This is a genomic window from Gardnerella sp. 2492 (genome assembly GCF_050320365.1).
GTDB lineage: Bacteria > Actinomycetota > Actinomycetes > Actinomycetales > Bifidobacteriaceae > Bifidobacterium.
This window is the reverse complement of sequence record NZ_CP186952.1, coordinates 1,384,115-1,441,565: the sequence shown is the minus strand read 5'-3', so window position 1 is coordinate 1,441,565 and position 57,451 is coordinate 1,384,115. Positions and strand designations below refer to the sequence as shown.

68 protein-coding genes and 3 pseudogenes (2 of these 71 cut by a window edge) are annotated in these 57,451 nt (G+C 39.1%); 13 read left to right on the top strand and 58 right to left on the bottom strand.

What is annotated here, in order from left to right:
* From tet(M) to ACPFYS_RS05730, 9 genes and pseudogenes are all read right to left on the bottom strand, one after another.
* A protein-coding gene (gene tet(M) / locus ACPFYS_RS05770; protein ID WP_000691736.1) for a tetracycline resistance ribosomal protection protein Tet(M) crosses the window boundary here: on the bottom strand, positions 1-1,605 show its 5' portion. Its footprint begins 315 nt before the window's first position; the window shows 1,605 of its 1,920 coding nt (coding positions 1-1,605); it begins with the start codon at positions 1,603-1,605; the stop codon falls past the left edge of the window.
* Between the two features lie 15 nt (positions 1,606-1,620).
* Positions 1,621-1,668, bottom strand: a pseudogene (locus ACPFYS_RS05765) (hypothetical protein); the annotation flags it as partial.
* Positions 1,669-1,981: 313 nt separating this feature from the next.
* The gene (locus ACPFYS_RS05760; protein WP_427896805.1) at positions 1,982-2,434 is read right to left on the bottom strand and encodes a conjugal transfer protein; all 453 of its coding nucleotides are present in this window, start codon (positions 2,432-2,434) and stop codon (positions 1,982-1,984) included.
* A 232-nt stretch (positions 2,435-2,666) separates the two neighbouring features.
* Positions 2,667-3,284 carry an SAP domain-containing protein gene (locus ACPFYS_RS05755; RefSeq protein WP_004574894.1) on the bottom strand — a complete coding sequence of 206 codons (618 nt, stop codon included), beginning with the start codon at positions 3,282-3,284 and terminating at the stop codon, positions 2,667-2,669.
* Positions 3,285-3,479: 195 nt separating this feature from the next.
* Positions 3,480-3,950: a GNAT family N-acetyltransferase gene (locus tag ACPFYS_RS05750; RefSeq protein ID WP_004111719.1), complete on the bottom strand. Its 471-nt coding sequence runs from the start codon at positions 3,948-3,950 to the stop codon at positions 3,480-3,482.
* Positions 3,951-4,512: 562 nt separating this feature from the next.
* Entirely contained in the window at positions 4,513-4,836 is a 324-nt protein-coding gene (locus ACPFYS_RS05745; RefSeq protein ID WP_004133090.1) for a type II toxin-antitoxin system RelE/ParE family toxin, read from the bottom strand.
* Positions 4,836-5,138, bottom strand: coding sequence for a type II toxin-antitoxin system RelB/DinJ family antitoxin (locus tag ACPFYS_RS05740; RefSeq protein ID WP_004133089.1), 303 nt, complete (start codon positions 5,136-5,138; stop codon positions 4,836-4,838). The genes ACPFYS_RS05745 and ACPFYS_RS05740 overlap by 1 nt, the downstream gene beginning before the upstream one ends.
* A 129-nt stretch (positions 5,139-5,267) precedes the next feature.
* Positions 5,268-5,702, bottom strand: coding sequence for a hypothetical protein (locus ACPFYS_RS05735; protein WP_427876562.1), 435 nt, complete (start codon positions 5,700-5,702; stop codon positions 5,268-5,270).
* Between the two features lie 381 nt (positions 5,703-6,083).
* Complete coding sequence (locus ACPFYS_RS05730) at positions 6,084-6,206, bottom strand: recombinase family protein (RefSeq protein ID WP_415692692.1); 123 nt, start codon at positions 6,204-6,206, stop codon at positions 6,084-6,086.
* Positions 6,207-6,483: 277 nt separating this feature from the next.
* Here ACPFYS_RS05730 and ACPFYS_RS05725 point away from each other — a divergent pair, with 277 nt between their 5' ends.
* Positions 6,484-6,684 carry a helix-turn-helix transcriptional regulator gene (locus ACPFYS_RS05725; RefSeq protein WP_101889313.1) on the top strand — a complete coding sequence of 67 codons (201 nt, stop codon included), beginning with the start codon at positions 6,484-6,486 and terminating at the stop codon, positions 6,682-6,684.
* Between the two features lies 1 nt (position 6,685).
* Positions 6,686-7,135: a hypothetical protein gene (locus ACPFYS_RS05720; RefSeq protein ID WP_174191324.1), complete on the top strand. Its 450-nt coding sequence runs from the start codon at positions 6,686-6,688 to the stop codon at positions 7,133-7,135.
* A gap of 284 nt (positions 7,136-7,419) precedes the next feature.
* Here the strand turns inward: ACPFYS_RS05720 and ACPFYS_RS05715 are convergent, their stop codons facing one another.
* The 42 genes from ACPFYS_RS05715 to ACPFYS_RS05510 form a co-directional block, all read right to left on the bottom strand.
* Positions 7,420-8,997, bottom strand: a complete 1,578-nt coding sequence (locus tag ACPFYS_RS05715) for a recombinase family protein (protein ID WP_427876559.1) — start codon at positions 8,995-8,997, stop codon at positions 7,420-7,422.
* Between the two features lies 1 nt (position 8,998).
* Positions 8,999-9,409, bottom strand: a complete 411-nt coding sequence (locus ACPFYS_RS05710; RefSeq protein ID WP_004111243.1) for a hypothetical protein — start codon at positions 9,407-9,409, stop codon at positions 8,999-9,001.
* Positions 9,379-10,974 (bottom strand): recombinase family protein, encoded by a 1,596-nt coding sequence (locus ACPFYS_RS05705; protein WP_427876557.1) that lies wholly within the window; start codon positions 10,972-10,974, stop codon positions 9,379-9,381. Before ACPFYS_RS05705 ends, ACPFYS_RS05710 begins: the two co-directional genes overlap by 31 nt.
* Positions 10,975-11,035: 61 nt before the next feature.
* Positions 11,036-11,248 (bottom strand): SHOCT domain-containing protein, encoded by a 213-nt coding sequence (locus tag ACPFYS_RS05700; protein ID WP_422119055.1) that lies wholly within the window; start codon positions 11,246-11,248, stop codon positions 11,036-11,038.
* On the bottom strand, positions 11,235-11,642 hold the full coding sequence (locus ACPFYS_RS05695) for an RNA polymerase subunit sigma-70 (RefSeq protein WP_427876554.1): 408 nt from the start codon (positions 11,640-11,642) through the stop codon (positions 11,235-11,237). Before ACPFYS_RS05695 ends, ACPFYS_RS05700 begins: the two co-directional genes overlap by 14 nt.
* A gap of 145 nt (positions 11,643-11,787) precedes the next feature.
* Positions 11,788-12,708, bottom strand: a complete 921-nt coding sequence (locus ACPFYS_RS05690; protein WP_427876552.1) for a GH25 family lysozyme — start codon at positions 12,706-12,708, stop codon at positions 11,788-11,790.
* Positions 12,701-13,120 (bottom strand): phage holin family protein, encoded by a 420-nt coding sequence (locus tag ACPFYS_RS05685; RefSeq protein ID WP_004118368.1) that lies wholly within the window; start codon positions 13,118-13,120, stop codon positions 12,701-12,703. Before ACPFYS_RS05685 ends, ACPFYS_RS05690 begins: the two co-directional genes overlap by 8 nt.
* A gap of 176 nt (positions 13,121-13,296) precedes the next feature.
* Positions 13,297-13,632, bottom strand: a complete 336-nt coding sequence (locus ACPFYS_RS05680; protein ID WP_427876549.1) for a toxin — start codon at positions 13,630-13,632, stop codon at positions 13,297-13,299.
* On the bottom strand, positions 13,613-13,795 hold the full coding sequence (locus ACPFYS_RS05675; protein ID WP_065189411.1) for a hypothetical protein: 183 nt from the start codon (positions 13,793-13,795) through the stop codon (positions 13,613-13,615). Before ACPFYS_RS05675 ends, ACPFYS_RS05680 begins: the two co-directional genes overlap by 20 nt.
* Positions 13,796-13,840: 45 nt before the next feature.
* A complete protein-coding gene (locus ACPFYS_RS05670; protein WP_427877679.1) occupies positions 13,841-16,648 on the bottom strand; it encodes a phage tail spike protein in 2,808 nt (935 codons plus the stop codon).
* Positions 16,649-16,660: 12 nt separating this feature from the next.
* A complete protein-coding gene (locus ACPFYS_RS05665) occupies positions 16,661-17,314 on the bottom strand; it encodes a hypothetical protein (RefSeq protein ID WP_427896803.1) in 654 nt (217 codons plus the stop codon).
* Positions 17,315-17,325: 11 nt separating this feature from the next.
* Positions 17,326-19,893 carry a hypothetical protein gene (locus ACPFYS_RS05660; protein ID WP_427877677.1) on the bottom strand — a complete coding sequence of 856 codons (2,568 nt, stop codon included), beginning with the start codon at positions 19,891-19,893 and terminating at the stop codon, positions 17,326-17,328.
* 250 nt (positions 19,894-20,143) lie between these two features.
* Entirely contained in the window at positions 20,144-20,509 is a 366-nt protein-coding gene (locus ACPFYS_RS05655; protein WP_014554474.1) for a hypothetical protein, read from the bottom strand.
* A gap of 17 nt (positions 20,510-20,526) precedes the next feature.
* Positions 20,527-21,099, bottom strand: a complete 573-nt coding sequence (locus tag ACPFYS_RS05650) for a major tail protein (RefSeq protein WP_016815974.1) — start codon at positions 21,097-21,099, stop codon at positions 20,527-20,529.
* Complete coding sequence (locus tag ACPFYS_RS05645) at positions 21,089-21,421, bottom strand: hypothetical protein (protein WP_427876546.1); 333 nt, start codon at positions 21,419-21,421, stop codon at positions 21,089-21,091. Before ACPFYS_RS05645 ends, ACPFYS_RS05650 begins: the two co-directional genes overlap by 11 nt.
* Positions 21,414-21,794 carry an HK97 gp10 family phage protein gene (locus tag ACPFYS_RS05640; protein ID WP_416431906.1) on the bottom strand — a complete coding sequence of 127 codons (381 nt, stop codon included), beginning with the start codon at positions 21,792-21,794 and terminating at the stop codon, positions 21,414-21,416. Before ACPFYS_RS05640 ends, ACPFYS_RS05645 begins: the two co-directional genes overlap by 8 nt.
* Entirely contained in the window at positions 21,791-22,123 is a 333-nt protein-coding gene (locus ACPFYS_RS05635; protein ID WP_427876544.1) for a phage head closure protein, read from the bottom strand. The genes ACPFYS_RS05640 and ACPFYS_RS05635 overlap by 4 nt, the downstream gene beginning before the upstream one ends.
* Positions 22,124-22,402: a head-tail connector protein gene (locus ACPFYS_RS05630; RefSeq protein ID WP_427876542.1), complete on the bottom strand. Its 279-nt coding sequence runs from the start codon at positions 22,400-22,402 to the stop codon at positions 22,124-22,126.
* Positions 22,403-22,432: 30 nt separating this feature from the next.
* On the bottom strand, positions 22,433-23,617 hold the full coding sequence (locus tag ACPFYS_RS05625) for a phage major capsid protein (protein ID WP_427876540.1): 1,185 nt from the start codon (positions 23,615-23,617) through the stop codon (positions 22,433-22,435).
* A gap of 2 nt (positions 23,618-23,619) precedes the next feature.
* Entirely contained in the window at positions 23,620-24,363 is a 744-nt protein-coding gene (locus ACPFYS_RS05620) for a head maturation protease, ClpP-related (protein WP_082266321.1), read from the bottom strand.
* Entirely contained in the window at positions 24,320-25,609 is a 1,290-nt protein-coding gene (locus ACPFYS_RS05615; protein ID WP_064340502.1) for a phage portal protein, read from the bottom strand. Before ACPFYS_RS05615 ends, ACPFYS_RS05620 begins: the two co-directional genes overlap by 44 nt.
* An 11-nt stretch (positions 25,610-25,620) precedes the next feature.
* A complete protein-coding gene (locus tag ACPFYS_RS05610; RefSeq protein ID WP_427876538.1) occupies positions 25,621-27,213 on the bottom strand; it encodes a terminase large subunit in 1,593 nt (530 codons plus the stop codon).
* A 124-nt stretch (positions 27,214-27,337) separates the two neighbouring features.
* The gene (locus ACPFYS_RS05605; protein WP_004117088.1) at positions 27,338-27,562 is read right to left on the bottom strand and encodes a DUF7678 domain-containing protein; all 225 of its coding nucleotides are present in this window, start codon (positions 27,560-27,562) and stop codon (positions 27,338-27,340) included.
* 149 nt (positions 27,563-27,711) lie between these two features.
* Positions 27,712-27,996 carry a transcriptional regulator gene (locus ACPFYS_RS05600; protein ID WP_192382078.1) on the bottom strand — a complete coding sequence of 95 codons (285 nt, stop codon included), beginning with the start codon at positions 27,994-27,996 and terminating at the stop codon, positions 27,712-27,714.
* 163 nt (positions 27,997-28,159) lie between these two features.
* Complete coding sequence (locus tag ACPFYS_RS05595) at positions 28,160-28,324, bottom strand: hypothetical protein (protein ID WP_427876535.1); 165 nt, start codon at positions 28,322-28,324, stop codon at positions 28,160-28,162.
* A complete protein-coding gene (locus ACPFYS_RS05590) occupies positions 28,308-28,958 on the bottom strand; it encodes a virulence protein (RefSeq protein WP_427876533.1) in 651 nt (216 codons plus the stop codon). Before ACPFYS_RS05590 ends, ACPFYS_RS05595 begins: the two co-directional genes overlap by 17 nt.
* A 98-nt stretch (positions 28,959-29,056) precedes the next feature.
* Positions 29,057-30,292 (bottom strand): site-specific DNA-methyltransferase, encoded by a 1,236-nt coding sequence (locus tag ACPFYS_RS05585; protein WP_427876531.1) that lies wholly within the window; start codon positions 30,290-30,292, stop codon positions 29,057-29,059.
* Positions 30,293-30,306: 14 nt separating this feature from the next.
* Positions 30,307-31,092, bottom strand: a complete 786-nt coding sequence (locus ACPFYS_RS05580) for an S-adenosylmethionine synthetase N-terminal domain-containing protein (protein WP_427876529.1) — start codon at positions 31,090-31,092, stop codon at positions 30,307-30,309.
* A gap of 11 nt (positions 31,093-31,103) precedes the next feature.
* Entirely contained in the window at positions 31,104-31,655 is a 552-nt protein-coding gene (locus ACPFYS_RS05575) for a P27 family phage terminase small subunit (protein ID WP_032842293.1), read from the bottom strand.
* 159 nt (positions 31,656-31,814) lie between these two features.
* Positions 31,815-32,174: an HNH endonuclease gene (locus ACPFYS_RS05570; RefSeq protein ID WP_285085396.1), complete on the bottom strand. Its 360-nt coding sequence runs from the start codon at positions 32,172-32,174 to the stop codon at positions 31,815-31,817.
* Positions 32,175-32,317: 143 nt separating this feature from the next.
* Positions 32,318-32,746 (bottom strand): sigma factor-like helix-turn-helix DNA-binding protein, encoded by a 429-nt coding sequence (locus tag ACPFYS_RS05565; RefSeq protein ID WP_004105016.1) that lies wholly within the window; start codon positions 32,744-32,746, stop codon positions 32,318-32,320.
* Positions 32,706-34,145 carry an SNF2-related protein gene (locus ACPFYS_RS05560; protein ID WP_427876526.1) on the bottom strand — a complete coding sequence of 480 codons (1,440 nt, stop codon included), beginning with the start codon at positions 34,143-34,145 and terminating at the stop codon, positions 32,706-32,708. The genes ACPFYS_RS05565 and ACPFYS_RS05560 overlap by 41 nt, the downstream gene beginning before the upstream one ends.
* Positions 34,126-34,416: a VRR-NUC domain-containing protein gene (locus ACPFYS_RS05555; RefSeq protein ID WP_427876524.1), complete on the bottom strand. Its 291-nt coding sequence runs from the start codon at positions 34,414-34,416 to the stop codon at positions 34,126-34,128. Before ACPFYS_RS05555 ends, ACPFYS_RS05560 begins: the two co-directional genes overlap by 20 nt.
* Complete coding sequence (locus ACPFYS_RS05550; protein WP_231108433.1) at positions 34,388-34,669, bottom strand: hypothetical protein; 282 nt, start codon at positions 34,667-34,669, stop codon at positions 34,388-34,390. Before ACPFYS_RS05550 ends, ACPFYS_RS05555 begins: the two co-directional genes overlap by 29 nt.
* Before the next feature lie 451 nt (positions 34,670-35,120).
* The gene (locus tag ACPFYS_RS05545; protein ID WP_427876522.1) at positions 35,121-37,334 is read right to left on the bottom strand and encodes a phage/plasmid primase, P4 family; all 2,214 of its coding nucleotides are present in this window, start codon (positions 37,332-37,334) and stop codon (positions 35,121-35,123) included.
* Entirely contained in the window at positions 37,334-37,702 is a 369-nt protein-coding gene (locus tag ACPFYS_RS05540) for a hypothetical protein (protein ID WP_427876520.1), read from the bottom strand. The genes ACPFYS_RS05545 and ACPFYS_RS05540 overlap by 1 nt, the downstream gene beginning before the upstream one ends.
* Positions 37,703-37,855: 153 nt before the next feature.
* Entirely contained in the window at positions 37,856-40,759 is a 2,904-nt protein-coding gene (locus ACPFYS_RS05535; RefSeq protein ID WP_427876518.1) for a DNA polymerase, read from the bottom strand.
* A 226-nt stretch (positions 40,760-40,985) separates the two neighbouring features.
* Positions 40,986-41,534 (bottom strand): DUF2815 family protein, encoded by a 549-nt coding sequence (locus ACPFYS_RS05530; protein WP_004117141.1) that lies wholly within the window; start codon positions 41,532-41,534, stop codon positions 40,986-40,988.
* A gap of 4 nt (positions 41,535-41,538) precedes the next feature.
* Positions 41,539-42,669: a DUF2800 domain-containing protein gene (locus ACPFYS_RS05525; RefSeq protein WP_427876515.1), complete on the bottom strand. Its 1,131-nt coding sequence runs from the start codon at positions 42,667-42,669 to the stop codon at positions 41,539-41,541.
* Complete coding sequence (locus ACPFYS_RS05520; RefSeq protein WP_427876513.1) at positions 42,662-42,970, bottom strand: hypothetical protein; 309 nt, start codon at positions 42,968-42,970, stop codon at positions 42,662-42,664. The genes ACPFYS_RS05525 and ACPFYS_RS05520 overlap by 8 nt, the downstream gene beginning before the upstream one ends.
* 11 nt (positions 42,971-42,981) lie before the next feature.
* The gene (locus tag ACPFYS_RS05515) at positions 42,982-43,161 is read right to left on the bottom strand and encodes a hypothetical protein (protein WP_004114712.1); all 180 of its coding nucleotides are present in this window, start codon (positions 43,159-43,161) and stop codon (positions 42,982-42,984) included.
* Between the two features lie 100 nt (positions 43,162-43,261).
* Positions 43,262-43,894, bottom strand: a complete 633-nt coding sequence (locus ACPFYS_RS05510; RefSeq protein ID WP_427876511.1) for an RNA polymerase sigma factor — start codon at positions 43,892-43,894, stop codon at positions 43,262-43,264.
* 596 nt (positions 43,895-44,490) lie between these two features.
* On the opposite strand from ACPFYS_RS05510, the gene ACPFYS_RS05505 reads away from it, so the two are divergent.
* The 8 genes from ACPFYS_RS05505 (at position 44,491) to ACPFYS_RS05470 (ending at position 51,372) form a co-directional block, all read left to right on the top strand.
* The gene (locus tag ACPFYS_RS05505) at positions 44,491-45,288 is read left to right on the top strand and encodes an IS3 family transposase (protein WP_427876509.1); all 798 of its coding nucleotides are present in this window, start codon (positions 44,491-44,493) and stop codon (positions 45,286-45,288) included.
* Positions 45,289-45,940: 652 nt separating this feature from the next.
* Positions 45,941-46,183, top strand: coding sequence for a helix-turn-helix transcriptional regulator (locus tag ACPFYS_RS05500; protein ID WP_427876507.1), 243 nt, complete (start codon positions 45,941-45,943; stop codon positions 46,181-46,183).
* A gap of 13 nt (positions 46,184-46,196) precedes the next feature.
* Positions 46,197-46,337 carry a hypothetical protein gene (locus tag ACPFYS_RS05495; protein WP_421793012.1) on the top strand — a complete coding sequence of 47 codons (141 nt, stop codon included), beginning with the start codon at positions 46,197-46,199 and terminating at the stop codon, positions 46,335-46,337.
* Between the two features lie 11 nt (positions 46,338-46,348).
* Positions 46,349-46,768 carry a hypothetical protein gene (locus tag ACPFYS_RS05490; RefSeq protein ID WP_427877676.1) on the top strand — a complete coding sequence of 140 codons (420 nt, stop codon included), beginning with the start codon at positions 46,349-46,351 and terminating at the stop codon, positions 46,766-46,768.
* Complete coding sequence (locus ACPFYS_RS05485; protein WP_421793014.1) at positions 46,768-46,905, top strand: class III lanthipeptide; 138 nt, start codon at positions 46,768-46,770, stop codon at positions 46,903-46,905. The genes ACPFYS_RS05490 and ACPFYS_RS05485 overlap by 1 nt, the downstream gene beginning before the upstream one ends.
* A gap of 23 nt (positions 46,906-46,928) precedes the next feature.
* Positions 46,929-49,538 (top strand): class III lanthionine synthetase LanKC, encoded by a 2,610-nt coding sequence (gene lanKC, locus ACPFYS_RS05480; protein WP_427877675.1) that lies wholly within the window; start codon positions 46,929-46,931, stop codon positions 49,536-49,538.
* Positions 49,535-49,657 carry a class III lanthipeptide gene (locus ACPFYS_RS05475; protein WP_421793015.1) on the top strand — a complete coding sequence of 41 codons (123 nt, stop codon included), beginning with the start codon at positions 49,535-49,537 and terminating at the stop codon, positions 49,655-49,657. The genes lanKC and ACPFYS_RS05475 overlap by 4 nt, the downstream gene beginning before the upstream one ends.
* A gap of 83 nt (positions 49,658-49,740) precedes the next feature.
* Positions 49,741-51,372, top strand: coding sequence for an ABC transporter ATP-binding protein (locus tag ACPFYS_RS05470; protein WP_427876504.1), 1,632 nt, complete (start codon positions 49,741-49,743; stop codon positions 51,370-51,372).
* Positions 51,373-51,952: 580 nt separating this feature from the next.
* On the opposite strand, the gene ACPFYS_RS05465 is transcribed toward ACPFYS_RS05470, so the two are convergent.
* From ACPFYS_RS05465 to ACPFYS_RS05455, 3 genes and pseudogenes are all read right to left on the bottom strand, one after another.
* Positions 51,953-52,198, bottom strand: a complete 246-nt coding sequence (locus tag ACPFYS_RS05465) for a hypothetical protein (protein ID WP_410313236.1) — start codon at positions 52,196-52,198, stop codon at positions 51,953-51,955.
* Between the two features lie 13 nt (positions 52,199-52,211).
* Complete coding sequence (locus tag ACPFYS_RS05460) at positions 52,212-52,775, bottom strand: hypothetical protein (RefSeq protein ID WP_427876502.1); 564 nt, start codon at positions 52,773-52,775, stop codon at positions 52,212-52,214.
* A 293-nt stretch (positions 52,776-53,068) separates the two neighbouring features.
* A pseudogene (locus ACPFYS_RS05455) lies at positions 53,069-53,215 on the bottom strand (MFS transporter); the annotation flags it as partial.
* A gap of 602 nt (positions 53,216-53,817) precedes the next feature.
* Here ACPFYS_RS05455 and ACPFYS_RS05450 point away from each other — a divergent pair.
* Positions 53,818-54,408, top strand: a complete 591-nt coding sequence (locus ACPFYS_RS05450) for a hypothetical protein (RefSeq protein ID WP_427876500.1) — start codon at positions 53,818-53,820, stop codon at positions 54,406-54,408.
* 136 nt (positions 54,409-54,544) lie between these two features.
* Here ACPFYS_RS05450 and ACPFYS_RS05445 read toward each other — a convergent pair whose 3' ends face one another.
* The 4 genes and pseudogenes from ACPFYS_RS05445 to ACPFYS_RS05430 form a co-directional block, all read right to left on the bottom strand.
* On the bottom strand, positions 54,545-55,195 hold the full coding sequence (locus tag ACPFYS_RS05445; RefSeq protein WP_004111540.1) for a hypothetical protein: 651 nt from the start codon (positions 55,193-55,195) through the stop codon (positions 54,545-54,547).
* A gap of 188 nt (positions 55,196-55,383) precedes the next feature.
* A complete protein-coding gene (locus ACPFYS_RS05440; RefSeq protein WP_004111538.1) occupies positions 55,384-55,551 on the bottom strand; it encodes a hypothetical protein in 168 nt (55 codons plus the stop codon).
* 88 nt (positions 55,552-55,639) lie between these two features.
* Positions 55,640-56,031 (bottom strand): annotated as a pseudogene (locus ACPFYS_RS05435) (SMODS domain-containing nucleotidyltransferase).
* Positions 56,032-56,110: 79 nt separating this feature from the next.
* The gene (locus tag ACPFYS_RS05430) at positions 56,111-56,377 is read right to left on the bottom strand and encodes a hypothetical protein (RefSeq protein WP_427876498.1); all 267 of its coding nucleotides are present in this window, start codon (positions 56,375-56,377) and stop codon (positions 56,111-56,113) included.
* A 757-nt stretch (positions 56,378-57,134) separates the two neighbouring features.
* Here ACPFYS_RS05430 and ACPFYS_RS05425 point away from each other — a divergent pair.
* Together ACPFYS_RS05425 and ACPFYS_RS05420 are read left to right on the top strand one after the other, a co-directional pair.
* Positions 57,135-57,290, top strand: coding sequence for a hypothetical protein (locus ACPFYS_RS05425; RefSeq protein WP_427876496.1), 156 nt, complete (start codon positions 57,135-57,137; stop codon positions 57,288-57,290).
* 123 nt (positions 57,291-57,413) lie between these two features.
* Positions 57,414-57,451: the 5' portion of a hypothetical protein gene (locus tag ACPFYS_RS05420; protein ID WP_157754341.1), read on the top strand. The gene runs 133 nt beyond the window's last position; 38 of the gene's 171 nt are visible here — the first part of the coding sequence; the start codon lies at positions 57,414-57,416; its stop codon lies off the right edge, out of view.

The following is a 57,451-nucleotide window of genomic DNA, read 5'->3' as shown; positions in this document are numbered from 1 at the left end:
CAATTCTGTTCCAGCTTTTTTTAAGACTTGTTCCAATACAATAGGAGCAAGCATCCGAAAATCTGCTGGGGTACTAACAGGGCTATAGTATAAGCCATACTTAAAACAGATTTTACAGTCCGTCACATTCCAACCATATAATCCTTGTTCGCAACCATAGCGTATCCCTTCCATAACTGCATTTTGAAATGATTGATTTAAGTATCCAAGAGAAACCGAGCTCTCATACTGCATTCCACTTCCCAACGGAAGCGGTGATACAGATAAACCAATGGAAGCCCAGAAAGGATTTGGCGGCACTTCGATGTGAATGGTATATTCTGCATTTTTTAACGGTCTCTCCATATAAATGACTGTAGGCTCTTTTAGTTCTATCTCCACATGATACTTTTCTTGCAACAGTGCACTAATCACTTCCATTTGTACTTTCCCTAAGAAAGAAAGTATAATTTCATGTGTCGTAGAATCCACGTAATATCGTAGAAGCGGATCACTATCTGAGATTTCCAAAAGGGCATCAAGCAACATTTCTCTCTGTTCAGGTTTACTCGGTTCAACAGTTGTTTGTAGTAGAGGGTGCGGATTTTCAATCTTTTTTCTCTGTGGCAATAGTTTTGTATCTCCAAGAACACTATTTAACTTCAAAAACTCATTTTGCAAAATAACAATTTCTCCAGAATAAGCTCTATCAATCTTACATAATTCACCATTTATTGAAGTATACATTTCTGTAACTTTTATTTTTTCTTTTTCTGATACTCTAACCGAATCTCGTAAATGTAGTACTCCACTATAAAGGCGTATATATGCAAGACGTTGTCTTTTTTTTGTATATTCAATTTTGAAAACATTTCCGCAAAGTTCAGACGGACCTCGATGTGTTGATGAATAAAATTTATTCGTAATCACTTCTATAAGGTTATCAATCCCTATATTACTTTTTGCACTTCCATGATAAAGAGGGAACAGAGAACAATTCTGAAATCTTATGCTTTCCTCTTGTTCGAGTTCCAATGCTTCTAATGATTTACCGGACATATATTTCTCTAAAAGGTCATCGTTTCCCTCTATTACCGTATCCCATTGTTCAGATTCGGTAAAGTTCGTCACACACATATTAGGATACAGTTCTACCTTCTGTTTGATTACAATTTCGGCAGAAAGTTTCTCTTTAATATCCTGATAAACCGTTGATAAATCAATTCCATTTTGGTCAATCTTATTGATAAAAAAGATTGTGGGAATCCCCATTTTCCTAAGTGCATGAAATAATATACGAGTTTGTGCTTGTACGCCATCTTTTGCAGAAATCAGTAGAATTGCCCCATCTAAAACTGATAATGAACGATATACTTCTGCTAAGAAATCCATATGTCCTGGCGTGTCTATGATGTTCACCTTCGTATTTTCCCACTGAAAAGAGGTTATTCCTGTCTGAATTGTAATTCCTCTCTGACGTTCTAAAAGCGTATTATCCGTCCTCGTTGTACCTTTGTCCACGCTTCCTAATTCTGTAATCGCTCCACTGTTATATAATAAGCTTTCTGTTAAGGTAGTTTTTCCTGCATCAACATGAGCTAAAACTCCAATATTAATAATTTTCATGTGATTTTCCTCCATTCAAAAACCCAAAAGGGCATAAAAATCCCAGTGATAAATACTTTTATCACTGGGATTTTTATGCATAACCATAGGTATACAAAGCATACAGATATTCTCTGGATACTTTAGAATCACATGATAAAGGTATTCTTAAACTGGGTACAAAAAACTAAGCCCTCCTAAAAAAGGACATCCAATTATTTGTTCCCACTATCAAATTGACAGTTTATTTAAGAATACCTTGCCGCATATTTATTAACTCCTTTTAAATAGATACTTAAATAATAGCACGTAAGAGCATATTTGTAAAGGAATCTCCAATTTTTTATCAAAGAGAGTACGTGATTACAAAATAGCTGTAATAATGTACCAATATTTGTTATTCTATAATCTTCCAATTACTCCCGTTCTTTTCAAGTACCAAATCAAATTGAGATACCTGCGTTGCTTTGGTCTGCTGGTCGATATACTCCACTGTCAGCGATACCGTGACTTGATTATCCTTACGATTGTGAATAGGATTTACCAGTTCTTGAAAGATGTACTCTTTTCCGATTGGTTTTAATATCCCGTCATTCACATAGTAGGAAAGTTCACTGGCTGTCGCTGTAGGATAGAGCTTGAAGAACGTCGTTAAAAACTCATTGATTTCATTGGTTGTAATGGAATCAACCGTCCCCTCACTTTCAATGGCTTTTGGTTTATAACTTGATTTCTTAGGTATGTTGGTAATGGTCGGATTCTTAACCAGTACCATATTTCCAGAACCATCTACATAGACACTCACTATATAAGCAGAGTGGACGGTCTTTGTATTTTCTCCCTCTGTAATGAGCTGGTCTACACTGTAGGTTACATTAAACTCATTGTCGCCAGTTGCCTGGAGTCAACACTATGGATAAAAAGTTCATTTTTTCGTTTTCGCGAACATATCATTGACTTTTTTTAATGTTTTCCTCGTATTGGTAAACATATCATAGGTTTTTTATACTAGTACGTATTTGGAAACATATCTAGTTTTATATTTTTGATATATAATGCACATTATATAATGTAGAATTTACTCATTTACAATATCCTTTTATTTTATCTGCATATTTGCTTAAAAGCTCTTTTGAATATACTTTACTTTGGTTAGATTCTCTCACTTCGTTCCAAAGAATTGCAGCAACTTTCATCTTATTAGAAAATTTATCACTACGTTCATCTAAGTTAAAATCTTTTACAAACTGGTTCCATTGGTTAGTAGTATTATCATATTTTGCGTAATCAGAGTCTCCATTATATACATCAAGCATATTTTTAATTGTAAAATTTTTGTCGTTCTTTCTTTTTACTTTTCGCCAAGCTTCTGCCATATTCGCATTAAATTTAAATGGCTTAATTCCAGTTTGCTCTGAAAAATAGTCTCTAAATTTTTGATTGAATGAAAATCCACATTCTAGTAATGGAGTATTTAATGTTATATTATCAGTTATCTTTTTATTTTTATTCCTTGAAGATTTTTTTATTTTATTTCCCTTAAAATATTCTTCTATAATATAATTCAGTTCCTTTTTTGTTCCTCTATATTCTAATCCAAGAGACTTACAAACTTTTGATAACTCCTCTCGATACCAATAATATTTGTTGAATTCTTCAAATGATTTTATATCTTTAAATTCAGGTCTACTTTCTAACATACACTTTCCCTCAATTCTCTTTTTTTCTATTCGTTTGTCATCAATACTAGAGCCTCCGCCGCAGCTTTCACATTAAACGAGTAAACACTAGGTATGTCTTATCGACATGTTCGTATGCAGAAACATATCCATGAACCTTTTAACAATTATCTCTGCCTATCGTTAAAAGGTTTCAAGCAAATAAACTTAGAGTTCTCACACTCCTAGATATTTAATATATATTTGACACGGATTCCACTCATCCCATAAAGTTGGAAAACATTCCAATTCTTTATATCCCATCGCGATATAAAAATGATTTGTAATATCATATTCTTTGTAGTGTCCCATCTGAACAGTTTTTACCTGTGAGTATGTGTAACCCATCTTCCTTGCCATAGCTTCGTATGCTTTGTTAAGTACCGAGCCAACTCCCATTCTATGGAATTTCTTTTTTATACCCATCACAAAAATCTCTGCACAATCCTTGCTGGTTGCGTTTAACACAATAAACCCAACAAGTTTATCATTAATATAACAAGCAAGAAAAGGCTTTTCCTGTGAATCTTGAATATATTCTTCTGTACTTTCTGGCATTCCAAACCATTCTTGAAGATCATACAATACTTCTCTCGATACAGATTCCTTTTCTAGTTTATTCTCAATTTCTTTTACTTTTATATTCAATCCAGTCCTCCACAAACTCTAATTTATTCTTGTCATCAATACTAGAGCCTCCGCCGTCGAATCTTTCCAATCGAAGCTTCCTATTCGGTCGCTTCTCTTGGAGATTCTTGACATGAGACCTACCTCTGCTTCGCATCGATTAGCTTTGCTAATCGCGCGATAGCAGGGTTAGAGCTTCAACGTTGATTGACATTCCCCACTTCACCAGCTGGGTGCAAAGTGGGTGCACTTTTTAACGTTAACATCCTGTGCACTCGACCCTAAAGCGTCGACATGTTCCCTCATACAGCAAAATCACGCTCAAAAACCGCGAGAACCCAGCTTAAAGCCGCTTCGCATTAAACCTTTTAACGATAGCCCTCGCTAACCCCTGCTACACAAGGGCAAACTTGCACCCACCTAATCAGCCTTTGACATCAATACAACACTCTCGACGTGGATTGAGTGAACGGGTAGTATATCTACACTTTTTTGAGTGCACACTATGGATATTGGGTGCACTTTTTAACGATAGGAAAAGCTATCGTTAAAAAGTTTAAGATTGGCTTGATAGCGCGTTACATTACAATTCTTCCAGTTGTTTAGTCTGGTCTCTTCTCACGTAGATAACCGCGAGTATTTGAACTTCTTTTCTACTATCATCAACACAAAAATAAACGTAATAATTTTTTACGCGTATTCTTCTAAAACCAAGTTCACACCACGGCTGCTCACTAATTAACTTCACACGATAAGGCATCGTCTGCAAAGACATCATTTCCGACTTCAACAGCTCGAGCATTCTTTTAGCCACTATCGGTGCTTGTAACTCCGTGGCGATATATTCTCGAATAAGTGCAAGATGCTCTTTCGCCTGACGAGTGACTTTTATCTTATACTCATCCATTAAAGACCTCGTTCAAGATCTTCAAAAACATCATCTATCGGATAACTATCACCACGAACCGCCTGATCATAACCTTTAGCCATCAACGCGTTAAACGTTTTCTCATCCATATCATCTTGTGCTGGAAGAGACTTTGGAATAGTAAGCGAAAACGGAATACCCTTATTAAGAATGATTTGACGATAAAACATGTCAATAGCCGTAGCCCTAGGAACTCCAATCGTTTCCAGAATCTGCTCCGCCTGCTGCTTAATATTTTCTTGTATTCTCACATTCACATTCGCTGTTTTAGTAACTGCCATATCAATCAACCTCCATACACACATCATAAAATACTGTATCGCATATTGCAACACAATTACATGAATGGGATTTTTTGACTGATATAAACACTTTCAACATTCACACTAAGCATTTAGCGCAAAATACTACTATTGCTTCTTATAACCTACAGCAACATTACCTGTTTTATTAAGTCCTGGCACTTTAAGAACATTAGAGCTTGGCTTGTCTTTTAAATCAAATTTACCAACTAAAAATAAAGCTTTATACCCTGAACTAGGCAAATTAAACTGTGAGTCAACTAATTTGATGGGCTTATCTCCAAGAGTGACTTTAGACAAATCATAATGAGAATCAAGAATGTCTCGTGACACAAAGAGATACAACTCATCCTTATTCATATAGTTTTCTGGTATACGAAACTCTTCCCGAGACACCGCTACTGTTTCCCAATGATACGACGCAAGCTCCGCCTTCTCCTCATCGTCAGCACATCCCGCAAGAGAAAAGAGAGTACTTAGCAGCAGAAGCATAACAAGACAACTTTGAAAAATGTTTTTACAAAAAATAGTTTTACTCCTCATAACACTACTATCCTCCTTTTCGTTAACACAACTTTGTATCAAATGATCATAAAACAGACTATTAAGTAAACAAAATCTACCATTCGCTCTGATTACTTTAATAATCTTAATGAATATTCTATTTTTTTTATTAATTTGTCTAGACTATCGACACTAATTTTTTCATTTACTAGCAAACTATGCTCTTTCATAAACAGCAAGATTTACAGAAACAGAAGAACCAATATCATCGCGTGCGTTTAATGCCTCCAACAATATTCCCTCATAAACGAAGCAATCACCTGCAAATCTTCACCCTCATAATACTCAACAAGCAACTTCTTAAACTCAGGAACTAGACTATACGCAAGTAGGTGTCATCAAAACGATATCTTGAAACAGTCACGATTTGTAAAGGAGTGCCACTGCTTCTGTATGGATTGAGAGAACTATATCTCTAAGGCTTGCTCCTTCTAAATATTCTCTATAAATTCTTCTTACGACTTTTGCTTCCTGTTCAAGAATTACAAGTTACTTGAAGATTATAATAAAAAGGATTTGTTTTATGGTGAAGATTTTTTGAAAAATAGGGATAAAACTAAATTAACTTCAAAATCTAAGTCATTAAAAATAAAAATATAAAAAAACTAATTATAGGATTGAATATAGCAACAAATGATAGATAGTAAAAATCTATCGTCTTTTTAGTTTAAGAAATTATAAAAAGCAAAGTATGCTTGACAAAAAAAGCAAAGCGAGCTATACATTATATGTAAAGTTAGCTTGCTGTTGGAGGAGGAAAATGAAAAATGCAATTTCTCAATTAAGAAAACAGCATAAAATAACTCAAGAAGAATTGGCAAATGAAGTTGGAGTAACAAGACAGACCATAACTTCCATTGAAACTGGGAAGTATATAGCGTCACTGCCGTTGGCTTTTAAAATTGCTAAGTTTTTTGATATGAGTATTGAAGAAATATTTAGTATAGAAGAGGATGATTAATATGAACAAATTAGAAAAATATAAAAAAGAAATAGGATTTAGAATTAGTATTTTAGTCTTATTATGTATGGTTGCCTTACTCGCAGTTATTATTGGAAATTTTTACTTAAAATATAAATTTCCATTAAAAGAAGATGTGACATATTATGTAGCAGTATTTTTTATTGGACTTGAACTTGTATCTGTATTCTACATGTCAATGCTTGGTAGAGCATATAGAAATAGAGATATATTGGAGAAGATGCATACTAAAGAAACAGATGAAAGAATGATATTAATAAGGATGAAGTCAGGATCAAATATAATACCTATATTTTCAATGGTTATTGTAACAGTTTCTTTAATTGTAGCATATGTAAGTTATGAAGCCTTTTTAGCGTTAATAATAGTTGCATTTGTACAAATAATATTTTCTAAATTATTAAAAGTATATTGGTCAAAAAAGATTTGAAAATATCATAGTAAAGGTATTAGACGATAGACAGTTAAAACTCTATCGTCTTTTTTTATACTCAAAATTAGGAGGTAAAAATGGATTGAGAGAACTCCAAGTATAGCTACACTTTTTTGAGTGCACACTATTGATAGTGGGTGCACTTTTTAACGATAGGAAAAGGCTATCGTTAAAAGGTTTACGTTTGCTTAATAGCTTGAGTTTAGCATAAAAACAGCCTAGAGATGATTCCCCTAGGCTGACTTTTGTAACATTTCAAACGCTCACATTCTTTTTGGCTTTTACGATGCCCTTTCAACATCAACACTAATCTCTGATTTAAAAGTTACGCTGAACTTATCCTCGTAAACTTTTATTTTCTTGATGTACTTTCTTACCAGCTTCTCGTCATACTCACTAATATCGTGACGCTCACTTTTCAGAAAATCTTCCATTTCTCTGATTCGTCTTTTAGCATCTTCTTGACCTGCTTTTTCTATAAGAAGCTGCTGTTTCTTAACTTTAAGCTCATCAATCTCATCAGCAGTTTTCGTGTAGTCTTTTTTAGCTTTAAGCAAGGTTAGTAGTATCGCTTGTTTATCTGCAATTCTTTTATCAACCGTTTCAAGCTCACTTAAGTTGTTGCCCGCGATAATTTCTCTAATATTGTTATTCAACGTATCCAATACTTCATCCGATATACTAAACACCTTGTTTATGGCTTTCACTGTAGCAGACTGCAGTTCTTCCTCTTGTACTGTCGGAGCATCACAAGCACTAGGACCGTTTTCCACTCTGGTGCAACAACGCCAGACAACAGAACGCACTCCTCGATTGTTCCAAGCAATTCTTCTGTAAACATCCCCGCATTTAGAACAAACACATAGGCTGGATAAAGCGTACTTACTGGAATAAACTCTCCTTTTTTTATTCTCCTCACCACTAAACATGTTGGCTCGTCTTAACATTTCTTCTTGAACTTTAAAGAAAATATCTCTTGGAATAATAGGCGTGTGACTATCTTTGACATAATACTGTGGTTCTGTTCCATCATTTTTTATACGAACATGATTAATAAAATCTGTCGTGATGGTTTTTTGTAAAAGAGCATCACCAATATATTTTTCGTTTTGCAAGATGCCTTTAATATTAGATAAATTCCATTTTAAATGCCCGGCACCGTTTTTAATGCCGTCTTTTTCAAGACCCTCCGCTATATCTCTAAGGCTTAATCCTTCTAAATATTCTCTATAAATCCTTCTTACGACTTTTGCTTCCTGTTCAAGAATTACAAGATTCCCTTCATCGTCTTTTGTGTATCCTAAAAACCAGTTATGGTTGATTTGCACTTTGCCTTCCTGGTAGCGGAACTTAAGTCCAAGCTTCACATTCTGAGAAAGCGACGCGGATTCCTGTTGAGCTAAAGAAGCCATGATAGTAAGCAATAGTTCTCCGCTTGCTTCCATGGTGTTGATGTTTTCTTTTTCAAAAATGATCGGAATGTTTTTGTCTTTCAACTGTCTAACAAATTTTAAACAGTCGATAGTGTTTCTCGCAAAACGGCTAATCGACTTAGTGATAACCATGTCTACTTTGCCACTCATGCAATCGTGGATCATGTCGTTGAAACCGACACGTTTTTTCGTGCTAGTTCCTGAAATACCGTCATCAGCGTAGATGCCAGCAAACTCCCAGAGAGGATTTCTTGAAATATAATCCGTATAATGCTGAACTTGCGTGTCATAACTTGTTGCTTGTTCTTCACTGTCAGTACTGACACGACAATACGCTACTACTCTTAACCTCGGCTTATCTTCATGCTTATCTACCGTATTTCCCGCTATTTTTCTTGGTGGAATAATTATAACGTTGGCACTCATTTTACACCTCCTTGATTTGACTGTAAGCGTATGCTGCTTGCCGATAAGGATCATCGTATTTCTTTTCTACCTTTTCTAACTGGTAGCTTGTAATAAGCCGAATTTCCTTTATTGGCTTAGGCTCTTTATAACGATGATTCCTGATAGCATTCTCATGCCTTATTTGTTGCACTTGTCTAAACATATCCTCATCGATAATCTGAGGATAAAACTCTGTTCCTAAATACAATTTCTTGCTAAGAATTTTGCCCGTGACTGGCCAATCCCTTTTTATACCTGATTTTTTAGCAGCTTGAGAAATATTTTTAAATTCAAGATAGAAACGAAAAAACTCTCTTACTTCTTGAGCTTTTACTTCATCTATAACCGCTTTACCGTCTACTATTCTGTAACCATATGGGATGCGTGCCATGTTTCTTTCACCTCTTCTTCTAATTCCAATCCGCATTTCAAAATAAAAAGAAATCTTGTTCTGCTTTTTACCACTATGCCGTCTACAAAATCCAGAAAATCCTCATCCTTAAACTCGCTAAATACTTCTGTGACACTTACGAACCGTCGAAGTTTTTGCACCTCGTTTAAGTGCGTTAAGTTACCGTTTAAACTGTTGGAAAGCTTAAGTTTTTCCTTAAGACAAGTATCTATTTCCGTTTTAAGCTGATTGCTTTCCAGATAGTAGGAATCCATCTCAATGTAGCCACCGGCTAAAAGCTTACTGAGTACTTGCTCTTGTTCTTGCAGCTTAAGCTTTTTTTCTTCGAGTTCGATAACCTTGTTCAAACCGTCTTTATTATTCACACCTCTCAAACTTTCTACGAGAGGAGTCAACATTTGAACGTATCCTGCTTTTAACTTGTTTAACATTTGCAGGAAGGAAATTTTAAGATAACTTTCCATAACAGACTTTTGTGAACAAGCATGAATATCTTCAAGATGCGTTATACAAACCCATATGCCATACGCCTTATTATGTTGATAAATTATTCGTCTTTTACACTTGCTTCCACACTCACCACAACGAATTTTACCTGAAAACGCATAAAGCTTATTGTACTTACCACTACCACATACTATGTTATTTTCACTTCTTCTCCACGCGATAATCTCTTTTACAAGATTAAAAGTTTCATGACTGATGATAGCCTCGTGATGGTTTTCAATAACATACTGTTTTTTCTCGCCACAGTTTTTATGACGGTTAAAACTATCGTCTGTAAATGTCTTTTGAAAAATCACATCCCCTGTGTATGTTTTATTAGTCAAAACAGCGTTCACGGTAGTTGAAGTCCAGTTTCCGCCCTTTTTAGTTGGAATCTTTTTATCGGTCAATACTCGTGCTATTGCTTCTCCACCCATGCCGGAAAGAGCCATGTTGAAAATTTCTTTCACTACCCTGGCTTGCTCGGGAACTATAATCATTTTCTTATTCTCGTTTTTATACCCATACGCAGGGCAAGAAATGACGAAGCTTCCGTTTTCGAACCTTTTTTGAATTGCCCACGTGTTGTTTTCCGAGATGGATCTTGACTCGCTTTGCGCAATAGAACTCAGGATAGAAAGCATAAGCTCCGAACTCATATGCTCGGTATCAATGTTTTCTTTCTCAAAATACAAATAAATACCGAGACCGGTAAGTTTTCTAACTATTTCAAGACAGTCAACCGTGTTTCTTGCAAGCCTACTAATAGACTTTGTAACAATCCTGTCTATCTGACCGCTCTGACAGTCTTTAAGCAGTTGTTTAAGACTTTCACGCTTATCGATTTTCGTGCCGCTAATACCCTCGTCAAAGTAAAGCCCCGCATACTCCCAGCAGGGATTAGACTTAATATAGTTTTCGTAATGCTCCTTTTGCACTTCTAGACTGAGAAGCTGCTCATCACTATCACTAGAAACTCTCGCATACGCTGCAACCCGCGTCTTTTTCTCAAAACCAGTTTTTCGCATTGTAGAGTCTATTTTTATTATTTCTTTCACTATTTCCCCTCACTTTCAGCTAATACTATTCATCACTCTAAAAGCAGTATTTATCAAGCTTTTAACCCAATAATTCCTTGTAAAACGGGTGAAATTTTTCCCTGTTAAGACGGCTTATTTTTTCTTTTTCTTGCTCGCTGATAAGCCCTTTTTTAAAGAGTGAAACGGTAAGTTTTTCGGCTATTTCAAAACAAAAATCCGCCTGCATACTCTCTTTCGTCCAAGCCCTCGCTTTAACATCCTTTAGCCCGTGAGCATCATTACTTATTTGCATGACGTTCACCTCCAAAACGATGTTCTATATAGCAGGCGTGGCAGCAGTATTTTCTGGTTTTATTACCGTAAGAGATAAAAGAATTTTTGCAGTTAAGACAAGCACACTCATAGTTTGCCTGTCTTTTTACCAACTGTGTATGCTTACTCCACCATGCGCTTCTACACGCGTCAGAACAGAAACGTTTAACTTTACGACCAGCATTCTGTTTAACAGGCTTAGCGCATAAATCACATAATTGCACACTATTGCCAACATTTACGCCGCCAAGATTGTTGCGCTTACAGTAGCTTTTAACCGTATCAACTGAAAGATTTAACTGTTTAGCTATTTTCGTATAGCCAAACCCCATGTTTCTTAGTTTTCCAATCTTACTTTTTTCTTCCACATTCATTTGCCTGTGCCTCCTTACATCACAGGCAAAGAAAAAACAGTGTTTTTTAACCTCTTGACTTGACAATTTAACCTTAAAAATAAAAAAGCCCGAGGATTGCTCCAATGTAGGAACAAGCCTCGGGCTTTACATGTTTCAAACTGTTTTACAAGAGTTCGTTTACTCGTTTTTGTACCGTATCATAATCGTATCCTGCTTGAGTTAAACGCTGTTTACGCTCATTTCCGTTACCCCACGTGCCTCGGATTACTTCACGTGCAAGCTCATCAACCGACTTTCTATAAGCTTTAACACCAAGAAGCTTATTAACTTTATTTTGCACGCTCGCATAATCGTATCCGGCAGAAGTTAAACGCTGTTTACGCGTGCTGCCGTTACCCCAAGCGCCGTTAATAACTTCTCGCGCCACCTCATCAATACTTGACGTGCGCGCAGCTTGGTCAGAGCCGCCGTTTTTACACCCGTTTAATCCAACGTTTTTAATAATGCTCGGATAATCCACGTAAGCATAATCCATGTCAACTCTGCCGGCTACTCCAGGCACACTGCCACTTGACGAGTATTGCCAAAGACCATACGAACCCTGATAACTGCAGTGCGTGTTCCACTGTGCAATCCACAAAGCGTAACGGTTTCTAACATGAGATGACACGAGATTATTAGCAGTTGAAAGCGAAGTGTAAAAACCTGCATAATACCCGCAAGCTTCCAGCTTATTACAAAAACTTGTAATCAAAGAATCGCAGAAAACTCGCCCACGGTTAAGCTGGCTTTTCTCTTCCAAATCAAAGTAAACAGGATACTCAAAACTCTTACCTGAAAGCATGTTCACACAGCTTTGAGCTTCCTCAGCCGCCTCAAAACCAGAGTTTGCGTACGAATACCAGTAGGCTCCAACATCAAGACCGGCTGTTTTTGCTTTACGATAGTTCTGTTCAAACCACTTGTCTTTGCATCCGATACCGTATCCTGCTCGAATGATCACAAACTCAACGCCGGATGCTTTCACCGCGTTGAAATCAATGTCACCCTGCCATTCTGACACGTCTATTCCTTTTTTACTCATGAGTATTGTCCTTCCTGTTCTTGTCGTGTAATTGTTCTAAAACGTTTTTTAATTTCTCAGGCACGGGAAGCCCCAGGTGAGCCGCGTTTTCGGTTAAAGATAATCCTTCGTTAGATAGGTAGAAGAAAATTACCGCGGTTCTAATCACGCTTCCTTGCTTCAAAACATGAAAATCTATAATGTTTGCTATACCAACAAGCATAAAAATGAGCACCTTTCTAAAAATGCCCTTAAAACCAATGCTGCTAGACAGTTTCTTATCCGTAACAGCACACATCACGCCTGTAATATAATCCGCAACCACAAATAAAACGAGCGCGAGGATCAGCCCGTCGCACCCGCCTAAAAAGTATCCCAGCCAGCCGCCTACCAGTGTGAAAGCCAGTTGAGCAATATTCCAAAATCCTCTCATAATTCTCCTTACAAGTTTTCCTAACATTTGCCAGTACTCTTATAAAAACAAAAAACAAAAAGTAGAAAGTAATAAAAAAGGGCAGGCATGGTTTAACCCACACCTGCCCTAACATTTCAGCATTTCAACATTTCAACATTTCAGTATTTCAACTGATATTATTTTTCAACACATGACTACTCCTTAACACATTCTTCAGCATCTTCACCTTTCCCAGCCGTTTCACCTTTTTCAGTTTTTTCGTCTTTTTCGGCTTTTATTTTCAAAATTTCGTCGTTAAGTTCGCGTTCTCTAGAATTAAAATAGTCTTCTAACTGTTTCACATACGCTTCATATTCCATCGAGTTTTCCGCGATCACCGCCGAACGCATATCAGATAATACGCTTGCAACAATGCCTTCTATCATGTAAGTAGGTATTGGTATTTGCTTATTCAACTCGACTATTTTTTCGTTTAACTCAGCCTTATATTTTTGCACAGCTACCGCGTAGCTAATTGTCGGTTTTACCACTACTCTCCTCCAATCTTTTTAGAATAATATCCAGCTTGTGGCTGATTTCGCATAAAATTTTCGTATTATCAACTACGGGTGTTGTAATACTTTCTGTCACGTCTTTTAAGCGCGTGCCCTTATTAGCCACTATTTTGTTTGTGGGAATAATGAGTTTTTCCATAACAAATTCTCCTCTACTTTCACTTAACGCTTCCACCCGCGCTTTTTAATAGTATTTAACTTTCATGAGTATCCCGTTTTTAAACACCATGTGAGCGTTAGAACCCCATTTTGAAGCTTTCCCATCCTGGTTCATTTCAATAATCTGCACATAGTTAATATCCGCGTCTACTCCTGCACCGTCTTGCCAAACAGGATCTATAATCTTGTTACCATGCATGTAAAAGTTGCATCCAGCGTGAATACCATACTCTTTATAGATGCTTTGCGAACGTGAAAAACACAGCATAGTAGCGTATGTTTCTTCATCAGCCGTTTTACGTTGCGCGAAAGCCATATACTTTCCGTCGTTAGTAAGATGAAAAACTAGACCCTTGTGAGAATTATCTTCTTCCCACTCGCCGGTTCCAACATAGCCAATATACACGCCGTTACGGTAGAAGTTGTTCCCATTTTTATCAAAAACAGCTCTTTTATGATCCTCATCAACTTCACCATCGTAAAGCTCTATCTGCCCGGGTGTTATTTGCACGTATTTACTCGAATGGTTAAACCCGAGAAGGAAACTGTTATAGTTTTGCTGCATGAAACTACCAAAATCACCTTTTTTAACCATTGAAGATATGGAATCTTCTACTATGGTTAGTTTAGAAATAGCCTTATCAGCCGTGAATTTAGCAGCCTCAATGTCTTTATCTTTAACTCTTGTCCAAGCGAACGTTCTAAAACTACTTATACTGTCAGCTGAAACGTAATGCCATAGTTTGCTTGTTCCACCTTTATACGGGTGTTCAGACTCAGGATAATTTTCACCTTCAACCTCAATAATGTTAATATCTTCAGGCAGTTTAGACACGTATCCTGAAATTTCTCCTGAATACTCTTTTTTAATGCTATCAATCTTAAAACCATAATTGTCAAACGGAGACCAGTTAGTTCTAAAATGTAGCCAAAACTCACTTGATGGAACAAACACTGTTGCGCCAGAAATTTTTTCACCAGTTAAACCCGGTATAGCGTAAATTTTATCCTTATACTTGTAAAAAATGTCTACAAAATCGTCAAAAGCTGATTCCGTGTGCGACTTCTCATTAAATTTTACGGCTAAACTTTCCTGCTTAACAATAAGCCTGTAAGCGTAGCCGGTTGACGTGTCGTAGAAAAAATCACCAACATGCTGCATTTTTTCACTATCAGTCAGCCACAAGCTCATAGGAGCGTTAAACTGGCTTGGAGTATACGAACCGTAATAGTTACCGTTTTTCTGTTTAAGACTATGGTTAACGCTTTCAACACCAGCCTCAATCTTACCGTCTGTAACATTCAGTTTCGTGTTGATTTCACTTATCGTGTAATAGTTTTCAAGCCGCCTACCAGTGTCTTTTATAGCCTCGTTTTTTGCTTTACTAATCTGCTTTTCTACCTGCGAAGTGTAAGAAACTGAAAGTTTTTCCGCGTCAATCGAATGCCCGATAATCCTGTCACCATACACCATGCCGTCAAGAGTCATCGCAGTACTGTAAGGGCCTGAAAAACCGTTATGGCTTCCAGCAATACCATTCATGTTAACCTGTAAAACTTTTGTAGCAGTGTTCTTATCAGGCGTATCCATGTAAAGGTCACGAACCCACATGCCTTTACTATCGTATTCGCTTATCTTATAGCCGCTTTGAGAATTACCCATTTGCGCTTTAATATTATCGATCGCAGCTTTAACACGCTCGTTATCAATTTTTCTAGTTTCAACCGCTTCTTCTTTTAACGTTTGAACAGCATGCGACACGTTTTGCACATACCCTTTAGAAATCCTGCTCGCAAGCACGATTCTAACTTCGCCTGGTTTTTGAATCGGTATAGTCTTTTTTACTACAGGAAACACACGATCCATGCCAAATTGTGGAGCGAGACAACGAACCCTATCCCCACACTTAATCGTCGCATAATATAAACCTAACTCGGATAAGTCAACCGCGCTAAGGCTTATTTCTACATGCTCAAACTGGTTATCCTGTAACCATTTAACAGCTTTACGCATAAGATTAGTTGGAACTGTCACATTATTAAAATTAATAACTTTACAAACCCAGCCGAATGTTTTTTGCGCTTCACGAGATACTATATAGTTTTTCCCATTGTTTATTGAAGTAATATCAACATGCTTTTTAAGAACCTCGTTTTCACTATTCTCGTTTTCCAACTCTTTGCCGAGAGGAATAACCGCTGTAGTAACATCCTCTGCTGAAAGGTTTTCCGCGTATTCAAGCAGGTTTAAACCGAAACTAATATGCTGGCTTGTAGTTTTACCTATTTCCTCCAAATGCAGGTAATCTAAGTAAAGTTTCCCGTCTTCTTTTCTAAGACGCACATATCCGCCAAGCTTTTCAACCATTTTTCCCATAATAGCTTCAAGCGTGGTTTCAAAATTAGTAAACCTGTAGAGTGAATCATTCGAGTCAGATACTGTGACGAAACCAATTCTTATTTTCTTATAATCATCTACTTGACTGTTATGAGCTTGTAAAAGTTTTTCTAAAAGCTGGTAGGAACTCTGATCATGGTATTCTTTCTGAGGTTGAATACTATCAGCTAAGTAAGTTAACAACCCTACGCAAGTTACTTTCTTACTACCATGCAAGTCTTTTACTTGTTCTCTAACCTCGCCGAAGAAAATCTCCTCATCGTCACGCCACACGCTTACTATTGATTTCCGGTTTTTAATAAGCTCATAGCAAGGGTTTTGACTAGGGCAAGTAAACGTTAACGTTCCTGCAGTATTAAGTTCCAAGTTTAACGTGATATCATCAAGTACCGCTTTGTCATCATTTGGATAGTAAATCGTATTATTATCAAGCATGATCCTGTACACTCACAACCACCCCCTTTTATAGGAAATATTTACCATCCCGTTTCCAACGAATGTTAAACTCATGTTTGTTTTTGAACGAAGCTGTGGGAAACGGTTAACGCCTGTTTTAATCTCATAGTTTTTACCATTAGAATCCAGTAGCATACTGTTAGATGACAGGTTGTTAAATTCTGGAATCAGTGTCATGTCAAAATCGTGAGCGAGTGTTATTTCACGCTTATCATCTACTTGCATACCCCATATTGTGTGAACCCCATCCGAATCATCTACACTATACTTATACGGTTGCAGCTTATAGTTGAGTGTGAGAGTTGAATAGTTTTTATCCGATTTAAAATCACTAACCCACACTCGACCCTGATAGTAGAACAATGGTTCATCATCAAGAGACAGTCTTACACTCTTGCCGTGGATTAACGTTTTAACACTATGGCATGTTTCACTCCACTTGTTTTTGTTTGCGACAATGAATTCAAAACAGCCTTCACGCATCTCGTATAACACTTCACCGGCAAGACTTTCACTAATATCAATACTTTCCTGCCTGCCTGGTATTTGCAAATACTCTAATTTAGGTTCTGGAAGTTGAACGAGTGGACGGCTTGTAGCAACCAGCCCTAGATCGTTAAAACTATGCAACCCGTTTATTAGCATCCCATACACTTTTACCACCCCCTTGTTTTTCTTGTTTGAAGCTTGAAAAGCTCACTGTCCATCCTGTGCGCGATACCACCCACTAGTTCGCCAGTGTCGAGCACAATACTCTGGTTGGAAAACTGTGGGAAATACGCGTCCATAATCGCTAGAATCTGGTTCATAACACTAAGCATTTGCGTGTTCGCTCCCGCGCTCATATTCTGCAAAGTATCAAGCCCCATAATCACTTCCGGGCCTTTCTCTCCGCCGCCAAGCATACGCCCGTTTTTCTCACCGAAAATAGTCGCCCCGTTTAACAGCATTGGCTTGTTCATTGCTTTCTTATACCAGTCGATAGCAAGATACGGTACAGACGGTGGCGTAAGAGAGAATTGTCCTTTAATACTAAAATGCGGCAGTTTAATATGAGGAAGACTAAGTTTTATGCCAGAGAAAAACCCTGTTATAGCGTCGATTACTGCTTTAACCTTGTTTTTCGCCGCTTCTATCGGAGTGATGATAGCGTTTTTAATACCATTCCAAACTGACACAACCGTGTTTTTAATACCGTTAAACACAGACTTAACCATGTTTGCTACTGAATTAAACACTGTTGAAATGCTTGTTTTAATACCGTTTACCACGCTCATGATCGCAGTTTTAATACCATTCCAAACACTTGTTGCAGTGTTTTTAATACCGTTTAAAACGTTAGTGAAAAACGATACGATACTATTCCAAACATTCATGAAAAAGTTTTTCACACTCGACCACAGTTTGTTCCAACTAGTGCCAAAGAAAGACAAAAACACGTTAAAAACGTTTTTTAACGTGTTAAATACTGTCATGAACGTGTTTTTAACCGCGTTCCAAACAGCAGTAAAAATTTCTTTTACACCATCCCAAAGCTGAGACCAGTTACCGGTAAACAAGCCTATAAAAACGTCTAAAACGCCTGTGATTAAATCAAGAACGGTTTTGAAACTAGTAAAACTTAAATTTAAAGCGCCTTCAAACAGTGGAGCTAGAATAGCACACAAACCATTCCACACTGTTTTAAGCCCTTCAACAATACTCGTAAAATCAATACCAAGGCTTGACAGTTTTTCTTTAACACTATTAACAAAACCGGTGAAAGTTTCCTTGATTTTCTCCCAAACAGCAATAACACTGTTTCTAAACTCTTCGTTAGTGTTCCATAAGGTTACAAAAGCTGCTACCAGAACACCAATAACCGCAACAACCGCGAGTATTGGCGCGGATACTCCACCTAAAACAGCGCCTAACCCTTCAAGAATACTAGAGCCGGAAGTAAAACTTGCGAACATTTTACCTATAAACAAAGCTAGTTTAGAAAACCCTTGTATAGCAACACCTATTTTAGAAATACACGTTCCAAGAACCACTAAAAAAGGGCCGACTGCCGCAGCAATCAGCCCAAGTGTCACTATAAGTTTTTGGCTTTCTGGAGAAAGCTGTTTAAATTTAGAAAGCCATGCTGAAATTTTCTGCATTAAAGGTGTTATGACGGGAAGTAAAACATTACCAATAGTCGCAGCAATATTCTGCAACTCTGTTTTTAGAATCTTCATAGAACCCGAAGCGCCCGCAGCTTCACGCCCAGCCTGCCCTTGAGCGTCAGCAGTCTGCTCCATAATAAGAGCCAAAGTAGCAGCCTGTTTCGCTTGCAAGCTCATCGCGCCTCTACCATCATGCAAACCCATGGCAAGAGCTTTAGCTTTAATAGTCGCCTCGTTAACACCCATACCATAATTGTCAAGCATCGCATTATTACCTTTAAGCGCGCCCGTTAAAGCAAGAACAGCAGACTCGGTTGTGCCACCAAACATAGCAGACAAGTCGCCTGCAAGAGCAACCAGCTTCTGACTCATCTCAGCTGCTTCAGCATCACTTTTCCCACCAATATTTTTCAACATCGCGCCCATAGTATTCGCATACTCTAAAGCTTGACCTTGAGCAATACCATAATAGGATTTCAAACTTCCTGACCATTTAAGCATTCTGTCAGCAGACTTACCATAAATCTGCTCTGTCGCACCCATAGCATCCTGTAAGTCTGCTGCAGCAGTAAAACCAGCAGTACCAATAGCAGCAATCGGCAGCGTAACTTTCGTGCTTAAACTTTGACCAAGAGATGACATACCATCTCCTAGTTTCTTTATCTTTTTACTCGTACTATCAAACTGGCTACTAAGCTTGGTTAAACTAACACTACCTACCTGTTTTAATTTTTCTTTTAAACTATCAAGATTATTTTCTGTTTCAACAATCTCACGCTGTAACGCATCATACTTGTCTTTACCAAGCTCCCCGTTTTCCAACTGTACTTTAGCCTGCTTATCCGCCTGTTTCAAAACGTTAAGCTTATTAGACGTTTCTTGGATTTCTTTCTGCAAAAAAGCCTGCTTTTGGCTTAAAAGCTGCGTGCTTGTCGGATCAAGTTTCAAAAGCCTATTAACATCACGAAGCGACTGTTCGGTTGAGCGAATAGTCGAATTCACCTGTTGTAAAGACTTATCTAAGCCTGTAGTATCCCCACCAATTTCAACAGTAATACCTTTAATCCTGCTTGCCATAACTTCACCTCCCATTTACTCTTAATTTACGCGTGAAAAAATTCAGATTTTCTGTTTAATACCACAATGTGAGAATGACTGGTGTTCGTCTAGAACCTATCAAATTCTGTTTGGCTTGCGAGCTTATCGTATTTCACATTATCGTTTGCTTTCTCCGTCCACATGTCTAAAACCATGCCGATGGTTAAAAGATCCAGTTCGCAAATACTAATCCCGATTTCTGTGCATCTAAGAAGAAACAACGCGGTTGTCATTTGCCGTGTTGTTGTTTTAAATTTTTTTTAGATTTTACTTCAGTTTCCAAGTTTGCTCCCCAAAGTTCTAGAATTTCAGGAAGAATCTCGTAGATAGAAAACATTTCAAACTCGTCAAGCCACTCATCAATACTCGCTGGAATACTATTATCCGCGTGGTAAGCCATGATATAAGCTACGTTTTCAAAAATTTCAAGATCTGCTATTTCAAAAACACCCTCGTTGATTTTGAAAGACTGCTCTAATTTTGACAGGTCTTTGAAAATATCACGCTTGAATTTAATACGATACAGTCTTGGAATAGTGGCTGAAGAACGAAACTTCACGTCTTTACCATTTACTTTTACTGTTTTTTCTAACACTTTTACCCCTTTAAAACTTATTTGATTTCCGTGTTAACTTGCGGAACGTACACGCTCTTATACCAGTTCTCATAGGTTTCTTTTGAAGTAGTGTCACCGCTACGGGATTTCACCAAACCATCTTCTCTAGGATCAGCCGTAAGCGACAAAGTTTCCGTACCCGGTTCTATAGTGTCTTCCTTAGTTTCTGACTCGATAGACGGTCGTGTTGCTGAACAGTTATATAAAACGTGTCTGATCGCGTTCACGTCACCATCAAACTCAAACAGGAGCGCGAATTTTTCTGTTTCACTAATCTTCGCGTTTTCAACCAGCACACCGTTTTTATCTAGTTCTTCTCGTAGTATTTCCGTCCTAAACCATTCAGGTATAAGAGCAATTTCCAAGTCGCCACTGTAACCGTTGTTCGCAGTCGACCTGAAGTAAACAATCCCGTCAGCGTAAAACGGTGAGGATTCACCCTCAGCCTCAAGGCTTATACTCACCGCCCCCGGAATCGGCTTAGGCTCATCGTAGGAGAAACCACTCGAATCTTTTTTAAGTTTTGCCGCGTACACGTTTTTAAGATTGTATTTAACCTTATTTCCCATTTTCTGTTACCTCCATTTCAAAAATGTAGAGTGTTTCATAAAGCTGTTCCGACTCTATGAACGCTTCTGTTTTGTTATAAAAAATGCCGTGCCTGTCAAGCACGGCCTCAACTTGTTCTTCCAGCACGGGATTCTTATAATCTGCGTATAGTTCAATATGAACTTCGTTTGCTTTAAAATACGCTTTCCCGTCTGCAGAAAAATTACTGCTCGCAGTCGTAAGAAACAGGAGGAAAGGCGGATTAGGGGACTCTCCTTCAGCAAAATGATGGTATGCGAAAGGAAAACCTATCTCCCTCATAATGTTTAAAAGATTACCCATTTTTAACCGCCTCCTCTATTTCTTTTTCAAAACTTCGTACTGCTTTACTTTCAGCCTCAGCAATGTGTGCTCTAGCTTCCACGCGTCCGCCGCCTCGTTTAGCATGACCGTACTCTAACAAGTGTGTAAGCTGATACTTGTTTCTAGAATGCACTACGAGAACTAGTCTGCTGCCTGTTTCGTTTAATGTTTTAACCGCCCAACTTTTCGCATACGCTCCAGTTCGTTTAGGAGCTGTCACGTTAATTTCTTCTTTTGCTGTTTTACCAGCGTTTTTTACTGCTTCTTTTACTTTCCCGGTTGTAACTTTCGCGTAAGTTTTAAGCTCTCTAATAACTTCTGCGGAGAGGCTTCCAATACTTACTTTGCTCACTTTTTACACCTCTTACAGTGAAGTTTCAGGCTTTTTTTCTTATAATTCATGTGGTCAATACCTAAAATCTCATAAACCGTATCATGGAAAATAATCCTGTAACCAATAGATGATATTACAGTGGTTTCTTTCGAATAGCGGATAGTGAAATCTATTTTTGACTCATCCCACACGTTTCCTGCCGAAGTCTGCTCAGATGGGCTTTCAGCACTCACCGTGGCGTAACACTCGTAATATTTACTCCACTTAATCTTATGGTTACCAACCTCATCAACCTCTACACTGTTTTTAAGTAGCATAATACGCTCGTTTAGTAAACTTATTCTCATTTAAAACCCCGTTTTTCTAACAGTAAAAAGCATCGAACGTAAGGTGAGAGTTAGCGCGTGATGGTCTGCTTCTTCCCGATGCTCATACAAGTAGCCTGTAGCGTATAAGACTGCGAGCCGATACTCGTCAAAGTTTTCACTAATCAAACTACTATCGTTTTTACGAGCTACTCCCTGGCAGAGTTTTTCAGCAGAATGAATAAGGGTGTTGATAAGCTCATCATCTTCTCGACTATCCACCCTAAGATAGTTTTTTGCTTCCTCAACTGTAACTATCATCAACACCCCTCCTTAACTTTTAGTCGTCTTTTAAGCTGCTACGCTTGTTTTAACAGGCAGAATCTGTACTGCTTCTTTAAGCACGAGTTTGCCGTCTACACGCTCTTTAGCGACGAAACCTATCATGCCGTTTCCAGCGAAAAGCTCGGTAAGCTCTTTAAACGAGCGTGAACCACGATCACCAATGTTGTAGTACGAGTAGTCTCCAAAAGCCACCATGTTTTCAGGCGCGTAAGCAGACGTGTAAACCGGGTATCCGAGAATCCTGTTCGGCTCATCATCCTGGTATGAAGGCTGCCAAACATACGCGCCATTATTGTCTTTAAGTTTTCGTATGCTCGCGACTGTTTTATCGTTCATAATAAAACTCGCGTTTTTACGGTATGGTCGCCTCAAAGCGTGAACAAGATCAATCAGATCATCAGTTTTAATACCGGCTGTTTCTTTAAGGAACGTGCCGCCGTCTTTCTTGTTGAAAATACCAGTCGGTTTTCCAACACCATCCCCGTTAAGAAAAGCGTCTTCCTCAGCGTTAGCCAAAGCCATGCCGAAGGATGTGAGAAGATGATTCTCGAGGTTAAACGCGTTATCATGCAAGAGTTCTTCAGTAACTTTTACCGCAACGTGAAGCTTATGAGCGTCAAGCAGGATTTGAGCAAACTTGGAATCCCCAAAGTTAAGGCTTGCGCCTTCTTCAATCCAAGCCGCCGCAGGATCGCTCATCGCAATATTAATCTTATGCTCTCCACTAGTAGTAATCGTGGTAGCAAGAGAGCGAATAATGTTTTCTTCTTTCAACGTTTCAATCAGACGATTATCGTATTCTTCCGGCACAAGATACCCGCCGTCAGCGTCCACGCCTTCCTGCAACACGTTATCGACTCGTTTAAAATTACTTCTAAGAGCTGTAAGCATCGCCTGCTTATACTCGTCACGCGCACGACCTTGTTTTTCAAGGTTAACGCCTGTTTTCATAGGTTTTGCAACAATCGCCTCGGATGTTGGTTTTGAAAGCTCTTTATCCATTTTTTCCATCTGCTCTAAACGATCAATTTCCGTACTGTAAGCTTTCACTTTCGCTTCCATCTCATCATAGGTTTTCGCGTCTTCTTCTGAAATAAGCCCGTCCTTGTCACGTTTAGACTCAAGGAAAGCTTTCGCACCCTGCCAAGCCTTATTACGTTTCTCAACCATGTTTGAAATAGTGTTCATCATATTTACCTCCAATTTTTGATTAAAAAAAGACGATCCATAAGATCGTCTGCACTAATATTGTTTGTTTCCTTACCGCTTATCCGGCAGGCTTTACATATTTTTTCCAATAACGTGTTTTGCACGCTTGCTTTCGAATACAATGTTGAAACCTGTGGTATGCCAATATCAGCGGTTTCACCTCTAGTTAAAACACCGTCCGCGAACCCGAGTTCTACCGCCTTGTTAGCATCCATCCATGTTTCCGAATCCATTAAATGCGACAGTTTCACACGGTTAAGCCCTGTTTTAATCTCGTAAGCGTTAATAATGGACTCTTTGACCTCATCAAGCATTGATATTGCTTTTTCCATTTCGCTTCTGTTGCCAAAAGCAACAGTCATAGGATTATGAATCATAAGCATTGACACCGGGCTCATATAAACCTTTGTGCCAGCCATCGCAATAACCGAGGCAGCACTTGCTGCAATACCGTCAATCTTTACCGTCACGCAACCCTTGTAATCCATGAGCATGTTATAGATTTGTGCCGCAGCCACACAATCGCCGCCAGGCGAGTTAATCCACACGGTAATATTCCCACTACCAGCGTTTAACTCGTCTTTAAAAAGTTGTGGTGTAATATCATCATCAAACCATGATTCTTCAGCAATCGTACCGTTAAGAAACAGCGTTCTCTCAAAAATCTCATTATTCTCATTAGTCTCATTGTTTTCCTTTTGGTTTTTCCACTGCCAAAACTTCCTCATTACCTTTTTCCTCCTTTCCGCTACTGTTTGCGAACGCTCCCGCACGGTTAAGCGGGAGCATGTTACCGTTAATCAAATACAAGTCGCCACCCTCACAGGCGGGAATCTTATCCAAGTTTTCTAACTGTCTAATATCGTTTGCGCTCATCCAACCGTTTTGACGAGCGGTAGCATAACCATTCATACGACTCTGATAGTCTCCTCGAAGAAGACCATCCACGTTAAACTTCACATAATAAGTTTCTTTCTCCTTATCAGTAAAAAGCCGCCTCGTAATAGACTGTTCAAAACGCGCCACCCAAGGATCAAGCGTGTATTTAACAAACTCCAACGACTGCTGCTCAATATTAGAAAAACTCGATTTTTCCAAATCACCAACCATGTGTGGCGGGACTCTAAAAATACGAGCAATCTCGTTAATCTGAAACTTACGAGTTTCAAGAAACTGTGCTTCGTTAGGCGAAATAGAAATAGGCGTATACTTCATGCCTTCCTCTAAAATCGCTATCTTATGCGAGTTAGAACCCGAGAACCCCTTATTCCAACTATCCCTCATACTTTGAGGATCTTTTACTGTACCGGGGTATTCCAAGATGCCGCTTGGTGTAGCACCGTTAGCGAAAAACGATGCACCATACTCTTCCGTAGCTATCGCCATACCGATAGCGTTTTTTGCCATCGCAATAGGCGAATAGCCAACAAGCCCGTCAAAACCAAGACCGGGAATATGAAGCACGTCAAAAGGTTTAAGTTTCACACTCGTTTCTTTACCCGCTAAAACATCACTATCATTTAACGTATACTCGTAAAAAATTTGACCACTCTCATCCCGGTCAACTCTCATACGATCAGGCATTAAAGGGTATAAGCCTAAAACCTCGCCTTTACCATTTCGAATAATCTGCGCGTAAGCATTACCCCATAACAATAGATGCGTCATCAAGGTTTCTCTAAACACGAAGCTTGTCATTTCAAGATTCGGCTCATCATGAAGCACCTTATACAAAGGATGTTTAACCGCTTTAGCCGTACCCGTACTCGTCCGCTCATACACGTGAAGCGGCAGACTCGCCACCGCCTCAGACAAAATACGCACACACGAGTAAACAGCCGTCATCTGCATCGCAGAACGCTCATTCACCCTCTTACCCGAAGAAGACATGCCACTAATAAACCTTTGAGCATTCAAGTTAAAACGATTCTCAGGCTTATCTCTACTCTTAAAAATCTTACTAAAAATATTCATGACACACCTCCTTACATGAATAGGATTCCTCGAGCGTCATACACGCTTTGAGTGTTCGCATTACCGCATCTGATAGCACGGTCAAGCGCCATGATGGTTGCGATAGCACCATCAATTTTCTCTGTTGATTTTTCCTTATCTGCCTTAATGTTTCCTGCAGGATCTGTCCTAATAAATATGTTGTCCATGTTCCAGCGAAGCACCGGATGACCGGAGTGTGCGATTTTCTGCTCGAGCACAAGCTTCATAAGCTCCTTGGTAGGCGGACTCATATCCTTAAATCCCTGTCCGAACGGAACCACGGTAAACCCCATGTTTTCAAGGTTTTGCACCATTTGCACCGCGCCCCAACGGTCGAAAGCAATCTCACGAATATTGAAACGTTCACCTAAAGTTTCGATGAATTTTTCAATAAACCCATAGTGAACAACGTTTCCTTCCGTAGTCTTAATAAACCCTTGTTTTTCCCACACGTCATACGGCACGTGATCTCGTTTCACGCGCAAACTCAAGGTTTCTTCAGGCACCCAAAAATAAGGTAGGATACGAAACTTATCCGACTCATCTAAAGGCGGAAACACAAGCGAAAAAGCCGTAAGATCAGTGGTGCTTGAAAGGTCAAGACCCCCGTAGCAGACCCTGCCCTCTAGTTCTTCCTCATTCACCTGAAAACCGCAAGCATCCCACTTTTCCATCGGCATCCAACGAATAGACTGTTTCACCCACTGGTTAAGACGAAGCTGACGGAAAGCATTCTCTTCACCAGGATTTTGCCGGGCTGACTCGAAAGCAGCCTTAACTTTCTCCATTTGAACCGTCACCCCAAGAGAAGGATTAGCTTTCTTCCACACCTTCGGATCCGTCCAATCATCCGAATCTTTTGCACCATAAATCACTGGGTAAAAAGTTGGATCAATTTTCCTACCCTCGAGAATATCCACTGCTTTCTGATGCGTCTCATAGCAGATAGAATGCGTATCCGTACCAGCCGTGGTAATCAGAAAATATAGTGGCTGCATGCGAGCATCCCCGGAGCCTTTAGTCATCACGTCAAAAAGTTTACGGTTTGGCTGCGTGTGAAGCTCATCAAACACGACACCGTGAATGTTAAAACCGTGTTTAGAGTAAGCTTCAGCCGATAAAACCTGGTAGAAACTGTTAGTTGGTAGGAAAATAATACGTTTTTGCGAAGCTAAAATTTTAACCCTACGATTAAGAGCCGGACACATTCTAACCATGTCCGCCGCCACGTCAAACACGATCGTTGCCTGCTGACGGTCCGCCGCACAACCATAAACCTCGGCACGCTCCTCATTATCCCCACAGCATAAAAGCAAGGCTACTGCAGCAGCCAACTCACTTTTACCCATCTTCTTAGGTATCTCAATATAAGCAGTATTAAACTGACGGTAACCATTCGGTTTCACCACGCCAAACAAGTCCCTAATAATCTGCTCCTGCCAGTCAAGGAGCTTAAAAGGCTTACCAGCCCACGTTCCCTTAGTGTGTGTTAAACATTCGATAAAACTCACGGCATAATCCGCTAAATCCTTACTATACGTTGAATCTTCTTTTTTAAACTTAGTAACCTCGTATTTTTGCAACTTAAGCTCCTCCTTTCTTTAGGCATAAAAAAAGACGCTTACTTGCGTCCACATCATTTCTTAGTTTTTCTTAACGAGAAACAGGGCCTTAAAAGCCCTGCTGCTTTTAATAAAATTTCAGTTTTTAGTTTCTAGCGTCTAGGATCATTTCTAAAGCCTCGTTTGCAAGCTTGCTTGTTGGCATAATGTCCCAGCCTCTATCGTAGTTTGCGATAACCTTGTTATTGTTTTTCAAAGTGAGCTTGGAAATTCTTCCCTGGTTAATCCCATATTCGCTTGGCTCTTCAAAAACCTTCATACTGTAGCTTACAACCTGATCTTCTACTTTAAGCGTATCTTGTTCCCACATGATTTTTTCTCCTTTTTCTGTGTTTTTTGTTAGTACTATATATCACTCTAAAAGAGCAGAATAGCAAGCCATAAACGAGAAAAAATCGCAGATAATTCCACGATTTTTCTCCAGCCTTCCAACCCTATGGCTGACTATCCCCCTTTCTTTTAGCTTCTTGCTTGTTGAATCGCTTGATAAGCTTTTTGAATATCCTTGTCCAAGGTTTCAGCATCCGCAAACAGTTCAAACTCCGTATCGTTTAGTTTTCCTCCGCTTACCTTCCAAAGCTCCTCGTGAGCTTTACTGGCGCAGGTTTTTGCTGTTTGCGCAATGTCGAGCATGCTGATAGCCGAACTAATTTTCCCTTCTTCAGCTTTTTTGACTGCGTTTAATGTGTAGCGTCTGCATGTTTTAACTTCGTTTGCGAGGTTTTGTAAAATTTCTTTTTTCACAGGTTTTCTCCTTTGCGCATGTGTTTTTGCTGATACTATATATCACTCTAAAAGAGCAGAATAGCAAGCTTTTAAGCCAAGAAACACCGGGTATTTACACGTTTTTTCCCCACCAGTTTTCGCTAATTTTTTTACTCTTAAAAACCGTTAAACGTTTCTAAAATCATGCGGAAATAATCATCACCCAAAAATCATCTACTACAGTCAAACATGCTTTTACAAAAACCTCGTTCTCTTGCTCTAAATTCGCGAAAATTTCTTCAACCAAAGAGCCTGTAGGACAGTCTTCACTCAACTCGTACGCCTGGTCTTCACTCGAATACAGCATTACGCTCACCCCCGTTTCTAAAAGCGCAGGAGCCTTCTAAACGGGAAAGCATAATTTTCCTGTCTTGTTTAAACTCGTCTCCTATAAACCCGAGTCTAAGAAGGAAACATCTGAAAGCATACTTATCGTTAACCGGCTCACGCTTACTATTATTTACGCGTTTAATTTCCACGCTCATTTTACAAAGACTGTTTATAAACTTCGCATAGGATGCCAAGCCTGGTTGGTTAGCCTGCTCAAACCAAGGAAAAATAAGCTTATCATCTTCTTCCTTAATATTAAGACTGTTCACTCCTAACGCTTTTTTAATAAGATCACCCTTATTATCAAGAATTTTCCTAAGCTTTACCACATCAGCCTTATCTTTAGGAAACTCAACACTAAAACATTGCGTACCATCACACGCGCAGACTGGAAGACTTATACCATAGTCAACGTCTAACATGTTTTTCAAATCATCTAAGTTCTCTTCACTACTACACGTGACCGTACCATCTTTACTAATGTTGAAAACACCTATCTTGTAAGACATACTCGGAGTTTTTAAGTAAACAGCCTTTACTCCCGTAGAATCCTCTATAGCTTTAATAAGCGGCTGCCTATCTTTTCCTTTTAACCCGTATTTTAATTCCATTTTGCCTCCTTTAGATTTTTTCGGGTACATATATAAATCACTCTAAAGAAGGTTTTTATCAAGCGGTCGTAAACTATTTTTCATATAAAATACGAGTCTTACTTGTTAGTACATACTTCAGTAAACGAGTATTCTTTACCGCCTCTTAAAACTTTCACACTCTTATCATTTCCAACCTGCTCAATATAACGTTTCACAATCACGTCACAATATTTCTCATCAAGCTCGATAGCGTAGCAGATTCTACCCGTCTGCTCGCAGGCTATAAGCGTGCTACCACTTCCAGCAAACGGATCTAACACAAGCGAGTTCGTCATACTCGAGTTTTTAATCGGATACGCTAAAAGAGCTATTGGTTTCATGGTTGGATGATCAGCGTTTTTCTTAGACTTTTCAAACTCCCAAACTGAAGTTTCTTTCCTACCCGCGTACCACTTGTGTTTACCTTTTTTCTTCCACCCATACAAACACGGTTCATGCTGCCACTGGTAAGGGCTTCTACCCAACACCAGCGACGGTTTCTTCCAAATACAACAACCTGAAAGATAAAACCCCGCATCCTGGAATGCTTTTCTAAAATTCAAACCCTCCGTGTCAGCATGAAACACGTAGATAGACGCATCATCTGCCATCGCCTGCTCCATGTTCACGAACGAGTTGAAAAGAAACTGGTAAAACTTGTCATTTTCCATATTATCGTTTTTAATTTTCCCAGCAGAACCCTCATAGTTCACGTTATAAGGCGGATCAGTAACCACCAGATTCACTTTAGTATTCTCAAGAAGCGTCTTATATGTTTCTAACTTAGTGGCATCACCGCAAATAATACGATGCCTGCCAAGCGTCCACATGTCACCTGTTTTAGAAAAACACGGTTCTTCCAATTCTTTTTCAACATCAAAATCGTCTTCGTTTACGTCTTTATCGGCATCAAAAATACTGGAAAGCTCCGCCTCGTCAAACCCGAGAAGATCAAGGTTAAAATCAGCTCCTTCAAGCTCTGACAACTCGACAGCTAAAAGCTCACTATCCCAGCCTGCGTTAAGTGAAAGTTTATTATCCGCGATAATATAAGCACGCTTTTGTGTTTCAGTTAAATGGTTTTCTTTCACGCACGGAACTTTTTTAAGACCCAGTTTTAATGCCGCGGCAAGCCTGCCATGCCCCGCGAGAATCGTATTATCCTCCGCCACTAGAATTGGGGATAGAAAACCAAACTCGCGAATACTTGCCGCTATCTGAGATACTTGCGCCTCAGAGTGTGTGCGAGCGTTTCTCACATACGGAATAAGCTCACTTACGTCAGCCAAATAATACTGCATTTCTTTTTCCATAAGCTTTCCTCCCATTAGAAAAGACCCCAGCAAGCCAGCTTTTCAAAACCACCCACCGAGTCAATATAATCTTTCGCAATTTCCACAATCTGCGCATACGGTTTACCATCAACCATTTCATCCCCTATAGCACAAGAAAACTCAACCACCCGACCGGTTTCCTGTGCTTTCAAAAACGCGTAAATGTTAACCGACACGTCAGCTTTCGTAAGATCCTTACCATGAAGGCCGCCGCCCGTGACAGCATCAGCCATGTCTGACCCGAGTTTTCGATTAACCGCTCCCGTATCCACGTTGATACCACCCGTCCAGTCACCTAAAGGATTAACAAACGCATTCGGATAGTCTTTCAATAAGTCTTCTCGTTTAGCGTGAGACTGGCAGATGATAAGCTTTTCACCATCAAGAACATACTTGCCGTCATACGGATACTTTTCATAAACCTTTCGAGCAATAGTAGAGAGTTTCTTCTGTTCGTCTGTTAGTGGTACGCCTTTAAAAATCCCGTTATCAGCGCAGCGAACCATACCATCCTGGTTTCGGCTTAAATGCTTATCCTGCGGCACAACCGTAATATCAATCTTTACTTTCCCAGGGCTTAAACGGTGGATAATATTTTTAATATCCTTAAACTTAAACATCACCGTGCTTTCAATACACACGGCACACTTACCATGCCCGAGCATCACTTCAACAGCAATCTTCGGATTCTCATCCAGCTTGTAAGCCAGATCAACAATTGCTCCAGCAATACGATCCGCAATCTTGTCGACATGTGACGGGTTTACTTTTTCTATCATAATTTTTCTCCTTATATGTTTTTACGTGTAATAAGCAGGCGTTCCATTAAATCGTTTTGAGGTGAAACACCATCAAACTCAGTCGAACAGTTTTCTTTCACAATTTGGAAAATCTCATTCCAAAGCCTGACCGCCTGATTCATGTAGTTAATACCAATGTTGATAAAAGGCGATGGTATCGGTTTACCCGTGGTTGGATGCTTGGAAAGAAACCCGAGTTTACTGGTTACTTCCTCGCATTGAATCCAACGAGCACAGCTCATCGCATACCGTTCAATAAGAGGAGATGGCACTTTACTGCTAACACCAATGTCTTTTAGCCACTTCCATGTTTCAGCGAAAATTTCTCTAGCCTGAAGCTGAGTACCGTCTTTTTGCGTGGCGGATAAAAACTCGTGAGGCTGAGGCATTTCAGCACCTTCAAGCTCCGGAATATCAAGAACGCTTAAAGGCCTGCCACCGGGGTTTCCTTCACTCGCTTTTTCAACAACCGCTTTCTTCTTCCGCCCGGCACCCACGCGTCTGCCGCCACGACCGCCGATATTATTTGATTTTGTAGGCAAACTTTCCGCCTCCTTCCCACGTGAGTTTTAACTACTAAAAATTTTTCGTGTTTGATTTTGCCTATTACCCTTTTGATTTCGCTGTTTTTACGCAAAATACCCTGCGCCCGTTCCCCATGGGGTAGGCTCGTAGAGATTTAAACCCCCCTAGGGGGTGGGTTATTTGTTATGCCAGCGATCTCCACGCTTAGCGTGAATTTTAGAATGACAGGATTTGCATAGAGAAATAAGATTATTCCTCTCATGCGTTCCGCCTTCAGCAATCGGTTTAATATGATGAACCTGCTCAACAGGCACAAGCATATGGTTCTTAAAGCAAAGCTCACAGAAAGGATGCTCTCTCACATAAGAATCCCTGACTTTCTGCCATGCTCTGCCGTAACGCTTGTGAGCATCATAAGGACGCTCGTATTTTTCGTAGCGTCGATTCTCTTGTTTTAAGTGTTCCTCACAAAACCTGCCGTCAGTTAGGTTAGGACAGCCTTGATAAGAACACGGTCTTTTAGGTTTTCTTGGCAAGACTCATCCTCCCTTTAGGCATGAAAAAAGCCCTGAAAGATTACTCTTCCAAGGCTTAATATTTACAGTTTTTGCTAACTATATACTACCATATAGAAGGCTGTAACATCTCGTATCAGAGCGTACCAAACCGTACCATTTTTTCAGATTTGGATTAGATTATCTGGTAAAACTATGTGCTCTAACGCTTTCCCATGCCCTCTTATAATCGTCATTCTGCTAGCATGGAGTTCGTTACCAATATCCTCCCACGTCATGTTACTCATGTAGCGGTAGCGTAAAATCATCTGCTCATCCACGCTTTCAAGTTTAGAAATCACATCCAAAATCTGCTCTTTCAAACTGATAAGCATCGTAATCTCCATGTTAATCTTGGCTTCTAAATCCATAACCCTTATAAGAGCTTTCACAAACGGAGCTTCTATACTTCGAGTCGTCTGCACATACTCTCTGTCGTATCTTAATGAAGAAACACTTGTAGCAAGCTCACGCAGTCTTACCACCTCATCCATATCAGCCTTAATCCGCTTATCAAGAAGATAGGCTTGCCGTAAGTATTCTTTTTTGTTCATTCTTACCTCCATTTTGAGGTAAGTTCTCTCTAGAACCCCTTTCCCTCACTTCATTAATTGATAGTCTTGCCTTAACCGACTCGATTAAAGCATCCTGCACTTTAGCCTTCATGCTTAAAGCCCTCATCACATCCTCATCAATCGTGTCCTTAGTGATAATGTGATGGATTACAACCGTGCTGGTTTGACCCTGACGGTTAAGCCTGGCGTTCGTCTGCTGGTAAAGTTCCAAACTCCAAGTCAGGGAAAACCAGATAAGAGTAGAACCGCCAGCCTGTAGGTTAAGACCATGACCCGCGGAAGCCGGGTGAATCAACGCTACAGGAATCATGCCGGCATTCCAGTCAGCAATATCAGCACCCGTTTTAATCTCACGCACGTTAAAACGATTCTTAATCCGCTCAAGATCATGCTTAAACCAGTAAGCTACAAGCACCGGTTTACCGTTAGCAGCCTCGATTAAATCCTCTAAAGCATCAAGCTTACGATCATGAATATGAACGCTTTCTTTTTTCTCGTTATAAACCGCGCCGCCTGCCATTTGAAGAAGCTTATTTGAAAGAGACGCTGCGTTAATCGCATCAATCTCTTTACCCTCCAACGACACCACCATATCCTGTTTCAGCTCATCGTAGAGTTTTCGCTCCTTACCGGATAACTCTACTTTCACCTCGTTTATCACACACGCAGGCATTTTCAAATAGTCTTTTGACTTCATCGAAATCGTAATATCAGCTATCTGCTTATAGATTAAACTCTCAGCACCATCTTTAGGCTTATAGGAAAAAACCATGTGCTGGTTACGCTTATCAGGATTAAAAAAGTTCTGCCGATAATACGTAATATAACGGCCTAGTCTTTCACCCATATCAAGCAGCCTAAACTCAGCCCACAAATCCATAAGCCCGTTAGAAGAAGGAGTTCCCGTAAGACCTACAATCCTTTTAACTTTCGGCCTAGCCTTCAGTAATGCTTTAAAACGTTTCGCCTGATACGATTTAAAACTTGAAAGCTCATCTATCACAACCATGTCGAAATTAAACGGCAGGCCGCTTTTCATTATCAGCCACTCCACGTTTTCACGGTTAATAATATAAACGTGAGCAGGGGTTTTTAGTGCTTGAATCCGCTCCTTCTCACTGCCCGTCACAACAGAATAAGTAAGGTGTTTTAAATGCTCCCACTTTTCTAACTCTAAAGGCCACGTAGCGTTCGCAACCCTAAGAGGAGCGATAACCAGAGTCCTGGAAACATCAAAAGAGTCAAGCATCAAGTCGTTAATCGCTGTAAGACTTATCACACTCTTACCAAGTCCCATTTCAAGCAAAACCGCTGAAACCGGGTGTGTGATAATAAAATCAGTCGCATACTTTTGATACTCATGTGGCTCGTATCGCATCAATCACACCTCCAATCTGACTCTTCTCATCAACCACGAAAACCTTAAAACCTAAAGCCTGTAAATCCTTCATCCGTTTCACCTGTAAAACTCTAGGCTTTTTACCTGGTGCTTTAAGCTCCACAAAACCAATCTTTCCGCCATTAAGTAAAACCAGCCTGTCAGGAAGCCCGTCAACAGAAGGACTCGTAAGCTTTAAACAAAGCCCTCCCGAAGCTTTAACATCACGGACGAGTTTTCGCTCAGTTTCCTTTTCTCGTAAAAAGCCCATCAGATACCTCTTTTGCCATCTCAATGATTTTCTTATCAACTTCGTTTCTCGGCTCATCAGAAACATCACCGTAAAACACGTCAATATAGTGATTGCTTAACTGTGGGTGATCTTTGAACATATTGTCCTCAGCATGCGAAGATACTTCATCAATCATGTTCATGGCTTTTAACAGTCTGTCTTGATCTTTCGCTAAAAGCACCGGGCTAATATCAACCACTAATTGGCTAATCAGACTCTTAGTCAGTCGCATTGCTGCTCCTGCTTGCTTGTAGGTTTCTACCGTTCTCTCTTGTTTGTTAATCATGGTTTATTCCACCTTTCTCAAATCTTATTTTTCATTTATTGGATAGTGTTGTTTCATTCGTTGGTTTTGCCCGTTTACATCAGGCGAATGTTATTTGTGTAGCCATGTATGCTTTAGACCCATCTTTTACTTTTCTCTATATACACTTATATTTCTTTTATTTTTTTCTCTTATATAAAAAGTAAAGAAAAAGGGTACACTACAATACAAAACCCCTATTTATCAGGCTTTTCTTTCTTGAAAACGTGCATGGTAGCGTGTAGGCAAAGACTATTTTCGTGTATGAAAAAATCCTATAGAACATTTTTCTCTGAACCCAGTTTTTACCACGTAAAACATTTGCCTACACGCCAATACATTTTTCAGGAAGCATCTTTCAGTTTTACCGTGCTTTACATCAAAGAAAATCCTCCTGTGCCTGCAAATTCGGATTAATGGAAAGCCCACACCACTGATAGCCTTTACCCGTCCGTTTTTTGCTATAACCCGCTAACAGTAAAGCCTTAGAAAAATCCCTATCGTTTCTAACATATTCACCATTAAGGTTTGCCCACTGACGGTAAGACAAGTAAAGACTCCTACTCATCTCCGTTTCATTCACACCCTTAATGCAATAATCAGTGACGAAATGGCCTATCCAGTCGTTTTCAGCCCGATAAGCGTCCTTAGCCTGCTCTACCACCTTACAAGTAGGGAATTTATAACTGTTTTGGATATAAATCTTGGCTCCTTCAATCATCCATTGAAGTATTGCCCCACCTGCTTTTTGCAAAAGTTCATCAACATAGTCTGTTTTCGGATTCTTGATTTCTTTCGTAAACGGTGCGACAAAGATTCTCCGCCACGTTCCCTTATCGTTCGAACCGACTTTCGGCAGATGGTTCGTGTAGAGAATAGTTGAGTGGCTTGGTGTAAACGTAAAAGGAGCATAATATTTCCTCTCAGCTGAAATATCATCCACGCTTGCTATCTGTTTCAGCATGGAAATAGAAAGCCTTTGCCCTTCCTCAGTTTCCGAGGCAAGAATAAACCTTTTACCACAAAGCTCCGCTAAATCAACTTTCACGTTTTTAGCCCGAGTGGTTAAAGACTCTGCAGGTATTTTCCCCGCATAATCTCCAAGCACGTGTGCTTCCGCATTAAACACGGTCGACTTACCGTTACCGCCTGACCCGTACACTAGCAAAAGTGACTCTTCAAACACTTGACCTATAAGCGTACTACCCGCATGGCTTTGAAGAAATGTCTGAAACTCTTTATCACCTGCGGTAACCATATCAAGCGTTGTCTGCCACAATCCCACGTTGTCCCGTGAAGGGCAAACAGCGGTCATTTTCGTGCAGTACAAACACGGATCATGTGCTTTTAGCTCTCCAGTCTTTAAATCCACGATTCCGCAAGGCGTGTTTAGAATGAAAGCATCACGATCCAGTTCTTCGTTTGCAACTTCCAGCATGGATTTAGCAAGCTTTAATATCCCGGACACTTTACTGTGATCATTCATCTTCTTAGCAAACGAAAGATACTGCTTTGCTCGATTCACTTCACTTTTCGCTTTATCCGCCTGCTCTTTATCACCCGATGATTCGGCTTGAACGAACTCTTCGTAAGCTGTCTTAAACTCGATACCAGCATTTTTCAAAACCTTTTTAGCAATAAGCATGTAAAGTTTCATAACTTTAAGCTCAGACGCTTCCCACTTCTTGCCCGTCCAGTAAAGCCAGCCGGCAGACATCGTATAAACAGCCTTATTCTTGTTATGTTTGGCAAAAACCTCAGCCATCGCAATATCTGTTAAATCATCCGGCTTATACTCCTCATAGCTTTTGCCATACTCGCTAGGCGGAATATAACCTTCTTGACTTGCTACTTTAAGCCCGAACTTTTTAGCCGAATACCAGATTTTAGATAATTCTGCATCAGGCAAAGGAGGATTGCACCGTTCTGCTTCACTCAAAAACTTCTCATGTGTTTCATCTGTAGCACCATAACGTTTGATGAGTTTTCCTGCGATATGACTAAGCCTAGAGTTTCTCTGCCCTGATGGTATTTCTTCTGTTCCTGCATCAAATTCACTGAAATCTTCTTCCGAGAGGAAATCAGTGATTGTTTTTTCACCATCGTAAAGTTCTACCTGTGGAGTTTTAACACCGTAGAGAAAACGTGCCGCATCAAGAGCGTTACTGTCAAAATACGGGAATACTGATTGAATCTTTGTTTTAAGCTCCACATAAGCTTTAGCATCGCTTACTTCTTCAATTGGAAAATACACGTGAAAACGTGGTCTTGCACACTTCCCATGCTTGTCTTTCATGTGGTTTCTACTATAAGACGCGTAAAAGCACACGTTCGGAAACGCTAAAGCAACATCAAAAGGCGTCACCCAGTCTTTACCAACATCAGAATGATCGTTATCACAGTCCATCGGAATACAGGTAGATGAAATGAAATTATCTTTAGACCTATAACTGTTAGTAAACTGTGCTGTGACATGGTCAAAAGAGATAGCCTTATTAAAACTATCTCGATCACAGACTTTTATTTCGTCAGGATACAAGCAGTTACTGCTGTTTCCCACACAGGAAGCTGTATAAATTTTGCATTCAAGCATCAATATTCACCCCCTAAATCCTTATCCGTAAAATACTTAATCGGCTGCCTGCGTTTTTCTGCCAGATTGATTTCTACTTGCATGCCGCCTGTGATTTTTTCCCCGAACACCCATAGTTCGTTGCACTTGCCTAAGAGGATAATGTCCATAAACATCGCATCCCCTCTATGCTTTTGATTCTCATCATCCATGAACGGGAAAAGCAGGTGTGGAGTGATTGGGATTGCTCCGCGTGAATACGCGTAAGCCGCACACCGGATAGCGTGGTTCACGTTTCTTTCTTTATCTCCACGGTAGGGAGCACAAATGTAGACGATAGGCTTAAAATTCGGTGTCGTTTCTAAATGTTTTTTATAAGTCTTACTCACTTTTAGTCTCCTTTAACACCACGTTTTTGCTTACTAATATTGTTTTTAATAGTCATTCGCGTATCCTTTTACGTTCTTTCTGAAGGCGGTATTACCTTCTAAATCACAGGCAAAGAAAAAGAGCAGGTTTTTAACCCTGCTCCTAAAAATTTTTTAATCTTTTTTGTAAAACTCACACTCGTAGCCGTCAGCGCGTAAAACAAGCCCTTCCGCCCAAGGTGGTGTTCTTCCCATTAGCTCACACACGCTTTGAACACTCACATTCTTATCGGTTTCGATAATGGCTTCATCATGCACATGAGCAACAATGCGATATTCTTTCAGCGTTTGCATGGCGTAAAGTAGAATGTCACGAGCTATAGCTTGCGTAATGTTTTCCACGAATTTAGGACCATAACTTTCCAGCCGCTCCCATTTTTTAGTAGATCCCACACCCTCATAGGTGACCGATTCACCACCGTACTTGTTTTCTTCCACACGTGGCTTCACATAGTAAAGGCATCTTTTAGACGGCAGTTCGATGATAAGAAACCCACTCTTGTAAGTGAACACAATATTGTGTGTTCGAACAGATACGTGTTCGTGTACACACTGTTTTACCGCTCTGTCCACATCCCACCACAATGAAACAATATGTGGATTAGCAGATCTCCAATCATTAACCAACTGTTGCAAATCATCTTCATGTAAACCCATATCAAGAGCACCCATTGCCTTTAATGCTCCTACTGCACCACCGTAGCCACAGTTATGCACGAGCTTTCCCGATACGGTAAAACGATGATTTGGTCCGGCATTTCGTATGTCATAAACTCGAGCCTTGCTTCGATTAAACGCCAGTTTTTCCTGTGTTGCACTACAGCTGTATTTGCTCTTGATATGATTTCTTCTCTGCCTATTCCTTTCGATAACATTCTCGTAACTACCGATCTTGCGTATGGCCAATATTGTTGCTCCCACCGTGTTAGGATAGCGTTCTGCTTGTTGTTTTGATTGACTATTCTTGGAACAAAGCGGATATTTCCTTTTTCGTAGTTGCCGTTTGTATTTATCCGATCTAATTCCCAGTCTTTTCGCACATTGTCTATCTCTTGTAAAATCCACAAGCCTGCTTCTAAAACAGAATGGAAGCACCACTTTATCCCTCTTGCACCATAGTTTTTGTAATTTGGATCTCTTGGATTGATGCATCGCTGTTTCGCAGCACTTAGCCGCTTTTCTAGCCATATTGGTATTTGTTTCGGCTGCGAGCAAGCTTGACACCCTTTTGATTTGCCCGACTTTAGACTGTTTAAGTCCTGCCATTGAACGCTTCCGCACCCTACGCATTGTGTCAATACATAACAGTGGTTTTGCTTTTGATTCCAGTGTTTCTCTGCACTTATGATTTTCACCCAGCCGTATTGTTCTCCGACCATCTCCGGTTTGTATGAGATGTGTTTTGCAGATGGCGGATTCAATAAACCGTATTGGCTTCGGTTTCCCTTTAACCCAGACGAGATGGTCTGGTGTTGCTCTAAGTCCTTCATACTCGATTACCTCCTTTACACCCTTAAAAACAACTCCGTTATGGTTGACCCAGTTTTCTCCGTCCCACACTTTTTGTTTTGTAGTGACTTCTTCAATTGGAACAAGCCCTTCATCTGTGAGTACAAGTTCACCTTCAGCAATACAAGCAAGTTCCGCTATCTTACCTTTCTGCCGCAAATGCCCGTTTACTCCATGCTTTTCAACAGGCACGCTAAACATTTGAGATGCTGACGAGCAGTAAATGTCTTTACCTTCCTCGAATACTCGCATACGCCATTTTTCACCTGCAAGCCAAGCCAAGACTCTCGCTTCGATCGCTGAAAAGTCCGCGACAATAAACTTCAATCCCGTGCGTGGAATAAAAGCAGTGCGAATAAGCTGGGATAAAGTATCCGGAATATCCTCATAAAGCATTTCCAAAGCTTCAACATTTCCTTGTTTAACAAGACTTCTAGCCTCCGCTAGATCAGGCAAATGGTTTTGTGGCAGGTTTTGTAATTGCACGAGCCTTCCCGCAAACCTTCCTGTACGGTTTGCACCATAGAAGCGAAACATGCCACGCTCCCGATAATCCATGCATGCAGCGTTTTTCATCACCGTATACTTTTTCACCGATGATTTAGCAAGCTGCTGACGAAGCCGCAACACTTCCGCCAACTCTTTACCCACTGTCTTAAGTTCTTTAGCGACTTCTTTTTTACCAAGCGACTCCATTTCAAGACCATGCTTTTTAAGCCAAGAGCGCATTTGTAACACTGAGTTCGGGTTTTCTAAACCCGTAATATGCTTAAGCTCACTCATGAGATGCGTTTTCACCTCCTGGTCGAGTTTTATAGCTGAATCAACGAAAAGAGGATCTACTCCTATCCCACGATCGTTAATGGTTTGGTCGAGATAAAACTCCTGCCATAAAAAGTCCGGTACAGGAAAGCGTGAAAGTTTTTCTTGAATACTCATCTCAACTTCCACATCACGCTTGTTATACGATTTAAACTGCTCCCATTTTTCCTTATCGTGGAAATACTTGTTTCTTGTTCTTCCACCGTTTACTTTCGTAGGATTACACGGCAGGCAGAAATATTTAATAAGATTCTTACCCTCAGTGAGTTTCTGCTTATCAAGACCCAATACTGCTCCCACGCTTTCCAAAGACATGGGTAGCCCCAGTGTGGCTGACCAGATCATTGTGCAATGCCAGGAGCTTGGGTTTAAAAACAAGCCTTCACTTTTCACTGTCTGACCAGGGTTAACATTGATGCCTTTATCTCGCAAGTAACGTGATAAGCAGACTCTTTCAAACTGAGCGTTAAACGCCCACTTTGTCACCGTTTCATCCGTTAAAGCAGAAAGCACAACCTCGGGTATGGTTTCACCTTGCGCTAAATCAACGACCTGAACCTCACTACCATCCACACTGTAGCCAAAAAGCAGTATCTCAAAATCATCCGATTCTGCGTACTTGTAAACACCACATTTACCAAGATTTACACTCGAAAACGTCTCTAAATCCACACTCAAATTTTTCAAATTACATCACCTCCAAGCTTATAAAAGAGGTGACAGAAAACCTGCCACCCCACTTATAGAATCTTCTAAATCCTGTTTTTCAGGAATCTTCTAATTCCTATTTAGAATGTGTTTAATATCAACGTAAAGACTCACGAGTTTCTTTACCGTGAAATCAAGAAGTAATACTCCTATAAACACTGAAATAAAAACCGCTATAACAATTTCCATAATTAACTCACGCTCCTTATGCTAGAAAGTCATCATCTTCTAAAGTCGTAAAATCATCGGTTGCGAGGCTACGTCCGCCGAGTGGTTCACCGTCTCGTATCTTTTGAATATTGCCAAGACCGCAAGCGATACCCTTATTACCGTTAGAGTTAAACGCGTAGAAGTTGATGGAAACTCTCGCATAGCAGCCTGAATACACTTCACTGCGATCCATGATTGGTTTAACCTGTTTGTCTACAATCTGCGGAGCCGTGGTTGAGTTCGCGTTAATGAAATAGTGTCCTTTATACGCTTCATCATCACGCTCAATATCCCCGTCCCTGAGTGGTGTTTTAAGAGCAGCCTTGTTTGGTTTCTTACCACCAAACTTGCCGACACCTTCCTCAATAGCAGCATCAATAGCTTTCTCAATAGCGTTTACTGTTTCAACATCACTTTTAGGGATAAGCAGTGAAACACTATATTTTTCAGGACCGCCGTTAATAGACTTTGGCTCCCAACCATTGAAATAGGAAAGACGCGTGTTCTTACCAGTGATAACCTTCGTGTTATTTAATTTAGACATAGTACTAATTCTCCTTTTTGAATTCTTGGTTTACATTTGTTACGTTAACTTTTGCCCGCTTATCCGAGTCTGGTACGAGCGTAAGTTTTCCGGACGGTTTGATAATGAGGTCGCCCAGAATATCCTCAAATTTTTTCTTGCCCATCAGCTTTTGCATTTCCGTTAAACCGATAAGACTAGTTTTGAAAATGTCGGTAAAGCCATGAGCTTTTGCTTTCTCAATAACCGCTGTCTCATCCTTAAACTTACGAACTGATCTGCCTTCTACAAGTTTGAAACCAGACCACTCTTTGCCGTGGTTAATAGCGGAATCTGTGGCGTACGCTAAAACATCATCAGCCCACTTTGTTAACTGCGGTATAAGCGTGAGCACTTCTTCAATCTCACTATCCGTTAAAACAGAAGGCGGTTTGAACTCAAGTTCTGCAAGCTTTAGATTTTCTTCGGCACGCTTTCTGCATACTGCTTTTGCCCTGCAAAACCTGCACCAGTCTCCGGCTTCAAATTCGCCTTCGCCTTTAATAGCAAGCTCTGCTTTTGGTTTAAGCACGCTTTCAGCCCAAGAGATTAGCTCTTCGACAGGTAGTGTGAAAGTGGATACGTTGTCACGCCGTGGCTGAAAAATACTCATCTCAACAGTTTGTATCTCATACAAGCTGTCGAAAAGCGTTAAAGCTCCAAGCGCGTAGCATTTCATCTGAGGATTCTCGTAAGCATCAACCAGCACGCCTTGACCGTACTTAAAGTCGATAACCTGCAGCGTTTTTTCGCCTACAATAATGCAGTCCGCTGTACCAAAACCGTCAGGCACGTAAGTTGAAAAATCAACTTTTTGCTCTATGAGAAGGATAGGATCTTGACAGTTGAGTTTTGCCTGCTCGTATTTTTCCATTACGAAATCCACGTAAGCATCCGAGCATTCCTGCATCTCGTTTGAGTCATACTCGGTGGACGGTTTTTCACACGGACGGTTAAGAAGCTTATTCAGCTTGTACTCACACCACGCGTGTGCCGCCGTTCCTTCCTCAGCCGCCACAGAAGTAGTGTTTTCAAACTTTTCTTCTAAAACAGCACTCGGAGTACACTTAATCCACCTGTGAGCAGAAGATGGGGAAAGTAAAGCATGCTTAGTCACTTGTCATACCTTTCGCCTCTTCAAGAAGCTCAGCGTACTTACTTTCATCAAGTTCTGAAAGCTTGTTAGCTCCGAACTTGACGATAAGCGCTTTTACTTCCGCGGTTTTGCCATGTTGGCTAAGTTTTGCTAAAACCGCTCGCACATCCTCTAAACTCACCTTTTTAACAGACTCCTTATTATTAGGAGATGTTTCTTTAAAACCAGCACCAGAAGCACCTGCATCATCAAATAGTGCTTTAAGATGAGCTGTTAAGTTTTCCAAGTCTTTGATGACTTCTCTCAATATTTCCTTGTTCACGGTTTTCCTCCTTAAACTTCTTTGACATCAACTGACTGAACGCTCTTTCCAGGATCTAATAGGTAGACTTGCGAGTAATCACCAAACAGCCAGCGGATAAACCGCTGAGGTAATCGCATCACAGCTCCACGTAGAACCTGTTTCTTCTCACCGTTTTCACCGGTGACGTTAATAACGATCTTGTGTTTCACGAGTTTTGCCTCCTTTCTGTAAGGGGTTTCTTCCTTACACATCACAGGCAAAGAAAAAGGAGGAGTTTTTAACCTCCTCCAAATAAAATTTCTAGAATTTTTAACGCGTTTTTCTAAGCTTTTCTAGAGCCTTATCCAGATGCTTTTTCACGCCAGCAGACGAGATACCAAGCATGCTTGCAATCTCTGACTGAGTGTATCCTCCAAAAAACATCAGTTTTACTACTTGACTCTGCTTATCTGTCAGCACTGAAAGCATGGATTCTGTTCTCTCTGACATTTCAAAACCATAATCATCACCGCTAAAACCATAATCATCAGTAGTACTAAGAGCTTCAGCAATATAACTTTTATCTACCCCAAGCTCACCATCTGCATCAAAATCAAGCGAAAGATTATAGTTACGTGGAAAATGCTCTTCAGCAGCATACTCCACATCATCCTTATTCGGCTCATAACCATGCTTAAGATTAAACCGCCGGATATATTTTTCTTTCCAATCTTCAATTTCAGCTTTTTCTTCAGCAGTTCTAGTAGGACGCAGGTTCTTATTGTTGTAGTAAACCTCACTGTCGTCCATTGAGTGAAGCATCTTAATATCCGCTTCAGTTACACCATTCTCGCCTGGCTTGATTTCGATAGTTTCTTCACTATAACTACCATCTTCATTACGAACACAACTTGTATACTTATATGTTGCTCGATCATTGCTATTAGTTTTGCGAGTCCTCATGCTCACCCTTCCCGCCTGCAGCGGTAGGGTGAAGACACATACAAAAAAGAGCCGATACTTTATGAAGCACCGACTCTAATACCTGAAAAACAGCCATAGTAGAATAGAGGTACTTCATAGGAGTCATGAAAAACCATGAGGATCCTATTGACGTATCTCATCGCCCTATAGCTAATCAGGCTTTAACTGTTTATTAGTAGTGTCTTATTGATTAATCATTAACCACAATCTTGTTAATTGTTCCAAAAATTCTTATAACATTTACCCGCTCTTTCTTAAAACCCGTATCATGAGTGTAAAAAAGAGTGTAATAATCTCGTTTTTATAACAGTTTGACATGTAAAAACCACACTTGCCTTGAAAGCTACGTGCTTTGAGGTTTAAGCGTTAACAATGTTTTCACCCCCCTTCTCGTTAAACAACACTCGTTTTAGAAAACAAAACGAGCATTAGCCACGCTCTAATAGAGTCCCAACCGTGGCTAATAAAGTCCCAACTGTATTTAATACAATCCCAACAAATCTAATATAATCCCAACCGTATTAATATCAGAAATCCTCACTCCGCAAAAAGTGTTATAGGCCTAACTACTTTTAGTGTTACCGTTAGAGCTTCTGATTAAAACACTTCAGATAAAACGTTCAAGTTATTACTATGCTAAAAATGCTCTTCAAAAACCTGACAAATACGCACATATACGAGGTCGTATACATGAGATTGCAGAAGAAAACTTCTTTACTTATGGTTCTCCTAGAATATGGTTAGTGTTGATAACTAAAGGTATTAGAGTATCTGAAAAAGTAGTAAGACGGCTCATGAAAGAAGAGTTAATTGAGGTTAGATATGCTAGGCGTAAAAGACGCTATTCAAGTTACATAGGAGAAATTACTCCCGCATGTAGTAACATTGTTAATAATAATTTTCATGCAGATTCACCTAATAAGATTTGGCTTACAGACATTACTGAGTTTTCAGTAAAAGAGTCAAAACTCTATTTAAGCCCTATGATTGACTGTTTTGATGGTAAAGTGGTCTCTTACGCTCTTTCAAACCACCCAGATCAGTGTCTTGTAAATGAAATGTTAGAAGGGGCCTTAACTACCCTTAACACTACAGAATGTAAAAGCTTAGTTATTCATACAGATAGAGGAGGTCACTATAGAGGCGGTAGGTGGATTGAGAGATTAGAAGGTCTTGGTATTACACGCTCCACGTCAAGAAAAGGAAACAGTGGAGATAATGCTGCCTGCGAAGGCTTTTTTAGACGAATGAAAACAGAAATGTATTATCCACTTAACTGGGATAATACAGAAGAATTACGTCAAGCTATTCATACTTATATTGATTTTTACAACAACCACAGAATTAAAATGGGGCTTAAAAGACAATTATGAAACATCGTGCTATGGTGCACAAAATGTCTAAAAATTGTCCTAAGCCCCTTTTGTTTTCAATGTCAAGTAATACTAAATGTTAAGCTTTTTTAGCATAACAACAGAGAGTTTTCATTGATATTTCAACGATAACTCGGGTTTTCAGACACACTTTTTTGCCGCTTACCCTCATTTTTACACCACAATACGAGCTTAATTCATAACACGCCTCAAATAAGAACAAAAACAAGAAATTCTGTACACACATTTGGGGAATAACCAAAAAACATGACTAATTGAGAGCAGGTGACAGAAATAGCTAAAAGAGCTGTTGTCAAATATGATTTTGTGAAAAAGTCAAGTTTTTGTCGAATAGAATAAAGATAGTGTAAAACTTGTTTAAACAGAAAAAGTGTCAGCTTATTACTGGATGAGGTGTCTTACTAAAGGTATGCCTGAAATCATCGTGAGCTTTTTGCATGATGTGGATATTTATTAGATTGAAACTAAAATCAAATCATGGCAGAAACAGATATTAAAACTGACAAGCTTTATTTTGTAGAATAACCCATAAGCTTAGTGACAAATGTCCATCTCAGAGTTATAATCAAAGAAAAGGTCGACTCAAGACGACCAAGAGTGGAAATTTTGGGAGATTGATATTAAGAATAGAGTGCGAGAGTTTAGGAAAAAGAAAGGACTCACTCAGTATCAATTAGCAAAGGCAGTTGGACTGACAAGACGTGGGATTCTTGTATTAGAGAAAGGAGACAGCAATACAAAATTAGAGCATGCTGCGCGGCTTGCTTATGTGTTACAAGTAGATATTGAAGAGCTGTTTTGTGTTTCAGACTATGTCGCAGAATGGTCTCTCTCTGCAGGTTTCGATGATACTAATGAAAGTGTTATTAATTAAAAGGAGGTTAATTATGAAAAAGGTTTTGAATTTGCAGTCATTGCGAGTTGAGGAAGAAACAAAGGTTGATTCCATCTTCTCACTTCTTTCTGTTGCAGGTTGCGTCTGGACTACTCTAATGCCAATGAGTAGTGCGTCGGTATTACTTTGCTAGGGGTGACGAATATGAGGAATAAAATAATTGTTCAAAATTGTCTCGTTGTGTTGTTGCTGCTAGGATCACTCTTCTCTCTTGCTGGATGTGCCGACGATGATGAGAAGGCAGAGCTTGCGTCATATCATTGGGAAACAGTAGAGGTATCTCAGAAAGAATATCGCCTACCAGACGATTATATGAATAAAGGTGAACTGTATCTCTTTGTGTCACGAGACATTCTTGATTCTCATTATGATTTGTCTAAAGTTACTCTTGGAGATAAGCCCATCAAATTAGTTGACTCACAGTTTAATTTGCCTAGTTCAGGGTATAAAGCTTTATTTTTAGTTGGTAAATTTGATTTAAAAGACAAGCCAAGCTCTAATGTTCTTAAAGTACCAGGGATTAATAAAACAGGTAATGTTGCTATAGGTTATAAGGAGAAATAATGATGAATATTGTACTTAATTTGCAGCGTCTAGATACTGAAGAAACCTCAGATAGCGGTGCGTCTACTATCAGTCTAGGATTTGTGTGTAAGGTTAAAAGCACTATTAGTCTTTGGATTTGTATCCCGAAGTCTTAACTGTTGTGGAATAGGTGGCTGAAATGTATCAGCGTTATTTTGATAGTATTCTGGAATCGGGATTATATTATCAGCTTCCCAAAGATTCAGAAGACAATCTTTTTAGATGTGAAGCCCCTGACAACTGGGAGACAGTTCCTGATTCTGAGTGGACATTCATGACACCAAATTATGGTAATCTGCCTATTCAGGGTTGGAAGTTGCATGTTTCTTCCAGAATCAAAAACGCTCAGAGAGTTCTTGATATAGTTGCGAAGTTTTGCTTCAGACATGGTATTTCGTTTAAATATGCTCCATCGTATAGAAGCCTGTTGGTTCGCAACTCTAAAGGTGGTAATAGAGTTTCAGCTGGAAAGTTTATAACAATTTATCCTTCAGCTGATGATCTTGAATCTACAATGTTTTGTCTCAGCTCTCTCTTAGAGCAGTATCGAGAAGCACCCTACATACTAAGTGATATGCGATTCCAATCTGGGCCTGTTTATTATCGATATGGTGGTTTCGTTAAAATTTTTGATCAACAAGGTAAGCTCTGTATACTTAATCCGGATAACAAAAAAGAGGAAGATATCAGAGTTCCGTATTACAGAGTTCCAGATTGGGTTAAAACACCAGACTTTCTTCTGCAAGACCAATTAAGAAATGAAACAGAAGAAAACTCCTCATCCTCGGACTTCCATGGTTTTGAAGTACAAGGTGCATTGCATTTCAGTACAGGTGGTGGTGTTTATTCCGTACTGAAAGATAATCACAAGTATGTTATGAAGGAAGGTCGTCCTTTCGCTGGTTTAGATGCAGCACAACAGGATGCCATACAAAGAATCTCTCATGAAGCTGATGTTTTGCGAGACCTTGAAGGAACTGCGGGAATCCCTGAAATAGTCGATGAGTTTGACGTTTGGGAACACCATTATATTATCCAGACGTACCATGAAAAAATGACATTCGGTAGATGGATAGCTATTTCTTATCCATTTAACTCAACTGCTTCTAAGAATGATGTTAATCAATATTTGAATACTTTAGATCGGTTTACAGATGTATTAGTGTCAACTATCAAGTCAATTCACAAAAAGAAGTGGTTCCACGGAGATATTCAGCCACACAATATTCTGGTTGATCCTGATTCATACTCAGCTACTATTATAGATTTCGAAACAGCTTCTTCTGATGAGGATGAACCACTCATCACCCTAGGTACTCCTGGTTACTACGATTCTCCAAGAGATTCTCTAAAGAAAAGAGACTGGATTGGTCTTTATCGCACAATCCGTGGTGCTTTATTACCTATTGGAACCGAGGAACTTCTTGGCTCAGCTAAACAGCAAGAATATAATTGTTGGATTGCTTCTGAGTTCGGATCGCAAGGTGAGAAGATTATCTCTAAAGTACGTTTAGCAGCAGTCTCTGAGGGCTTTGAAATTGAGTCAGCTAATTCAAGTTTGATACAATCCACACCGATTGCAATTAACACAAGGGATGATTATGTCAGACGCATGGTTACTTCTTTGTTGAAACAAGTTGATTTTAGTAAGCCTAGTCTTGGTTATGGCGATCCACTGCAGCATGAAGGGATGATTAGAGAATATTGCCTTTCCTATGGTGCGGCTGGGATTTGGAATACATTGCTAGACTATTGTCCTAATTATAATAATTTATACGGGAATATTTCTTCTTGGCTTCGCAGGATTACAGGTTCTTTAGAAGATTTGATTGAAGATCCATTCTCCGTCGGCTTGTATACCGGTATTTCTGGTTTTGTTGGATTGGCTTTACGCATCAAGGATTACGAAATTGCCGATAAACTAGTAAATAGATTGGGAGAATATATTGAGTCCACGCGTTTATTTAGTAATCTATCGTTAGAGTCTGGTCTTGCTGGAGTTATATTAACTCTTGCGTATTACTACCGTGAGACTGGATCTTCGCACGCATTAGATATTGCCGAAAAAGCATTAAAGTATCTCAAAGCAAACGATGAGAATGACATGTCAAGTACTATTTTCGATGAGAATGCAACCAAGACTGGCTTGTTGTTTGGAAAGTCAGGATTTGCCTTAGCTGCATTAGCAGTTTATAAAATCACAAACAATCGAGTGTATCTTGAGATGGCAGATGAATTTTTACAGAGTGATGTTAATAGACTAAGAACTGATGATGGTCTATACAATCTTTGGACGGATGACGGAAGGCTTATGCCATACTTTTCGCTAGGAAGTGCTGGTTTAGCCATTGTAATGAGTATACGAGAATCTCTTTGCGATGAATGTGATCTGACAATAGATTATCGTGCAATATCTAATACTATGAGTGCACGTCCATGTGCACACGCAGGTTTATTTAAAGGAGAAGCAGGACTTTTAGGAACTCTTCTTTATTTAGATCATCTTTCAGAAAAAGAGGAGCGTGATATCTTACGGTATGCTTCGCTCTATCTGGTTGAAGCAAGGAATGACGGTGTTCTCTATGCACCAGGAGATTTTTCATACCGATTTTCCACTGATTTAGCCACGGGTCTTTGTGGTTGGATATATGCTTTATCGGGAGAAATTCTCGGAACTATTCCAGGGGTGAAGAGTGTGTTCTATCCCACAAATAAACAGTTGACCAATAAGGAAGGAGGTGTATTATGAACAAGGTTCTGTCTTTACAGGCTCTTGCATCAGAGGAGAACGCAGTAGCATTTGCCTCTTCGGTAAGCGTTGCTTTTAGTTGCAAGAAGTTTAGTTCAGTTAGTTTATTGATTTGCTAGTGATTGCATGTCGGATTGAACAGAAAATGATTGCAGATAGGGAGAAGTCCCTATCTGCAATCATTTGAAATAAAGGAGCGTGTATGTGGAAAGATATTAAAATAAGCATTAGAGGGTCTTATGTTCTATTAAGCATGCTTGTCTTCTCAACATTTTTATCGTTCTTTGTCACATATATCCAACCGTTCTGGATTGGTAAGCTTGTAGGTTCATATACTGATTTGGGTCACCTTGACCTTTTAACGCTGGGTATGTTATTTGGATTTTTGATTCTCAACTCGCTAATTGGTGCACTTATAAATTATGGATGCCAATTATTATCTCAACGATTTACACTGAATTATCATGTCTTAGCTGGGAAAAAAATATTTAACTTATCGATGCAAGAAATGTCAAACTATTCTAATGGTGAGTTAACATCAAGAATTATTACTGATATTTCTGTCGCCCGTCAAATTGTTAGCCAGAGTGTTTTATCGCTTCCTGGAGCATTCTTACTTGTTGTTGCATCGGTTATAACAATACTTCTCATTGACTGGGTTTTATCGCTTGTCATTATTGTTTCTCTAGGAGTGCTCCTATTAATCACTATTATCTCTGGTAAATTTATTAATAATATTACTAAATCGATACAAGAAACTTATTCTAAAATAGGACAAGGAATTCAAAGATTTACTTCTAATGTTATTTTCGTTAAGTCAAATAATCTGGAAGAAAAATCTCTTCATTCATATATTGCTTCTGCAAATGAGCTGTTTTTTTCTTCGCGTCATTTCGCGCGTTTTATGTCCGCGCTAACACCATTATCTTCACTCATGGCAAATGGATTAATATTAATAGTTGTAATTATAGGTGGAGTAAGAGTACATTCATCAGATCTCTCATATGAGAATCTAGCTATAATAATTACTTTCTTGTTTGTGATGATTGCTCCATTAAGTAGTGCGACAACAGCAATTGGAACCATTGCGTCTGCGACTGCCGCTATTAGAAGGTTACATCCTCTAATTTCAAGTCAATCTGATAAACACCTTATTAAAGACTTGCACCTAGATAAAACTTCTTTTTCTAATGTAAGCCTATCTTTTGATGGAGTCTCTGTAAGATATTCAGAAGACTCATTGTTAGCACTTAAAGATTTAACTTTTCAAACACCCTCAAGAGGTCTTGTTGCAATTGTAGGTCCATCAGGAATTGGCAAAACAACGATTGCCCTTTCGACAATTGGATTGTTGAGTCCAGAAAAAGGAGTAATTCGATTTAATTCTACTGACATCAACGATTTGGAAGGAAGCTATATTAGAGAGCATCTTGTAACTCTAGTATTACAAAATGCCCCCCTATATGGGAAAAATGTTAGAGAATCCATAACTTTAGGGAAAAACATATCCGATGAGAAAGTTCTTGAGTGGATGCGAAAACTTAATCTGGAACAATTTTTGGATAATCTTCCATTAGGTTTGGATTCTGAGATTTCTGACGTAATTTCAGAGGCTTCTGCGGGTCAAATTCAACGACTCAGTTTTATTAGAGGCATATTAAGAGATACACCAATTCTAATTTTAGATGAGCCTACCTCAAATTTGGATGATGATTCAGAAGGCTTGGTTTGCGAAGTCATACATGAGTTATCGGAAAGTAAGCTAGTGATTGTGATTTCTCATAGAAAAGCTCCTACCGAGGATGCAACAATGTGTATTCGTCTAGATAAGTAAATTTTGATAGTAGTTTCTAGTCAAATTATTCATACTTGGGAGTTAACCATCTTATTCTTGATATTGTCATTATACATATTCGTTAGAAGTCTGTACGTCCCATAATATTCACCTTTCAATAAAAAAATAATAACTCATTTAATTTCCTTTTAAGTTCATTTAAGAACTTTAATAGGAGATACTATTACTTCTTACAAAAAATACAATACAGTTATAAGTCATGAATACAAAACAGTAACAAATAATAAATTTTATTAATTATTTTAAGAAAGACTTATAGTAAATTATTGTATGAATGAAAAATTTTATACTAAATGGTGTGTTAAAAAGAAAACGATCATTGAGAAAAAGTAAAATATACTGTTGTAACTAATACAAATTTTTAAAGATTAACAAAATTAGACTAAATATAATCCACTAAAAAGAAGGTCTATAGGCCGAAAAGGGGCTTATGATAATTTCTTAAGTATTTTATGCAGTAATAGCACGATTATCTTTTAAGCCCCTTTTGTTTTCAATGTCAAGTAATACTAAATGTTAAGCTTTTTTAGCTTAACTACAGCAAGTTTTCCTTGGTATTTCAACGAAAACTCGGGTTTTTAGACACACTTTTTTGCCGCTTACCCTCAAAAATAGTTCCTTCATTAGGCAACGACATCGTTGTCATCAAAGCAAGCATGAACGTAAACGGACCGAGCGCATTCCCATACGTTTTGAACATCACACCAAAATCATGGCCGTATACCACCATCGACAAGTAAAGGAACATAAAATTCACAGCTGTAAACATAACCAACTTCAGCACGAACATAAGAACCTTGTACATAAGAATATCCTCCTCACTTACTCCACGGAGTCGCACACCAAATAGCAGAAGCTGCTAAGAATGCAGCTAGACCCACAGCTCCACCTCTAAATGCGGCTGGACCAACTGCCTTTAAGATATACATAGCAGCTTGCTTCCAAAGCTGATTTTCAAGTAACTTTGTTAAAGCACCACGAAATATTCCAGCAAGGGTGCCTAGCCCAGTAGCATTAATTATACATTTAGCATAATCCTTCGAACGCACTGCATGATTATCATTAGACGAAATCTTATCAACAGATGCATTTGCATTGAGCTTATGAATTAAATTCTCAAGCACTTCTTTCGGAACATGAGAAAACTCCCCTGCTTGTGTTATAGTCCATTTTTTATTAATTTCATTAAACTTGAGATACCTTGAAAAAATAATTTCAAGACGCTTAGCATAATTATCTATATTCGCATCACTGACATTACTTTCTACAACACTTGGTTCGTTATCCACTATCTCACTAGCTTGAGCAGTTGATACCAGAGAAATACAGGTTGATAATGCTACAACAACTACAGCAATAGACTTAAAAATATGACATTTCATAGAAATTCTCCTTTGTAATTACAATATATAAAAGACCTATCATTAGGTTTAGTACTCATCTTATTCCATAATTTTTTGCCATACAATTGTTGTTGTTATTTTTGATAATATATAAAATGTATAAGGTGTTCTCAGTTTTACTTGTAACAAATAGGAATAGGGTTATTCCCCCAAATACTAAATTATGCAAATAGACTACAATTAGAATACTCAAAATCACAACTACATCCCTAGTCTGTAGCGTAGCTCGTGTTTGGTAGCTGCGGCAAAACAACAAGAAGACCGGCGGTAAAAATCAGCGCGAGTATAGGCAAAACCGAGCCTTCATACGCTTGATTGCCGAGCATAGAAAAACAGAAGCCAACCAAAGCCCAGCGCAATGCCGGACTAATAGATCTCATACGAATAAAAATATTATTCTTGCTAAAAATCGTCTTCACAGCAACCAGCTCTCCCATAAAACTCTTTCAAAATAATGCAAACTTGCGTGCAAGACTACATAACTACTTACACGCAGGCTTACATGCAAACTTACATAATTACTCGCAAATCGCTATCCAACTTAAATAATTCACTACAAACTACACAAATCAAATAGCTTATTTGACAAATTTGATAACACTATACCCTTGGTCAAAAAAAAACAACAAATAATAATACAAAACAACAAAAACACTACAAAAAAACAGGGATCATAGACTAAAACAGTTCAAAACAAAAAGAGTGAAAAACAAAAAGCTTTCGGTTTTGAATGTCCCTAGTAGCAAACAAAACCGAAAGCAACACACTCAACACTTAAAACACACACATACGCAACCAACGCCAACACAAATAAGAGATAAAATGTTAAAACAAAAACACAATCACTTTTATAACTCAATAAACATTACTGCTTTAATCAAAAACAATCTTGTTATACACTAGCTAAGCAATAAACAATAATGTAAAATAGTTTCATTACATTGTGTAGACTGTTTTATATTGCGTAAACTATTAAATTCTCATTTGAGAATCAAACCGCACTAGCAAAAGGTAGGAGTTTGTGAAAAATGATTTCAATTATGCCGACGATTCCGAGCACGAATCAGACTCAGAAGCTGGAACAATATCGCCAGGCGTCAATGAAGAACGCTCAAAAACAAATCATGAATCGAAGAATGACTCGAATACTGCTGGGAGTGTCGACGGAATTACGTCAAATGACATTAACGAAACAATAGATTCAACTACCTTTGAAGAAAAACAAGCTGCTTCACTTATATTTGCACTCAAGACTCTAGGTTATAGCGACGAATGGAGCGGAATACTGCCAGATCCAGAAAGTTTTAATTTGTACCCAACGAATGTACAAGAAAGAATACTTAATCAGGCAGATGCTTTTACGGTCGATGAGTCTAAACGACAAGACAAACTTGTTAAAGCAGAAATAGAAACATCTAAAAGAAATACATGGATAAGCGCTGTACTATTCGTTTTATGCTTGCTTTCTGGACTGGCAGCTTTCCTTGTTACAAATAACCAATGGTCATGGACGCCATTGGCATTACCAGCAATTTCGTTCCTAAGAGATTTAATAACACACATAAAATCTCATTCAAGTAAGAATGAAACGGATAAAAACAGTAAAAACTAAATAGACAGGTAAAAACTAAATATACGGAATTGAAGCCAATAAAACCATGTTCCCGTGTATGCATAGCAACATGTTATGCATACACGGGAATAAAAGAACTACATAGCTATACTTAGCACGAACAACTTGCTACATTCTATAATAAGCCAATAGAACTAATGCCTAATACAGATGTTATGAATGTAAAGAGCGCTGACATCATAAGATAATTCGTTTCCATTACTTTATAATACTTTAGATAAGACTTCCTTTTAACAAGAAGTTTACTCTCTATTTCATGTTCTCCAATCTTCGAATACTTATTTGTTGTAGACATATAGTCTATGTCAATCTTAGCTAAGGTGTATTTATTATTGTAAGATTTCACTTTAACACCAATACAACAAGTAACTAACAGAATAACAAGTGCATTGATTTTAATATAATCATCTGACTTAATACAAGTAGATATAATACTAAATAAACCCACAAGTGTCGTTAGAATCAACATATATAAGGTATTAGGTTTTAAATCATCTTGAATTTCTGTACATTCAACTTTTTTTGCATATACATAAAAGAAAATAAAAGTAATATAGGCAGCTAGCATAAATAGAAGAATAAATAGACGACCAATAGAAGTATCGGTTTTATAAAATATAAATACCACTGATACTGGTATAGCAGCTAAAAACACATAAAAGAATCCTATACAACTACTAATACTGTCTAAAATTTTTTTATCTATACACTCTTTACAAGTTTCAACTTTAGAATCAGTTTGCGAATTATAATTTTTAATACACATAGGCCGCGTCGCCTCGATTCTATAATAATTTTGATTAATTAATAATTTTGATTAATTTATATATTCAATTAGTTAGAAAAATGGTGGCTGCAGGAGAACCCACAACCACCATAAGTATAACATTAGCATTTACAAAGCCACTACACTACAAGCGCTGGTAGCTGTGCATTAGCTAATGCGCGCAATGCTTAGTGACGAGCCTTGCGAACAGCAGCACCCATTCCAGACAAAAGCCAACCAAAGCAGTGCTCATTATAGAACGCAAGCAAATGTTTCTCATAATAAAATGGTTCACTGCCACCAGATTCAGTAAATCTCCAGCTTCCAATTGCTTGATAAGCAAAACTATCTATCAAGGTTCCTGATAATTTATAACTTTTGAAAAAATTATCTCGTATATACCTCATATGCTTACATGTTGATACGAGCAGACCATTGCTAGTCTTATTTTTTCACGTATAGCTTCCTGCTCCGCTTTAGGGTTAGTTGATAGCCATTTTCGCCAATGTTTGAGTCTGGATATACAAATGAACCTGATATATTCTTAAAAGCTGGTAAACATTCAAATATTATCCCATCAGAAAATGCTATTTTAATTATTTGTCCATCAGCCCTAATATCACTATTTGGATATGCTTCTTTTATTGCTGTTTTTACTGCTTGTAATAATCTTGACTGTGAATTACCCGTAAGGCATTGAATCTATCGAAAATAGCACTTGGTAAGCAAAGTAAAATATCTATGTCACTTGTACAAATTGCTGTGTTTCGACCATATGACCCAACATAAAGACTATTGTCAATTGAACTATTTATCTTCCAGAATTCTTCATTTATTGCTGATGTTATTTTGTGATACCTTTTACTTATCTTTTCTCTTTGCTCTACTGATATCGCTTTGTTATACCTCTTCGTATTACAGTTGACTCCTTTTTAGAGATTTTGGTAAATTTGCATTAATTTCCTCGTCATAGAACTCGTTATCCCTTTTGATATTCATGGATATTGATGCTTCTTTCACTGCCTTATCTGTCGTTTGTGGTGCCTCACTATATATCTTTGACAACTCTTTTATAATCTGCTCATAAGTTTCTGTAAGTTCAGTTGCACTTCTTAATCTTTGGTTTATTTTAAGTAACAAAATTCTGAGACGCTCTCTGATTGCCAACAAATCATTTCGCACAAGCGTCCGTATTGGATACAAGCGGCGTAGTTACTGCTTGCCTAGGTTCTTCGCCTGATTGTGGCCTGGCTAGGTAAGACACGTGATTCTTCTCAGACTATTTGAGTGTTGCGTAGTCCAGGAGCGAAGTTCTTCTACACCTTGACTGCTTGATCACTACCTTGTGCCCCCTCTGACCGTGAGTAGAAGTGAAGTGCCAAAAGGTTTCACAGGCGCCAAAAAGTATGTGCTATCGGGATTGCTATTGCTCCTGATTAGAGCTTAGCGGACATGATGGCAAGACGCCCAACATGAGAGGGAAACGCGGTTGTACCCTAGAACAAGACCCCTGTTGAGGACGTTGGGTGAACCCGAGCATGTGACTTAGGTGAGAAGCGGGGATATTGGGAAGCTCCTTCGGGTAGATTTTCCTAAGGTCACCCCCCGTAGACGCAAGCATCAGCAATTAACAAGTCCTTCGACAATTGACTGAGGACGTCGTGGACATTCTCGATGTCTGAGGGGATTCATCTTGAATTACTTTCTTCTGCTCGCCGCACAGATAAAGCATGAGACATCCATTTGTTGCGATTGCCTTCGAGTAGTTCATACTAAACCGAAAAGGAAACATCTTGGCATTTGCCCTGCCCATGTAGGTAAGCAGAAATGGTGCTAATTCTCGGTGTTCCACCTAGTATCAGGCAATCGGTTACGAAGGAGGTATGAGTTCCTTGCCTTCTCGTAAGCTGTCTCAAAGTATCTCGCTAGGTTCGGGTTCTTGATCACGAGTATTGATTCAGATTCGTCAAAACTCATCATGACAGGTTGCTCGGGAGATTTTGGCCAGTCATCTTCATCGGCAGGTATTACAAGTGCGTCAAGTCGTCAGCAACGTAGTCAGGGGCTACATGAAGAAAACTATCTTATATCTTAGCCCCGCAGTTTCATTCCATCGAAATATTGCCCGAGTCGTGACAGTGTGGTAACCTAAAATTAGGTTTAAGTATATCATAATACGTAAACCTTGACCTCAAGAAAATCTAGAGAAGGAACTTCAATGATGCAGGATACCATACTCGAAGACAAGGTCATTGA

Excerpts from the sequence above, each read along its gene's own strand:
- ACPFYS_RS05490 (WP_427877676.1), top strand. The coding sequence starts at position 46,349 with ATGAGGAATAAAATAATTGTTCAAAATTGTCTCGTTGTGTTGTTGCTG.
- ACPFYS_RS05650 (WP_016815974.1), bottom strand. The coding sequence starts at position 21,099 with ATGGGAAATAAGGTTAAATACAATCTTAAAAACGTGTACGCGGCAAAA.
- ACPFYS_RS05605 (WP_004117088.1), bottom strand. The coding sequence starts at position 27,562 with ATGTGGGAACAAGATACGCTTAAAGTAGAAGATCAGGTTGTAAGCTAC.
- ACPFYS_RS05635 (WP_427876544.1), bottom strand. The coding sequence starts at position 22,123 with ATGAGAATAAGTTTACTAAACGAGCGTATTATGCTACTTAAAAACAGT.
- ACPFYS_RS05530 (WP_004117141.1), bottom strand. The coding sequence starts at position 41,534 with ATGTCTAAATTAAATAACACGAAGGTTATCACTGGTAAGAACACGCGT.
- ACPFYS_RS05580 (WP_427876529.1), bottom strand. The coding sequence starts at position 31,092 with ATGATAGAAAAAGTAAACCCGTCACATGTCGACAAGATTGCGGATCGT.
- ACPFYS_RS05475 (WP_421793015.1), top strand. The coding sequence starts at position 49,535 with ATGAACAAGGTTCTGTCTTTACAGGCTCTTGCATCAGAGGAGAACGCA.
- ACPFYS_RS05495 (WP_421793012.1), top strand. The coding sequence starts at position 46,197 with ATGAAAAAGGTTTTGAATTTGCAGTCATTGCGAGTTGAGGAAGAAACA.
- ACPFYS_RS05460 (WP_427876502.1), bottom strand. The coding sequence starts at position 52,775 with ATGAAATGTCATATTTTTAAGTCTATTGCTGTAGTTGTTGTAGCATTA.
- ACPFYS_RS05585 (WP_427876531.1), bottom strand. The coding sequence starts at position 30,292 with ATGGAAAAAGAAATGCAGTATTATTTGGCTGACGTAAGTGAGCTTATT.
- ACPFYS_RS05510 (WP_427876511.1), bottom strand. The coding sequence starts at position 43,894 with ATGAGGACTCGCAAAACTAATAGCAATGATCGAGCAACATATAAGTAT.
- ACPFYS_RS05660 (WP_427877677.1), bottom strand. The coding sequence starts at position 19,893 with ATGGCAAGCAGGATTAAAGGTATTACTGTTGAAATTGGTGGGGATACT.
- ACPFYS_RS05595 (WP_427876535.1), bottom strand. The coding sequence starts at position 28,324 with ATGCTGTATTCGAGTGAAGACCAGGCGTACGAGTTGAGTGAAGACTGT.
- ACPFYS_RS05485 (WP_421793014.1), top strand. The coding sequence starts at position 46,768 with ATGATGAATATTGTACTTAATTTGCAGCGTCTAGATACTGAAGAAACC.
- ACPFYS_RS05565 (WP_004105016.1), bottom strand. The coding sequence starts at position 32,746 with ATGAACAAAAAAGAATACTTACGGCAAGCCTATCTTCTTGATAAGCGG.
- ACPFYS_RS05695 (WP_427876554.1), bottom strand. The coding sequence starts at position 11,642 with ATGAATGTGGAAGAAAAAAGTAAGATTGGAAAACTAAGAAACATGGGG.
- ACPFYS_RS05625 (WP_427876540.1), bottom strand. The coding sequence starts at position 23,617 with ATGATGAACACTATTTCAAACATGGTTGAGAAACGTAATAAGGCTTGG.
- ACPFYS_RS05555 (WP_427876524.1), bottom strand. The coding sequence starts at position 34,416 with ATGGGCTTTTTACGAGAAAAGGAAACTGAGCGAAAACTCGTCCGTGAT.
- ACPFYS_RS05545 (WP_427876522.1), bottom strand. The coding sequence starts at position 37,334 with ATGCTTGAATGCAAAATTTATACAGCTTCCTGTGTGGGAAACAGCAGT.
- ACPFYS_RS05745 (WP_004133090.1), bottom strand. The coding sequence starts at position 4,836 with ATGGATGAGTATAAGATAAAAGTCACTCGTCAGGCGAAAGAGCATCTT.
- ACPFYS_RS05690 (WP_427876552.1), bottom strand. The coding sequence starts at position 12,708 with ATGAGTAAAAAAGGAATAGACGTGTCAGAATGGCAGGGTGACATTGAT.
- lanKC (WP_427877675.1), top strand. The coding sequence starts at position 46,929 with ATGTATCAGCGTTATTTTGATAGTATTCTGGAATCGGGATTATATTAT.
- ACPFYS_RS05755 (WP_004574894.1), bottom strand. The coding sequence starts at position 3,284 with ATGTTAGAAAGTAGACCTGAATTTAAAGATATAAAATCATTTGAAGAA.
- ACPFYS_RS05675 (WP_065189411.1), bottom strand. The coding sequence starts at position 13,795 with ATGGAAAAACTCATTATTCCCACAAACAAAATAGTGGCTAATAAGGGC.
- ACPFYS_RS05630 (WP_427876542.1), bottom strand. The coding sequence starts at position 22,402 with ATGATAGTTACAGTTGAGGAAGCAAAAAACTATCTTAGGGTGGATAGT.
- ACPFYS_RS05645 (WP_427876546.1), bottom strand. The coding sequence starts at position 21,421 with ATGGGTAATCTTTTAAACATTATGAGGGAGATAGGTTTTCCTTTCGCA.
- ACPFYS_RS05445 (WP_004111540.1), bottom strand. The coding sequence starts at position 55,195 with ATGTGTATTAAAAATTATAATTCGCAAACTGATTCTAAAGTTGAAACT.
- ACPFYS_RS05715 (WP_427876559.1), bottom strand. The coding sequence starts at position 8,997 with ATGAGTGCCAACGTTATAATTATTCCACCAAGAAAAATAGCGGGAAAT.
- ACPFYS_RS05740 (WP_004133089.1), bottom strand. The coding sequence starts at position 5,138 with ATGGCAGTTACTAAAACAGCGAATGTGAATGTGAGAATACAAGAAAAT.
- ACPFYS_RS05470 (WP_427876504.1), top strand. The coding sequence starts at position 49,741 with ATGTGGAAAGATATTAAAATAAGCATTAGAGGGTCTTATGTTCTATTA.
- ACPFYS_RS05725 (WP_101889313.1), top strand. The coding sequence starts at position 6,484 with ATGAAAAATGCAATTTCTCAATTAAGAAAACAGCATAAAATAACTCAA.
- ACPFYS_RS05550 (WP_231108433.1), bottom strand. The coding sequence starts at position 34,669 with ATGCGACTGACTAAGAGTCTGATTAGCCAATTAGTGGTTGATATTAGC.
- ACPFYS_RS05670 (WP_427877679.1), bottom strand. The coding sequence starts at position 16,648 with ATGCTTGATAATAATACGATTTACTATCCAAATGATGACAAAGCGGTA.
- ACPFYS_RS05465 (WP_410313236.1), bottom strand. The coding sequence starts at position 52,198 with ATGTACAAGGTTCTTATGTTCGTGCTGAAGTTGGTTATGTTTACAGCT.
- ACPFYS_RS05590 (WP_427876533.1), bottom strand. The coding sequence starts at position 28,958 with ATGGAATTAAAATACGGGTTAAAAGGAAAAGATAGGCAGCCGCTTATT.
- ACPFYS_RS05560 (WP_427876526.1), bottom strand. The coding sequence starts at position 34,145 with ATGCGATACGAGCCACATGAGTATCAAAAGTATGCGACTGATTTTATT.
- ACPFYS_RS05620 (WP_082266321.1), bottom strand. The coding sequence starts at position 24,363 with ATGAGGAAGTTTTGGCAGTGGAAAAACCAAAAGGAAAACAATGAGACT.
- ACPFYS_RS05700 (WP_422119055.1), bottom strand. The coding sequence starts at position 11,248 with ATGCAAATAAGTAATGATGCTCACGGGCTAAAGGATGTTAAAGCGAGG.
- ACPFYS_RS05665 (WP_427896803.1), bottom strand. The coding sequence starts at position 17,314 with ATGCTAATAAACGGGTTGCATAGTTTTAACGATCTAGGGCTGGTTGCT.
- ACPFYS_RS05720 (WP_174191324.1), top strand. The coding sequence starts at position 6,686 with ATGAACAAATTAGAAAAATATAAAAAAGAAATAGGATTTAGAATTAGT.
- ACPFYS_RS05710 (WP_004111243.1), bottom strand. The coding sequence starts at position 9,409 with ATGGCACGCATCCCATATGGTTACAGAATAGTAGACGGTAAAGCGGTT.
- ACPFYS_RS05685 (WP_004118368.1), bottom strand. The coding sequence starts at position 13,120 with ATGAGAGGATTTTGGAATATTGCTCAACTGGCTTTCACACTGGTAGGC.
- ACPFYS_RS05615 (WP_064340502.1), bottom strand. The coding sequence starts at position 25,609 with ATGAATATTTTTAGTAAGATTTTTAAGAGTAGAGATAAGCCTGAGAAT.
- ACPFYS_RS05735 (WP_427876562.1), bottom strand. The coding sequence starts at position 5,702 with ATGAGGAGTAAAACTATTTTTTGTAAAAACATTTTTCAAAGTTGTCTT.